General features: G+C 60.7%; 41 protein-coding genes and 1 pseudogene (1 of these 42 only partly in view). 21 read left to right on the top strand and 21 right to left on the bottom strand.

The genetic code is table 11. From position 1 onward, the window contains the following. Positions 1-950 carry the 3' portion of a P-type DNA transfer ATPase VirB11 gene (gene virB11, locus C8J36_RS20425; RefSeq protein WP_132537183.1) on the top strand. It extends 61 nt beyond the left edge of the window, so the window shows 950 of its 1,011 coding nt (coding positions 62-1,011); the start codon falls outside the window, past its left edge; the stop codon is at positions 948-950. A gap of 49 nt (positions 951-999) precedes the next feature. Here the strand turns inward: virB11 and C8J36_RS20420 are convergent, their stop codons facing one another. After that, positions 1,000-2,325: an EamA family transporter gene (locus tag C8J36_RS20420; protein ID WP_165915124.1), complete on the bottom strand. Its 1,326-nt coding sequence runs from the start codon at positions 2,323-2,325 to the stop codon at positions 1,000-1,002. Position 2,326: 1 nt separating this feature from the next. Continuing rightward, complete coding sequence (locus C8J36_RS20415; RefSeq protein ID WP_165915123.1) at positions 2,327-4,819, bottom strand: pyridoxal-phosphate dependent enzyme; 2,493 nt, start codon at positions 4,817-4,819, stop codon at positions 2,327-2,329. Positions 4,820-5,057: 238 nt separating this feature from the next. Between C8J36_RS20415 and C8J36_RS20410 the strand changes: the two genes are divergently transcribed. The 12 genes from C8J36_RS20410 to C8J36_RS20355 all read left to right on the top strand — a co-directional run bounded on the left by C8J36_RS20410 (position 5,058) and on the right by C8J36_RS20355 (position 18,688). After that, positions 5,058-6,446, top strand: a complete 1,389-nt coding sequence (locus C8J36_RS20410) for a PLP-dependent aminotransferase family protein (RefSeq protein ID WP_207897572.1) — start codon at positions 5,058-5,060, stop codon at positions 6,444-6,446. 135 nt (positions 6,447-6,581) lie between these two features. Continuing rightward, positions 6,582-7,043: a ParB N-terminal domain-containing protein gene (locus C8J36_RS20405; protein ID WP_132537179.1), complete on the top strand. Its 462-nt coding sequence runs from the start codon at positions 6,582-6,584 to the stop codon at positions 7,041-7,043. Between the two features lie 129 nt (positions 7,044-7,172). After that, on the top strand, positions 7,173-8,168 hold the full coding sequence (locus C8J36_RS20400) for an ornithine cyclodeaminase (RefSeq protein ID WP_132537178.1): 996 nt from the start codon (positions 7,173-7,175) through the stop codon (positions 8,166-8,168). Beyond that, on the top strand, positions 8,159-9,505 hold the full coding sequence (locus C8J36_RS20395) for a Y4yA family PLP-dependent enzyme (protein WP_132537177.1): 1,347 nt from the start codon (positions 8,159-8,161) through the stop codon (positions 9,503-9,505). Before C8J36_RS20400 ends, C8J36_RS20395 begins: the two co-directional genes overlap by 10 nt. After that, entirely contained in the window at positions 9,502-10,614 is a 1,113-nt protein-coding gene (locus tag C8J36_RS20390) for a cysteine synthase family protein (protein ID WP_132537176.1), read from the top strand. Before C8J36_RS20395 ends, C8J36_RS20390 begins: the two co-directional genes overlap by 4 nt. 5 nt (positions 10,615-10,619) lie before the next feature. Beyond that, positions 10,620-12,041, top strand: a complete 1,422-nt coding sequence (locus C8J36_RS20385; RefSeq protein ID WP_132537175.1) for an MATE family efflux transporter — start codon at positions 10,620-10,622, stop codon at positions 12,039-12,041. Positions 12,042-12,163: 122 nt separating this feature from the next. After that, a complete protein-coding gene (locus tag C8J36_RS20380) occupies positions 12,164-13,132 on the top strand; it encodes an ABC transporter substrate-binding protein (protein ID WP_132537174.1) in 969 nt (322 codons plus the stop codon). Between the two features lie 53 nt (positions 13,133-13,185). After that, positions 13,186-14,166 carry an iron ABC transporter permease gene (locus C8J36_RS20375; protein ID WP_132537173.1) on the top strand — a complete coding sequence of 327 codons (981 nt, stop codon included), beginning with the start codon at positions 13,186-13,188 and terminating at the stop codon, positions 14,164-14,166. A gap of 2 nt (positions 14,167-14,168) precedes the next feature. After that, the gene (locus C8J36_RS20370) at positions 14,169-15,206 is read left to right on the top strand and encodes an iron ABC transporter permease (RefSeq protein WP_245506661.1); all 1,038 of its coding nucleotides are present in this window, start codon (positions 14,169-14,171) and stop codon (positions 15,204-15,206) included. A gap of 7 nt (positions 15,207-15,213) precedes the next feature. Further along, on the top strand, positions 15,214-16,023 hold the full coding sequence (locus C8J36_RS20365) for an ABC transporter ATP-binding protein (protein WP_132537171.1): 810 nt from the start codon (positions 15,214-15,216) through the stop codon (positions 16,021-16,023). 170 nt (positions 16,024-16,193) lie between these two features. Further along, positions 16,194-17,396 (top strand): GTP-binding protein, encoded by a 1,203-nt coding sequence (locus tag C8J36_RS20360; protein ID WP_132537170.1) that lies wholly within the window; start codon positions 16,194-16,196, stop codon positions 17,394-17,396. Positions 17,397-17,476: 80 nt separating this feature from the next. Next, complete coding sequence (locus C8J36_RS20355; protein WP_132537169.1) at positions 17,477-18,688, top strand: metallochaperone AztD; 1,212 nt, start codon at positions 17,477-17,479, stop codon at positions 18,686-18,688. A 95-nt stretch (positions 18,689-18,783) separates the two neighbouring features. Here C8J36_RS20355 and C8J36_RS20350 read toward each other — a convergent pair whose 3' ends face one another. Continuing rightward, positions 18,784-21,024, bottom strand: a complete 2,241-nt coding sequence (locus tag C8J36_RS20350; RefSeq protein WP_245506655.1) for an alpha-amylase family glycosyl hydrolase — start codon at positions 21,022-21,024, stop codon at positions 18,784-18,786. Positions 21,025-21,311: 287 nt separating this feature from the next. After that, positions 21,312-22,535, bottom strand: coding sequence for a hypothetical protein (locus C8J36_RS20345; RefSeq protein WP_245506660.1), 1,224 nt, complete (start codon positions 22,533-22,535; stop codon positions 21,312-21,314). On the opposite strand from C8J36_RS20345, the gene C8J36_RS25440 reads away from it, so the two are divergent. After that, on the top strand, positions 22,437-22,652 hold the full coding sequence (locus C8J36_RS25440) for a hypothetical protein (protein WP_245506664.1): 216 nt from the start codon (positions 22,437-22,439) through the stop codon (positions 22,650-22,652). The two genes, C8J36_RS20345 and C8J36_RS25440, sit on opposite strands and share 99 nt — an antisense overlap. Here the strand turns inward: C8J36_RS25440 and C8J36_RS20340 are convergent. The 5 genes from C8J36_RS20340 to C8J36_RS20320 form a co-directional block, all read right to left on the bottom strand. Beyond that, the gene (locus C8J36_RS20340; RefSeq protein ID WP_132537166.1) at positions 22,627-24,603 is read right to left on the bottom strand and encodes a phospholipase D-like domain-containing protein; all 1,977 of its coding nucleotides are present in this window, start codon (positions 24,601-24,603) and stop codon (positions 22,627-22,629) included. The genes C8J36_RS25440 and C8J36_RS20340 overlap by 26 nt on opposite strands. A 521-nt stretch (positions 24,604-25,124) precedes the next feature. Further along, positions 25,125-25,958 carry a 3'(2'),5'-bisphosphate nucleotidase CysQ gene (locus C8J36_RS20335; protein ID WP_132537165.1) on the bottom strand — a complete coding sequence of 278 codons (834 nt, stop codon included), beginning with the start codon at positions 25,956-25,958 and terminating at the stop codon, positions 25,125-25,127. A 237-nt stretch (positions 25,959-26,195) separates the two neighbouring features. Then, positions 26,196-27,293 (bottom strand): hypothetical protein, encoded by a 1,098-nt coding sequence (locus tag C8J36_RS20330; RefSeq protein WP_132537164.1) that lies wholly within the window; start codon positions 27,291-27,293, stop codon positions 26,196-26,198. A 371-nt stretch (positions 27,294-27,664) separates the two neighbouring features. Next, the gene (locus C8J36_RS20325; RefSeq protein ID WP_132537163.1) at positions 27,665-28,573 is read right to left on the bottom strand and encodes an antitoxin; all 909 of its coding nucleotides are present in this window, start codon (positions 28,571-28,573) and stop codon (positions 27,665-27,667) included. Then, a complete protein-coding gene (locus C8J36_RS20320; RefSeq protein WP_132537162.1) occupies positions 28,573-29,655 on the bottom strand; it encodes a hypothetical protein in 1,083 nt (360 codons plus the stop codon). Before C8J36_RS20320 ends, C8J36_RS20325 begins: the two co-directional genes overlap by 1 nt. A gap of 603 nt (positions 29,656-30,258) precedes the next feature. Here C8J36_RS20320 and C8J36_RS20315 point away from each other — a divergent pair. The 4 genes from C8J36_RS20315 (at position 30,259) to C8J36_RS25045 (ending at position 35,363) form a co-directional block, all read left to right on the top strand. Further along, positions 30,259-30,684, top strand: coding sequence for a hypothetical protein (locus C8J36_RS20315; RefSeq protein ID WP_132537161.1), 426 nt, complete (start codon positions 30,259-30,261; stop codon positions 30,682-30,684). Between the two features lie 112 nt (positions 30,685-30,796). Then, positions 30,797-32,572, top strand: a complete 1,776-nt coding sequence (locus C8J36_RS20310) for a VPA1262 family N-terminal domain-containing protein (RefSeq protein ID WP_281029257.1) — start codon at positions 30,797-30,799, stop codon at positions 32,570-32,572. 242 nt (positions 32,573-32,814) lie between these two features. Further along, positions 32,815-33,294, top strand: a complete 480-nt coding sequence (locus C8J36_RS20305; RefSeq protein WP_132537159.1) for a hypothetical protein — start codon at positions 32,815-32,817, stop codon at positions 33,292-33,294. Next, a complete protein-coding gene (locus C8J36_RS25045) occupies positions 33,291-35,363 on the top strand; it encodes a hypothetical protein (RefSeq protein WP_165915121.1) in 2,073 nt (690 codons plus the stop codon). Before C8J36_RS20305 ends, C8J36_RS25045 begins: the two co-directional genes overlap by 4 nt. A 30-nt stretch (positions 35,364-35,393) precedes the next feature. On the opposite strand, the gene C8J36_RS20295 is transcribed toward C8J36_RS25045, so the two are convergent. From C8J36_RS20295 to C8J36_RS20260, 8 genes are all read right to left on the bottom strand, one after another. Continuing rightward, positions 35,394-40,541, bottom strand: coding sequence for an ATP-binding protein (locus C8J36_RS20295; protein ID WP_132537158.1), 5,148 nt, complete (start codon positions 40,539-40,541; stop codon positions 35,394-35,396). Between the two features lie 867 nt (positions 40,542-41,408). Then, the gene (locus C8J36_RS20290) at positions 41,409-45,407 is read right to left on the bottom strand and encodes a GreA/GreB family elongation factor (protein WP_132537157.1); all 3,999 of its coding nucleotides are present in this window, start codon (positions 45,405-45,407) and stop codon (positions 41,409-41,411) included. A gap of 9 nt (positions 45,408-45,416) precedes the next feature. Then, positions 45,417-46,136: a hypothetical protein gene (locus C8J36_RS20285; protein ID WP_132537156.1), complete on the bottom strand. Its 720-nt coding sequence runs from the start codon at positions 46,134-46,136 to the stop codon at positions 45,417-45,419. A 93-nt stretch (positions 46,137-46,229) separates the two neighbouring features. Continuing rightward, on the bottom strand, positions 46,230-46,745 hold the full coding sequence (locus tag C8J36_RS20280; protein ID WP_132537155.1) for a helix-turn-helix domain-containing protein: 516 nt from the start codon (positions 46,743-46,745) through the stop codon (positions 46,230-46,232). A 464-nt stretch (positions 46,746-47,209) separates the two neighbouring features. Continuing rightward, the gene (locus C8J36_RS20275) at positions 47,210-47,992 is read right to left on the bottom strand and encodes an HNH endonuclease signature motif containing protein (RefSeq protein WP_132537154.1); all 783 of its coding nucleotides are present in this window, start codon (positions 47,990-47,992) and stop codon (positions 47,210-47,212) included. Continuing rightward, complete coding sequence (locus tag C8J36_RS20270; RefSeq protein WP_132537153.1) at positions 47,985-48,500, bottom strand: hypothetical protein; 516 nt, start codon at positions 48,498-48,500, stop codon at positions 47,985-47,987. The genes C8J36_RS20275 and C8J36_RS20270 overlap by 8 nt, the downstream gene beginning before the upstream one ends. A gap of 32 nt (positions 48,501-48,532) precedes the next feature. Further along, a complete protein-coding gene (locus tag C8J36_RS20265) occupies positions 48,533-48,919 on the bottom strand; it encodes a type II toxin-antitoxin system VapC family toxin (RefSeq protein WP_132537152.1) in 387 nt (128 codons plus the stop codon). 3 nt (positions 48,920-48,922) lie between these two features. Then, the gene (locus C8J36_RS20260; RefSeq protein WP_132537151.1) at positions 48,923-49,171 is read right to left on the bottom strand and encodes an AbrB/MazE/SpoVT family DNA-binding domain-containing protein; all 249 of its coding nucleotides are present in this window, start codon (positions 49,169-49,171) and stop codon (positions 48,923-48,925) included. Positions 49,172-49,437: 266 nt separating this feature from the next. On the opposite strand from C8J36_RS20260, the gene C8J36_RS20255 reads away from it, so the two are divergent. The 3 genes from C8J36_RS20255 to C8J36_RS20245 all read left to right on the top strand — a co-directional run bounded on the left by C8J36_RS20255 (position 49,438) and on the right by C8J36_RS20245 (position 54,589). After that, complete coding sequence (locus tag C8J36_RS20255) at positions 49,438-50,037, top strand: recombinase family protein (protein WP_132537150.1); 600 nt, start codon at positions 49,438-49,440, stop codon at positions 50,035-50,037. Between the two features lie 283 nt (positions 50,038-50,320). Beyond that, positions 50,321-51,667, top strand: coding sequence for a hypothetical protein (locus C8J36_RS20250; RefSeq protein WP_132537149.1), 1,347 nt, complete (start codon positions 50,321-50,323; stop codon positions 51,665-51,667). A 327-nt stretch (positions 51,668-51,994) separates the two neighbouring features. Next, positions 51,995-54,589, top strand: a complete 2,595-nt coding sequence (locus tag C8J36_RS20245; protein ID WP_132537148.1) for a DEAD/DEAH box helicase — start codon at positions 51,995-51,997, stop codon at positions 54,587-54,589. A gap of 56 nt (positions 54,590-54,645) precedes the next feature. Here the strand turns inward: C8J36_RS20245 and C8J36_RS20240 are convergent, their stop codons facing one another. The 4 genes and pseudogenes from C8J36_RS20240 to C8J36_RS25435 form a co-directional block, all read right to left on the bottom strand. Next, positions 54,646-54,990 carry a hypothetical protein gene (locus C8J36_RS20240; RefSeq protein ID WP_245506654.1) on the bottom strand — a complete coding sequence of 115 codons (345 nt, stop codon included), beginning with the start codon at positions 54,988-54,990 and terminating at the stop codon, positions 54,646-54,648. Between the two features lie 129 nt (positions 54,991-55,119). Then, a complete protein-coding gene (locus C8J36_RS20235; RefSeq protein WP_132537147.1) occupies positions 55,120-56,652 on the bottom strand; it encodes an IS66 family transposase in 1,533 nt (510 codons plus the stop codon). 56 nt (positions 56,653-56,708) lie between these two features. Next, positions 56,709-57,065, bottom strand: a complete 357-nt coding sequence (gene tnpB, locus C8J36_RS20230; RefSeq protein ID WP_132537146.1) for an IS66 family insertion sequence element accessory protein TnpB — start codon at positions 57,063-57,065, stop codon at positions 56,709-56,711. A 233-nt stretch (positions 57,066-57,298) separates the two neighbouring features. Further along, a pseudogene (locus C8J36_RS25435) lies at positions 57,299-57,406 on the bottom strand (transposase); the annotation flags it as partial. Positions 57,407-57,671 lie beyond the last annotated feature (265 nt).

Raw genomic sequence — 57,671 nt, 5'->3', positions numbered from 1 at the left:
CGTTCCTGAACGATCCGTCGCTCTACGAGATCGTCGTCAACCGGCCGGGGGAGGTCCTGACCGAAGGCGCCGGAGGGTGGAATCGCCACGAAGTGCCGGAGCTCACCTTCGACAGGCTGATGCGGCTGGCGCGAGCCGTGGCCAGCTTCTCGACCCAAGCCATCGATGAGGCGCATCCGCTTCTGTCCGCCACCCTTCCGGACGAGGAACGCATCCAGATCGTCATCCCGCCAGCCGTGACCAAGGGGACCGTGAGCCTCACCCTGCGCAAACCCTCGACCGTCGCCTTGAGCCTCCGCGAACTGGACGAGGCCGGCCTGTTCGCGGACGTAACTCACGCAACCACCGAGATCGGCGGGGACGACGCGGAGCTGCTGAAGCTGCATCAGTCCGGCCGGATCGCTGCTTTCCTCGAGAAAGCAGTTCTGGCCCGCAAAAACATCATCATCTCCGGGGCGACCGGCTCGGGCAAGACGACCCTCTCGAAGGCCCTGATCCAGCATATCCCGACCTCGGAGCGGATCATCACCATCGAGGACACGCCGGAGCTCGTCGTACCCCAGCCCAACCACGTGCGGCTGTTCTATTCGAAGGGCGGGCAGGGGCTGTCGAAGGTTGGGCCAAAGGAGCTGCTGGAGTCCTGCCTGCGCATGCGACCGGATCGCATCCTCCTGCAGGAGCTGCGCGACGGGACGGCCTTCTATTACATCCGCAACGTCAATTCCGGCCATCCCGGCTCCATTACGACCGTCCATGCGGACTCCGCTCGGCTGGCCTTCGAACAGCTGACGCTTCTGGTGAAGGAGTCTGAGGGCGGGCGCGATCTCGCGCGGGACGACATTCGCGGGCTTCTCACCGAGCTGGTCGATATCGTGGTTCAGTGCAAGCGCGTCGGCGGGCGGTTCAGAGTGACAGAAGTCGCCTTCGATCCGTCGCAACGAAACGCATGACAGCAAAGGCACTGTGGCGGGTCCCGCAACAGCGTTCTCTTGCGTCGCGTTACGCGCCAAAGCGAATGGAAAGAGGCTCGACAAACAGATCGGCCAACGCTCCGACGATGGCAACTTTGATGCTCTGGCAAATCATCGCATCCGCTCCCGTAACGTTGATCGATAGCGAGCCATCCGCATGCCGGAGTTCGGCATTTCCCTTCGAAAACGTCAGACGTATGGAGGATCCTTGCGCGACGAAACCATCGGCAATCGAAGGAACCATTCTGCGAAGCCGGTCATGCAGGAGATGGGGATCCGGGCAGTTCAACGTGGCGGTAAAGCTGATGCTTGCGTTTTCGGCACGATGTGGCGGCACCCATTCTGCACGGATGGCTCCGGGAAGGTCCGGAGGGTCGGCCCGACCTTCCGGAGGGGTTGAAGCGGAACCCCGGTTCTTCGTCCCGTGTTGAAACGAAGACGGGTGGGACGTGAGGAGCACGGCGAAGATGACGAGCGCTACTCCCGCCACCTGCAGCGCATCGAGCTCTTCGCCAAGAAAGAGCGCCGCAGCGAGGGCGGCACTGACCGGATCCAGCATGCCGATCAATGTCGCCTGAAACGCCGGAACCGATTTCAGACCCGCAACATAAAGCTTGTAGGGCAGCACCGTCGCGAAGATCGATATGAACAGGATCGACATCCACGCGGATCGATCGATACTGCCGGGATCGAGATCGATGGTGGGCACAACGGCAAGCGCTACAAGGGCCGCGAAGGCAAAGGAGTAGACGGTTATGTACTGCTCGGCCATGCCCCGGTCATGCGCGCGCGTCACCAGCATATTGTAGGCGGCGAAGAAGAGCCCGCACCCAAGTCCGAAAGCGATCCCCGCCCAACCCGTTGCCAAAGAGGCAAAATCGTATCCCCGGACGAGAAGGAAACACCCGGCCAGCGCGATCGTGATCGACAGGAGCCTGAACCGATCGGGGAGCTTTCTGAAGGCTGCGGCCTCAATGACGATCACGAAGACCGGGGCCGTGTACTGCAGCATGATCGCGGTGGCGACGCCGGCCTCTGCAATGGCCTCGTAGAACGTATAGGTGACGGCGAAGGTGAGGAACCCGATCGCCGCCAGCATGGGGACATCGGATATGCCCGGCTTCTGCCATGAGCCGCTGACGCGGAACAATGCCATCAGCACGATCGCCGCGATAACAGTTCGAAGGACCGTCAGCGCGAGCGGATCGACGCTGCCGTTGAAGAGGAATTTCGACATCGCCCCGGCAAGGCCAAACAGAAGAGCGGCAAGGGCGATGTATGTGTAGGCGGCCTTTTGTCCGGATCCGGTCTGAGCGTCACGATCTCGAATGCCGCGCTGTCGGTCGATCGCCATGTCAGTGCGCGCCGTCTTCATATGGCCGCGACACCTCCGCTCGCCGACCCTCGTCGGCGAATGCGGGGAAGAAGAAATCCAGAGCGCGGATAATGGCCTGGGCGAGCGCCATGATGTCGTCGTCGGTCTCTTCTCCGATCGAAAAGCGCAGGAACGGTGGCATGTCGTTTGCCATCGCGGCTGCGGCCGACACGCGGGTGGTCGAGAAGCCGAAGCTCACCCCCTTCGTGATGGCCACATCCGCCTTCCGGCATTCATGCAGGATCCGGTCGATCAGGAAATCCAGGCATCCCCGATTGTTCAGCCCGTGATCGCACATCGTCAGCGACACGATACCCCCGCCATGCGCCCACCCCAAAGCACGCCATTGCCTCGGATACGCGATCGAAAACAGATCGCCGCCGGGGTCGCTCTCGCGAAGCATCGCTGTCAGCCGTTCGGCGTTTTCCGTCAGGCGGGACATTCTTGCGAGGAAGGTCGCGCGGTCATACCGCGGAAAGCGCGTGATCCCGCTTTGATACATGACCGCGCCGAGATTCCGTCGATGTCGAGACAGGTTCGGCGCATGGGTTTTGCGGCTGACGACGACGCCCGCCATCTGAAGATCGAGTCCGAACTGTAGATACTTGCTTCCACTCTCGTAATAGAGAACCTGCGGATGATTTTTTCCGCTGAAGATCGAGAATATGTCGAGGCCACCCGATACCATCGTGCCGTCGACGACAAGCCATTTGCTCGACCAGTCCTTGCCCCCCAGCCGGTCCGCCATGTCCTGGAAATCGATCGTGTGGAGCGTGCCGAGATTGGCGAGCGGATCGAGCATGACCAGATCCGCATCATGCTCTTCCACGATCCCGATGAGCGAGGGCACGTCCCAGGCATCGCCTTGAATGCAGCGGGCGTGTTTGAGGGCGAGCACCTGCTCCATGGCCTCGAAGTAGATATAAGGCGCCATGACGATCTTTGGATTTGCCGGCAGCATGTCGCGGATCAGGAAGCTCTCGATCACGCTGAACGCGGCCTGACCGGATGACGTCAGCAAGAGATCCTCGGTTTCGGGATCGTGCCCAAGCGCGCTCAGGAGATCGAGTTCGCGTTCGCGCAAGAGGTTCGATCCGTATCGATCGTAGTTCACCCCGGCATGGCTGTTCTCGGCCGGATCGAAAAACATGATCGTCTTCGACTGGTCGACGCTGGCGCTGCACCAGGACAGGCTGTTTCGTAGGTAGGAGAAGGATTGCAGCGCCATTCGATACGACGACCGCACGTCTTCGGCGCTGGCCGTGATATCGTCTGTCATGCCGCTGACGAACGTCTTCAGCCCCGATAGCGCCTCGGAGGCGAATGCTGCAGCCGGGCCGCCGCCCTGCAATTCTTGCGCGGCGGCAAACGCATGATGGCGATCGAGGTCGTCTTCGTATCGTGTGAGATCCTCGCTCAACGTCTCGACGAGCGGCCGCCATATGTCGCTTCGCGTGGACGCGGTTCCCGGGTTGGATCGTGAAGAAGGTCCGGCAAGGCCCGCCTGCTTGTAGCGAACGGCTTCCATGGGCAGGGAGATGGACTGGTTTCCCAGAATCCTGGCGAGAACGGGATCGTCGGAGCGGGTCGCCAGCGCCTGCATGAGCGATGTGGTGGAGAGGTTTCCGCCACACACCAGCAGAAGGACATTGCCTTTGAAGCGCTCCGCGTCGGGATCGGCAAGCAGTGCCGCAACGCCGATCGCACCCGCACCTTCCACCAGTTGCCCCTCCCTCTGAAGCATCGCGACGATCGCGGCTTCGATCAACGCTTCCTCGACATTCACGAAACGGTCAGCAATGCGCAGCAGGAGCGGACCGAGAGCACCGTCGTCGTGCTGAACCGCCAGACCGTCGGCAATCGTGGGATAGATTGGCTTCAGAAACTCCGATGCGCCGCCCTTCGATAGCGAGCGCCTGAAGGCGGCCGGATGCAAGGCAACGAGTTCGGTAGGGGGCGACCGCCTCCGGAAACACGTGCCGAAGCCGGCAAGAAGACCACCGCCGCCGAGCGGAATGGCGATCTGGTCGAAGGACGCCACGGCCTGATCGAGAACCTCGACGGCGAGCGACCCTTGTCCGACGATGACGTCGGGATGGGAGAATGGAGAGATGAAGGCGCCACCGATCTCGGTCGCATAGGCTTTGGCAAGCTGCGTGCTTTCGAACAGGTCGCGGCCGGCGGGAACGACCTCCGCCCCCATGCCGATCAGGCGCCGTAGTTTTAGCTCGGATGCGGCGGCCGGCACGAATATTCGGCTCTGCCGGTCCAGCATCTGCGCAACATGCGCAATGGCGAGCCCGTGGTTTCCCGCAGATGCCGTAACGATGGGCGCCGTTGCATCCAGCTTCCGGATGGCATTGTAGGCGCCGCGGAACTTGAATGAATTGGTGAGCTGCCGGGATTCGAGTTTGGCCCAGACAGTTCTGCCGGGCGCGTCGAGCCAGGGAAGCCTGATGGTCGGCGTCCTCAATGCAACCTCGCCGATGTGGACAGCGTCGTCTTCAATCAAACGTAAGAGTTGCGTCTCGAAGTTGATGTCTTGCAGCATAATGACGACCAGTCTTGTTGATTCAATTGAAAGTTCAACAAGCTCACGCTTCTGGTGTGTATCTCGCGTAGCTTACAGTAGCTATTCTTCCAACAGCACTTGATTGTATGGATCAAGGATTTTAATGTATGGCATACAATTATCGGTAGAGACTTTGAGCATGTGGATTCCACGATTGCGTTCCGACCGCCGTAAATACGAGGCCCTCGTCGAGGAACTCGGCAAGGCGATCGAAACGGGCGTCCTGAAACCGAACGATCTTCTGCCGCCACAACGTGAGTTGGCCTACGCGCTGGGCATCAATCTCTCGACTGTGACGCGCGCCTATACCGAAGCGACGCGGCTCGGCATGATCAGGGGCGAGGTCGGGCGGGGCACTTATGTCCTGTCCGACAGCCGGGAGGTCAGCATTTTCCTGGAGACCGCCAGAAAGCGGGAGGAGATCGACCTCGCCACGATCGGCGGCCGCATCGATCGCCTCAATGGTTCAGGCGCGGCGGCCGGAGCGTTCGCGGAATCGATATCCGGTCTTCTTGCCTACGGAAGCCAGGATCTCTCCCGACGGGCAGAAGATGCCGTTCGACAATGGTGCGCCTGGCGCGGACATGCCTTGGGGACCGATACCATTGTCCTGTGCGCCGGTGCCCACGCCGGACTGGATGCCGCGCTGCGGGTTCTGACCAAGCCCAAACAGGCCGTTCTTTGCGAGGAGCATACGTTTCCGGGTTTGAAGGCTGTTGCACGGTTTTGCGATATCCGGCTGGTGCCCGTCATGTGTGACTCTGGTGGCGCCATTGCGGAATCGCTGTTGCATCAGGCCAGGGCGACAGGCGCACGGCTCTTCGTCACCGTTCCGAACATGCAGAACCCGACGGGGTCCACCATGTCGAGGGAACGTCGGGCCGAAATCTGCAAGGTCGTCGAGAGCGCTGGAATCACGGTTATCGAGGATGACGTCTACGGCGCGCTGTGTGACGAACCCACGCTGATCTCCGGATTGTCCGGCCAGCACATCTACCTTTCCAGCCTATCGAAAAGTGTCGCACCGGGTTTGAAGTTCGGGTTCCTGGCGGGCAAACAAGAAGCTCTGGAGAGGCTGTCGCAGGAGGTCACTTTGACGAGTTGGCTGACCTCGCCCCTGCTTCAGACACTGGCCGCAGACGTGATCGAAAGCGGCGCGGCGCAGGAACAGACGATGCGAAATCGGCGGGTCCTTCGTGAGCGGGCTCTCATTGTGGAGCGGATATTCGGCTGTTCGCCGCGCACTCCGGCACCCTACCTCTGGCTGAAGACACCCTGCGATCCAGACCACTTTGTCGATCTGGCTGTCGCGAACGGGGTGCGCGTGATATCTTCTTCAGCATTCAAAGTCACAAGAATGGCCCACTGCCATGTTCGTGCGTCATTGTTCGGCAATGCTGACGACGAAGAGATCGCCCGGGGATTGACGGTCCTGAGACAACTGGGTGCGTCCATCGGACAAAGCGCGTCAGTGCTGCGGAATGCCATCGTTATACGAGATGAAGGTTTGGCTGCAGAGGCGTCATAAGAACGCAGCAATTACAACAATTCTAAAGTTGATAATTTTAATCATCTTTAATTGACACTGCTTAATAAGAGTGTAGTTTGCCCAAATTGTAAGCTTCTGTTTGCTCTCGTCAGTCATTCCGTCAGGAGGGATTTTATGGACACGAGCATCACGATCTATAGCCTTGTTGATCCTCAGTTTTTGCAGCCTACCGAAGACATCGATCCTGCAAGGGTTTCCGAACTTCAACAGGAAATCTTAAGTGCCGGTCGCTGGACTCAACCTGTTTCCATCCACAAGGACGAGCGGTTCGTCATGGATGGCCACCACAGGCTGGCGATCGCCCAGCGCCTCGGCTTGAAAATTCTACCTGTTGTGCTTCTGGACTACGACAGAGTGGGCGTCACAGCATGGCGTGAAGGCGAGACGATCACGCCGGACAGTGTTTTTGCCATGGCGCGCAGCGGGCGCAGGTTTCCCTGCAAGACAACGCGGCATATCTTTAGAGATCCGCTTCCTCATTGTGACATCGCGCTGGACGACCTCCGGCATCCGCCCCTTCTGCCGGTCGCCGCCCGCGTCAACACGCGGACGGGAAACATGATGGGCGCTGTCTAGACGCCGGCCAGCCACTCAAACGCCTCTCCCCATAAACTCATCGCAACGATCAACGAGCCCGGCTGACGGCTTGGCTCGAACGAACTTTGCTGCCTTGGACCCAAGTCCAGAACATCGAAAGGCATGACCATGACGAAGTCATATATGCTGACACCTGCCGTCCACATCCTCACCCGCTCCGATCTATCCGACATCGAGTTGCCGCCAGCCGATGTCATTCGCCTTGTGGAAGACGCCTATTCATTTTACGCCAACGGAGAATCCCGTTGCCCGACGAAACTGATGATGCCGCTTCCCAACGAGCAGCGTGACGCCGTTTCCTACTCGATGCTCGGCTACGACGGCGCGCTCCAGCAACTCGGCTTCAAGACGTCCTATCGTCAGGGCAATGACAGCGCCGAAAAATACTACACGACGATCAGCCTCTACGACGACACGACGGGGCTTCCCTTCGTGTTCATGGATTGCCACCGGGTCGGCGGCTCCAGGACGCCCGCCACGACGGCGATCATCGCCAAACATTGCGCGGTCGAGAACCCGACATCGGCCCTGATGATCGGAACCGGTGCGCAGGGCATCAACACGCTGCCCTATCTCTTGACGGCGCTTCCCTCCCTTCGCACGCTTCGACTGTTCGGCACGCATCCCGATGGCATTGCCGCGAGCCTCGCGACCTTTGCCCGGCATTTTCCGGACCGGGAGATCGAGCTCGTCGAGGACGTTCCCGAAGCGGTCGCCGACGCCGATATCGTCGTCGCGGCATCCGGTCGAGCCGCTCACCCCAAGGTCCAGACGAACTGGATGAAGCCCGGTGGCCTGCTGATTTCGGTGGCGAGCAAAGGCGTTGAAGCTGGAGCGCTAGCGCAGGCCGACTATGCGGTCGCAACCAATGAAGGGCAGATGGGCGTCACCGGTAAAAGGCTGGCTGGCCCGGACGGCATCGCCTCGATCGATGCCGAACTGCCGGACATCGTCGCCGGGCGGAAGCCCGGCCGCCGTTCGCAGAGCGATCGGGTGTTCGCCTTCAGCAGCGGCATGATCATCACCGATATTCCGGTGGCCCATGCGCTTGCCACCCGAGGGATCGCCGCAGGTCGCGGCAAGAGGGTCGAGCTATGGAACTAGCTCCGATTTCGATGCGCGCGAAAGAGCGGGCCTGGGCCGTCGCCGCCAGGCAAGACGTCGCTTTGCTGGATCAGATCGGGCGGGCCGTCGGCGGGCCGTTTCACCTCGTGCATCCGGAAAGCTTCGCAGACAATCTCGCAGCCTTCCAGCAGGTCCTGCGGGACAGGCAGGTCCGAGGTGCCGTCTACTTCGGCAAGAAGGCCAATAAGGCAGGGACCTGGCTCCGCGAGGTCGCCGAACTCGACGGCTCGGTCGATGTGGCGAGCAGTCCCGAGTTCGTTCACGCACTCGCCAATGGCATCCGGGGTGACGATATCGGTGTGACCGGGGCTGCCAAGAGTGACGATCTCTTGTGGCTATCTGCCCGGCACAGCGCGACGGTCGCGATCGACGCGCTGGATGAGCTGGAACGTGCGATCGTCATTGCGGAACGAACGAAAGCGCTTCGTGTGCTTCTGCGTGTTCTTCCACCCGGAGCGCCCAACAGTCGTTTCGGGCTGAACCCCAGCGATCTTCGCCTGGCTTTGCAGCGTTGCGCGGATAAGCGTCAACACCTTGTCATGGATGGATTTTCCTTCCATCTCGACGGTTACGCTGTCGAGCCTCGAGCACAATTGGCCTTCCTACTGATCGATCAGTGCTTGGAAGCCAGGCGCGAAGGGTTTCCCGCCTCGTCGATCTCGATCGGCGGTGGCTTCGCCTGCAGCTACGTCGACGGCGAAGATTGGGAAGCCTTCAAGACTGAGCTCGACCCGACGCTGTTCCACGCGGACAAGAGCTTCAGCCAGTTCTATCCCTATCATCAGTCTCCCACCGGCGCCGACATGCTCGATGCGATCCTGCAAATGCCGGTCGGAGAGGGGGCGGGTGACGAGACGCTCGCAGGCAAGCTGACCGCTAGCGAGGTCCAGTTACATCTGGAGCCCGGGCGGGCGCTTCTCGACGGCGCCGGCATGACCGTCTTTCCGGTTCAGGGCTTCAAGCAAAATGCAGAGCACGGGATCGTCACCGTCGCCGGCCTCAGCATGAGCCTGTCCGAGCAGTGGAAGAACAGCGAGTTTTTGCCCACGCCCCTTCTTGTTCAACAGGGAGCGCCGCGCCCTCAGGTTCCCGTCCGCGCCGCGGTCGGCGGCTCCAGTTGCATGGAGTACGACATCCTCACCTGGCGGAAGATCATGTTCCCGGCCGCACCGCGTCACGGCGACCTGATCGTCTATCCCAACACGGCCGGCTACCAGATGGACAAGAACGAGACCGAGTTCCATCAGCTCGCACTTCCCTCGAAAATCGTTGTCTCCCAGCACGATGACCGTCTCATCTGGAGGATGGACTCATGAACGTTCGCAACACCGCGTCCTTCGAAAACATCGCATCGAACGCCTCCGACCTGATCGGCAACACCCCCATGTTCGAGCTGGCACGGACCGGCGCGGGCAGCCGGCTGCTCCTGAAGCTGGAGCAGTTCAATCCGACAGGAACCTGCAAGGTCCGGATGGCGCGGGAGATGATCCTGGCCGCCGAGCGCGACGGCAAACTGAAGCCAGGCGGAAGGATCGTCGAACCCACCTCCGGCAATACCGGAACCGGTCTCGCCCTTATCGCGATCGAGCGGGGCTACCGCTTCACGGCGATCGTCGATCACCACGCCTCACGCGACAAGCTTCGCGCCATGCAGGCGATGGGCGTCGATCTTGTCTTCGCCGAAGGCAGGGGCGAAGGACCGAGCACCGTGGAGCGGCGCCGGATCGCCGGCGAAATCGCCGAGACCACCGGAGCCTTCTGGCCGGACCAGCACCATAACCCCAACAACAATGCGGGCTATGCTGGCTTGGCCCTGGAACTGCTGCGCGATCTCGGCGCGGATGTGGATTATCTCATCGGGGCTGTCGGCACAGGCGGAACCTTGTGCGGCACGGTGCAGGAGCTACGCCGCCTTGGATCCGGCGTGACCAGCATCGGCGTGGAGCCGACGGGGTCGATCATCTTCGGCGGGCCGGCGGGAAAATACTGGCAGACCGGCGCCGGTGCGCCAGGTGGGTTCACCGTCGGTCCGAACGTCGATCATTCCCTGATCGACGAAGGGTTGACCGTCGATGACATCGACGCATTCACGGCGGCCCGCGTCGTCGCACGCCGAACAGGCCTCCTTGTCGGCGGCACGGCCGGCGCTGCGATCGACGTGGCTCTGCGACGGCTCGCACGCGTCGAGCCCGGCAGCACCATGGTGGTTCTGGTCTGCGATGCCGGGGAGAAATATCTCGACACCGTCTTCAACGATGAATGGCTCCGCGAACGGCAACTTCTGAACGAACCGGCCCATCAACGTCTTCACCGGCTGTTCGACGCCTATCGGGACTCCATCCGTCTTGCATCGACCCGTCTGGCATCGGCCAGCCTCGCATCGGCGCGTCTCGCATCGACGGCCCGCATGGCGGCTGGAGCATAGATCCCATGACGGGCGAACTTCGTCACTACCAGGACATCCTCAAGCTCGCGGCGCCGATCGCGGGCATCCAGTTCGCGCAGGTTGCCCTGACGAGCACCGACCTCCTGATGATGAGCTTCATCGGACTGGAAGCCGTGGCCGCGGGCGGACTTGCGCTGCTTCTGTACAACCAGCTGCGCACGATGTGCGTGGGCATGGTCACGAGTGTCGGCAATCTGATTGCCGGCGCGATGGGACGCGGCGAGAAACGATCCGGCTCGGCCGTTGCGGATCAGCTTGCACACGAGGAGGTCCGCGCGCTTCTCCGGGCCTCCATGCTTCTCGCCACCATCGTCGCCATCGTCGGCGCACTTCTCCTCATCGGTCTCAGCTTCGGATTGGGCTACCTCGGACAGGATCGTTCCATCACGGCGCTTGCCCAGCCGATCATGATGACGCTGGCGCCCGGCCTGCTGCCGATGCTGTGGCTCAACGTCCTGCGCCAGTTCGCGGTCGGCATGCGCCGGGCCGGCTCTCTCTTTGCCGTCACGGTGATCTCCATCGCGATCAACGCACTGCTGAACGCGATCTTCATCTTCGGGTGGTTGGGCATGCCGCAGATCGGGCTTGCCGGCATCGGCCTTGCGACCACGCTCGTGCAGGTTTGGACGTTCCTCGTCTATCTCGGAACGGTTCGCCGCGACGAGACGCTGAAGGCGCTGCTCGCCCTCGACGGTTGGCGCGCGGATGTGGCGACGGTCACCCGAATTGGGAGGATGGGGACACCGATCGCGCTCACCTACGGGTCCGAAGCGGCCATCACGTCCATCGCGACGGTCTTCATGGGAACCTTCGGACCGGTCGCCCTCGCGGCCTCCAACATCGTCAACCAACTGGCCTACATCGTCTATCAGCTGAACATCGGACTCTCCCAGGGGTCTTCCATTCTGGTCAGCCGGACGGCGGGGCACGACAAGGCCGCCGAGATCGGCGCGATCGCACGACGCACGTTCACGATCAGCTTCGCTGCGATGACGTTGATCGGACTGGCCTACGTCTTCCTTCCGGACGTCATTCTCTACCCCTTCACAGGCCAGAACTCCGATCCCGCCATGCTCGCGATAGCGACGACGCTGCTTTGGTTCGCCATCGCGCACCAGTTCCTCAAGGGTTCGCAGAACCTCTGCATCGGCCTGTTGCGGGGCCTCGGAAACACCAAGGCAGGGCTGACGAACACGCTGATCGGCTATTGGCTGATTGGAATTCCGGCGATGGTCGTCTTCGCGTTCGGTCTCGGCTGGGGCGGTTACGGCGTCTGGTTCGGCCTCTGCCTCGGCTTCGGCACGACAAGCCTCCTCCTGTGGTGGCGGTTCATCGCGGATCTACGGAGCGCACTGAAACCTCGGACGCACAACGGCCGGCTGGAAACTGCCGGAAGCGTCCGCTGAGAGAATTAATCAGACCAAAAGAACACAACAGACGCGGGGCAGAGCCACAAACAGCCAAGCGCCATTCTGTTGTGACCAGGCATCACGAAATCACGAACCTCTTCTGAAACAGGACAAAACACATGACACGACGGCTTACCAGAATTCTTCCCCTTTGCGGCCTCATGGCAGCCATTGCCTTCGGACCGGCAGTCGCGAGCGACAAGCCCGCTCTCTCCGTCGTCGACGATCGTGGCGTTACCGTGCAGGTTCCCGCAGATCCTCAGCGCATTGCGGGAATTTCCTATCTCGCTGCCGATGTCGCGCTCGCAGTGGGGATCATGCCGGTCGCCACGACCTACATGACGGCGGGCCGCGATCCGGATTTCCTGCTCGGACTGACCAAGAGCATGAAGCAGCTCGGCCAGCGCGCCAAGCCCAACCTCGAACTTCTGTCCGAAATCAAGCCGGACCTGATCGTCGCGATGCGGCGCTACACTGTCAAGAACGCGGAGCAGTTCGAGAAGATCGCGCCCTATGTCGCCTACAACATGGAGCTCTACAGCCAGAGCGACGACGAAGTCGCGAAACTTTCCGCGGTCTTCGGCAAGCCGGGGCGAGGCGCTGAACTGAACGCCGCCTTCAAAGCCCATCTCGACGAGGCCATCGCCAAGGCGCCGAAGGACGTCCATCCGCGCTTCCAGATCATGTGGGCGGGCGACACGCCCTTCTCCTTCCATGACGAAAACACCGCGGCCTGGATCACCTCGAAGCTCGGCGGCACCAACATTGCCGGGCCGATGGGCACCGATGGCCGGTTCGGCATCGAGCTCAGCCTGGAAACCATGCTGGAGAAAGATCCGGAAGTGATCCTCGTCTACGATTCCGGCCCGGATCGTCCGCACGAGAACAATCCGATCTGGAAGGAGCTCTCCGCGGTCAAGAACGGCCGGGTCCACTATGTCGGCGACCACTGGGTCGAATCCAACGGTCCGATCGCCCGCGAGATCGTCCTGCGCGAGGCCGCCCACTTCCTCTATCCCGAAAACTTTCCGGCCGTCGACGTCAGGGCCGAGGCCGCGAAGATCATTCCGGTGGACCTGCAAAAGTGACAGCCGCGTTTTCGCCCCTCCCACATGCCGGCGGGGGCTCGCTTCGATCGTCGATGCTGATACTCGCGATCGTCGTCGGCGCCATCGCGACGATGATCTCCGGCATGATGGTCGGAACGCGGTCCATCTCGCCGGGCGCCTTGTTGCCGATCCTGATGGCACCTGACGGCAAGATCGACTCGATCCTCGTCTGGACCCTGCGCCTGCCCCGAAGTCTCGCAGCCATCACTGGCGGCGCCGGTCTCGGCGTCTCCGGCTATCTCCTGCAGACGCTGACGCGCAATCCGCTGGCGGGACCGGGGCTGACGGGCGTGACCTCGGGGGCCGTCAGCTTGATCGTCATCTGCTTTGTCTTTCTGCCTTGGCTGTCCTCGGCCCTCTATCCGTTCATCGGCATGGCGGGGGGACTGGCTGCGGCATCCGTCACCTTCTGGATCGCCCGCGGCGGACGAGGGCGTCCGCTGCATCTGGCGCTCGGCGGCATCAGCGTTTCCCTGTTTCTGGGTGCCGTCACCATCTACGTCCTGCTGCTGAGCGGGCCGCAGGCGCCCTCCCTGCTGTTCTGGCTGTCGGGCGGGTTTCAGGGGCGATCCTGGCCGCATCTCGTTTACATGCTGCCATGGGTCGTGGTCGGACTGGCCGGCGCTTTGGCCTGCAGGCGGGTCATCGGCCTGTTCACGCTGAGCGAGGAGGCCGCGGCCGGCATGGGCGTGCAGCTCGGCTTCTGGCGGCCTGTCGTGCTCCTTCTCGCCGTTCTGCCCGTGGCGGGGATCGCTCCGATCGCCGGCCCCGTCGCCTTCGTCGGCCTGTCCTCCCCCCACATCGCCCGGCTCCTGAAACCGGAAGGCCCCGGCTGGACGATCGCTCTGACGGCGTCGATCGGCGGGCTGATCGTCGTCGTCGCCGATCTCGTCGCCCGAACCATCGCCTTGCCGCGAGAACTGCCGGTCAGCATGATGGCGGCCCTCATCGGCGGACCCGTCTTCATCTACCTCGTTCAGCGGCGCGACTTTACGATGAAGGAGGCGGCATGAGCATGCTCGCCCTGCACGCCGTCGGGCGGGGAAGGCCGGTCTGGTTCGCGCCGGTCTGCCTCCTGCTCGTTCTCGGCTCTTTGGCGCTGGCCACGTTCCTCGGGGTCGTCGATCTTCCCGCGTCCGACATCGCCGCCGTCCTCGCAGGCAAAGGCTCCGCCGAGGCCCGGTCCATCATCATGGATATCCGGCTGCCCCGCATCGCCACCGGCATTCTCGCCGGCATTCATTTCGCGGTCGCCGGATTGCTGCTCCAGACCATCACGCGCAATCCGCTCGCCGATCCCTCGATCATGGGGATCTCGCAGGGAGCGACGCTGGCGGTGACGGTGTTCCTGCTGTTCAGCGTCTATGCCCACGAGACGGGTCCGAACTCCCAGCTTGAAGCAATTCCGCTGGCGTGGCTGCCGGCCGTGGGGATGCTGGGCGGGGTCGCGGCCGGCGGCATCGTCTACGCTCTCGCCCTCCGGCGCGAACTCGGGGCCTTGCGGATCACGCTCTGCGGCATCGCGGTCGGGGCGGTGATGCAAGCGCTGGCGATCGGACTGATCGCCGGATGGGGATCGGCCCGCATCGAGGTGCTGCTGGAATGGCTGTCGGGCAGTCTCTATGCGCGCAGCTGGGACCATGCGCTTTTTCTGCTTCCCGTTACGGTGGTCGGCCTCGGATGCCTGCCGCTGATCCGCAGACCGCTTCAGCTCCTGCGTTTCGATCCCTCCGTGGCGCGCTCCTTCGGCCTGTCCTACCGGCTGCAGTTCTCACTCGCGCTCTTGCTGTCCTGCTGCCTGGCGGCCAGCGCCGTCGGCGTGGCGGGGCCGATCGTCTTCGTCGGCCTGATCGTCCCGCACCTCGCCCGCTTCCTCTCGGGCAAAGTCACCGAACTGTACCTGCCTCTGACGATCACCCTCGGCGCCGTCATCGTCACGCTCGGCGATCTCGCCGGACGCCTGATTGGCCAGACCGAGGATATCCCGATCGGCGTGATCACCGCCATCGTCGGCGTGCCGGTGTTGATCATCCTCCTTCGCCGAACTCCGTGAGACCATCATGCCCCTGTCATGCTCGAATATCTCCGTGGCCTATGGCCCTCGCACCGCCCTGAACGCCTTCACGCTGTCCTTGCGAAAAGGCGAGATCCATGCCCTGATCGGACCCAACGGTTCTGGCAAGAGCACGGCCTTGCAGGCGCTCGCGGGCCTGATCAAACCGCGGGAAGGCCATGCCTTGATCGAAGGCCGGCCTGTCCAGGCGATGTCGCGCCGCCTTCTCGCCAGACACCTGGCCTACCTGCCGCAACAGCCTTCCGCTCCGGACGAGATGACGGTGGCGCAACTGGTCCGGCAAGGCCGCTTCGCCCATGTCGGATTGTTTCGAAGCTATGGTCCGCGCGACGAGGAGGCCATCCGCTGGGCGCTCGAAAGCACGGGGCTAACAGGGCTCGCCGACCGCCCCCTGCGAGAGTTGTCGGGCGGAGAGCGCCAACGCGCCTGGATCTCCACGGCGGTCGCCCAGGAAGCGCAGGTCCTGCTCCTCGACGAGCCGACGTCCTTTCTCGATATCGGCTATCAGGTGGAGGTTCTCGATCTCGTCCATTGGCTCAGCCGGGAAAGAGACGTCACCATCGTCATGGCCATTCACGATCTCAATCAGGCTATGTCGGTCTGCGACCGGATCTCGCTGCTGGCAAAGGGCGAACTCGTGTTCAGCGGCGATCCGGGCGATCTGGCGAAGACACCGCTCATCGAGCAGGTGTTCAGGGTGCGGGGGACGTTCGTTCACATCGCTTCCGGCGCCCCTCCGCATTTCGACGTCGAGCTCGCGCAACGCCGTTCGCCGATCCGCGCAGACACAGCTTAACAGGATCCCAGGTCCTCCAGAGAAACCAACGACTGAGGCGTAGCAGGGTAGCGCGGCATCCGAAGGGTCGCGGGCGACAAGACGAAAAGAAGAGGTGCGATTCAGGCCGAAACTTGTTGCGGATGTAACGAAATAACATTACATAATGTTCATCCAGACAAGGAGTCCTCATGCGCAAGCTGCCCGTCACCGTCCTGTCCGGCTTCCTCGGAGCGGGGAAGACGACCCTTCTCAACCACGTCTTGACCAACCGCGAAGGGCTGCGCGTCGCCGTCATCGTCAACGATATGAGCGAGGTGAACATCGACGCGGCTCTCCTGCGCGACGGCGGGGCGAACCTCTCGCGCACGGACGAGCGGCTGGTGGAGATGACCAACGGCTGCATCTGCTGCACCCTGCGCGACGATCTTCTGGCCGAAGTGCGGCGGCTGGCCGAGGAGGATCGATTCGATCATCTCCTGATCGAGTCGACCGGGATTTCCGAGCCGCTGCCGGTGGCGGCCACGTTCGAGTTTCGCGACGAGGCCGGGGACAGCCTCTCCGACGTCGCACGGCTCGATACGATGGTGACCGTCGTAGACACGGTCCATCTCCTCCAGAATTACGCCTCGACCGACTTCCTGCGCGACCGCGGCGAAACGGCGGGCGAGGGCGACGCGCGCCGGCTGATCGACCTTCTCGTCGAGCAGATCGAGTTCGCCGACGTGATCGTCCTCAATAAGGTCTCGGCCGCCAGCCCCAGCCAGAGGGACGCCGCTCTCAAGATCATCCGCGCTCTCAACCTCGATGCCCGCATCGTAGAGACCGACTTCGGCGCCGTGCCGCTCGGCGACATCCTCGGCACCGGCCTCTTCGACTTCGAGCGGGCCCACGAGCACCCGCTCTGGTATCGCGAGCTCAACGGCTTTGCCGACCATGTGCCGGAAACGGAGGAATACGGCATCCGCTCCTTCGTCTACCGGGCCCGCGCGCCCTTCGACCCGCTGCGCTTCCAGGCCTTCGTCAAAGAGAGCTGGCCCGGCGTGATCCGCGCCAAGGGCTTCTTCTGGCTGGCCACCCGCCCCGACCATGTCGGCGAGATCGCGCAGGCCGGCGCGCTGGTGAAAACCGAGAAGCGCGGGCTCTGGTGGGCGTCCGTTCCCCGTTCGAACTGGCCGCAAACGCCCGAATGGCACCGGCTGATGGAGCCAGTCCTCGATCCCGTCTGGGGCGACCGGCGCCAGGAGATCGTTTTCATCGGCACGGACCCGATGGATGAGGCAGCGATCTGCAGGCGTCTCGACGCCTGCCTCCTCGATACCATCGCCTTTACGCCGGGCACCTGGACGCAGCTTCCCGATCCCTTCCCGAACTGGTCGCGTCAGGCCGCCTGATCCTTACAGCCTCGCCCGCTTCGCGCCGCATGCGAACGCACAGGCTGACCCGCTCTTCCACCCTCGCCCGGAGATGAACGATGACCTCCCTATCCCGCCTAATGCTCGTGTTCGCGAGTTTCGTTGTCTTTCCCGCAGCGACCGCCTTCGCCGAAGACGAGCCGAAATCCGACACGCGATGGCGCCTCTTCGTCGGCGACCATGCCGAAGGCGTGGTGCGGGCGCTCGACGCCAAGACCGGCGCCTCCGCCGGCACCTTCCGGATCGACCAGACACCCGCCCTGACCCGCAGCGACAGCGGGCGAACGGTCTTCGCCGTGGAAGGCGCGGCGGGAAAGGTCGCGACCATCGCGACCGGTATCGCCCTCGAGGATCACGGCGAGCACGCCGATCTCGAGGTTACCGATGCGAGGCTCCTCCCCACGGTCCTAACCGGTAAGAAGCCCGCCCATGTCGTCGAGGGCTCCGGGCAGATCGCGGTGTTCGACGACGGCACGGGCGACGTGACGCTGTTGCGCGAGAGCGAGCTTCTCGACGGAAAGATGCGGCCCCGCGTCCTGAAGCTCGGCCCGGCCCATCACGGGGTCGCCGTGCCGATGGGCGATTTCCTGGTGGTCTCGGTTCCCGACGCCGATCCCGAGAAGCCGCGCGTCGGCCTCAAGGTCGTCGATCGCGACGGCGGCCAGGTCGGCGAGACGGTCGCGTGCCCCGGCGTCCACGGACAGGCGCAGTCGGCCCGGACCTTCGTCTTCGGCTGCAAGGACGGGATCGTCGTCGCCACGCCCGCCAAGGCGATCGGCGGCCCCGCTCTGACGCATATCTCGACAGCCCAGCTCGGCGAGGGGAACGTCTCCACGCTCAAGGGCGGCAAGGCGATGCAGTTCTTTCTCGGCAATTACGGTCCCTCGGCCGTCGTGCTGATCGAGCCGGGCGCGGAGGAGGTGTTCCGCAAGGTCGATTTGCCGACACGCCGCGTCGATTTCGCGCTCGATCCGGCTAAGGCGCGCAACGCCTATATCCTGACCGAGGACGGAACCCTCCATCTCCTCGACGTGCTCTCGGGCAAGATCATGAAAAGCGCCCGCGTGACGGAGCCCTATTCCATGGACGGACACTGGCGCGACCCGCGCCCGCGCCTCGCCGTGGCGGGCGACCACATCGCGCTGACCGATCCGCGTCACGGCCTCGTGCGGATGATCTCGACGGAGACGCTGACGGAGGACCGCACGATCCCCGTCGAGGGCACGCCCTACACAATTGTCGCAGTCGGCGGCTCCGGCGTCGCTCATTAAAAGCGCTGAACGTCACGCGCGGGGGGAGGGGGATGTGCCTCGGCAGGCCGACGTCTGCCGATCCGCCGTTTGGCGACCGACGAATTGCAACGTCTTCAGGGACCTGACACGCGCTTAAGCACGACGATCCCGGACGAGGGAAGCACCACGTTCAGAGCGCAGCCTTCCGCCCGCAACGTCCGGCTGCCATTACCGATGTTCCAGCCTCCGTAGGCCTCCGCATCGCTGTTGAAGACTTCGACCCATTCTCCATCGCCGATCCGCTTGTCGGATAGCCAGTAGCCGGATGCGAACGGCGCATCGGCGAGAGACCCCACGACGAAGAACGCATCCGTCTCGTCCCAGCGATGGAACGCCAAGACGCGATTGGCGTCGTGGGTGGCCGAGACGGCAATGTTGCGGGAACGGATCGCCCCGCTGCCTTTGCTCAAGCCCACGAGGTCCTTGTAGTATCGGAACAGCTGCGCTCCATCGCCGATGGCCTCTCCTGTAATGTCCTCGCGGTGCTGCACGAAGTCGTCGTAGCGATAGGGCTTGATCGCGCCGATCTCCTCGCCCATGAAGAACATCGGCGTGCCGGCCGACAGGAGCGTCACCGCGGCGGCAAACCGCGCACGGGCCTCCGCCCAGCGTCGCGTTTCCCCGACGAGCGGCGCGAAGTTCACCGCGAGCGGCAACGTGCGGGCCGATCCCTTCCGGTTTCCGCAATCGTCGTGGGACTGGTTGTAGACCACCTTCGCCCGGCTGCTACTGGCGAGCGCGCCCGCAAAGGCAGACATGGCGAGAGCGCGTCCGTCCCCATATCCGGCCTCCTGAACGAGATGGGCATGCGGGCTGTTCTCGTGTTCCATCAGCCCGTGATGGAAGTCGCCATACCAGGTCGCGTCGAAGCCCAGACCGTCGCCTTCAAGGCTCGGCTCGGTCAGCGCCGGCCAGTCGGAATAATCTTCCGCCGTGAGGAAGAGGCCCGGCTTGGCCAGTCGCATGGTCCGCGTCCACTGCTTCAGGAACTTGACGCCGAAGGCCGCCGCACGCTCGACACGCCGGTCGTTGTCGGAATGGAAGACGGGATACTGGTGGATCGAACTGGTCTGGTCGAGGCGGAAGCCGTCGATATGGCAGACGGTCGCGAGAAACGCCGCGCTGGAGATGAAGAGTTGCCGCACGGCCTCCTCGTCATAGCGCGGCGCCCAGCCGGTCGAAAGGTTGTCGACATAGCCGCCCAAAGGATCCTGGTAGTCTTCCGGCCTGCCCTCGTACCAATAGTAGATGTTTCGCGGGTGGTCGTTGCTGTCGAAGGCCCACTGGACCCGTTCCGCGTCCGGGCTGAAATGGTTGTAGCAGACGTCGAGGATGACGACGATGCCACGCTGGTGGCATGCCTTGACGAACATCTTCAGGCGGTCCGTGCCGCCGGCCCACTGGTCCATGGCTAGGAAATGGGAGGTTCCGTAGCCCCAGTTCCGGCGGGTCTCGAACTCGGCGATCGGCATGAGCTCGACCGCGTTCACGCCAAGCGTCGTGAGATGATCAAGAAACGCGATCGCGTCATCGAGCGTGCCGGCGTCAGGCTTGCCGAAGCCGAGCGCGCCGACATGCAGCTCGTAGATCACGAGATCCTCGAGCCGGGTCTCGATCGAAATGCCCGGCGGAAACTCGTCCGACCAGAAATCCTCTGCAGAAACGATCTGCCCGGAACCGAGCGCCACGACGCGCGGATCGCAGACGACAGAGCAACTCTGCGGCCCATCCAGTGCCTCCGGAGTGCCGGCATAGACCGCCCCCTTTGGATCGACATCGCCGGCGCCGATCTGCATGAGGGACCAGAGATCGGTTCGATAGGCGGACGAACCGTCATCCTTGGTGATCCGGTACATGTAGGGCGTACCAACCATCGCATCGAAGTCGGCCAGCATCGGATCCGCCTCGGGACCGGCCGTCCAGATCTCTCCGGCCTGCCTCATCGGGATGGTTCGCACGGTCCCGGTGCCATCGTCGGCGATATAGCCGACAGCAGGATCAGCGAGCACAAGGTCCATGCTCCGGGCGTTCGGCGCCCAGACCGAGAACCGTATGCCGGATCGCCCTCCGACAGCAGGCAGTCGCACGGCTCCAAGACGGTCGCACCATGTCAGCGCGTAGATCTGTTCGGGCGCATCGGAGCCTAGGACGAACGATCGCTCGCGAGCAAAACTTTGCTCGTCATCGACCTCCGCCGAAATCGCCCAGAGATCACGACCGGCGGGACCGTCCAGCAGGACGCCCCATCGAAACGTCGTTCCGGCCTGGTCTTCCGGAAAGGTAATTTCCGCGCGAAAGACTTCGAAGCCATCCACGTCCTTCGTCCGCTTCATTCCCGCCGTAGACCACTGGTTTGAACTGGAGCCTTCCCCATCCCAACTTCCGGAAAGACGAACGTTCTCGGATCCCGACGCGGCGAAGCCTGGTCGGAAGGTGAATATAACTGCCAGCTCACCCATCGCCTTCTCCGAAAATTCAAAATTTTCATCACAAGCCCTGTCAACCGTTGGAAGCTCTGCGCAGGACCGCTACCGCTCCCAGATATCCGCCAACCGGCCGGTTCCGTCATTCGTCCGCTCGGTCACCTAACGGCCGGCAGCCGTCAGAAAATGATCGTCTGCCCCTCGGTGCTGGCCTGAGCCTTCGAATAGGTCACAAGGTGCGCCGTGTGACCGTCCCGATCGACCAGTCTGATTTCACCACCCTTGTTGGAAAGCTGTATCGAGTTCTTCGGCAGAAGCACGGTCGTTGCGATGCCTCCGCCAAGCGTCACATCGCCAACAGCGAAACGGTTTTTCATCTTATCGACCAGAAACCAGCCTTCGAGAGAGATGGTCGCAGCACCACCGTTGATCAGGGTAACAGTCTCCTGACCCGGATCTTCACCGACGGGGTTAACCAGTGCTGCAAGGATACGCACCGGCCCCCCGGCGATCGTCTCGATAGCCAGAGGTCGCGTCGCTTGCCCGAGCACGGGAGCGTCGTGTGGCTCGCTTCCGGCTGGTCCGAGAAAGACCGGGTAGAAGGTGCGGATATGCTGATCGTCGGCGCTACGGAATAGCTTCAGATCGTAACGCGCGCCGTTGATGACCGCCTCCTTCGGCGCACGGGCGCCGAGATGCGCTCGGACGGCGCCGATCGCGATCAGACCTTCGACACTGCATCCAACGAAGAAGCCGCCCTTGGGCTTGGTCAGCGGCCGTAACGCGCCTCGATCATAATCTGGCGCCTCCCAGCGATAAGAGATCGTCACCGATTCCGGAAACCGTTCCTGCCCATTATCGTATATGCCGCGCAGATAAACGATGCGATCGTCCTTGAACCCTGGAAACCGGTTCCGGTCGATAGTGCCAGCCAGCCCGTCGTCGAGATGGTACTTGTACCAGAAGTGGTATCCTTGAACTTTCGGTCCTTCCTGCTCGCCGACGAAGACATGTTCGAAGCCCGTCAACGCCGGATCGCCGCCTTGAGCGAATGTCCGGAACCACTGTTCGAGAAGAACGGCATACCAACGGTCCTTGGAGATCGTCGTGCCAGTCGCCTCACCGACATAAGACCGGGCGACCTGCATCGGCGGCGTGTCGATCATCGCATCGAGAAGATCGTGGACCTCCTGACGCTCTTCAGGCGTCTCGAGTTCGGGATCCTGCTCGTCCAAGGCATAATTGTCGAAAAGTCGTGTCACCCGGTCATAGGTCAGCATCTTGCGCGGCGGGATGACGACGCTTTGAAGAAGCTTGATATCGCGATCACCGGGCGACGCAGACACGACGGACACGTAACCGCGGTCGGCATCGCCTTTCGTGCCATCGAGGACCGCTTGCACGCCGCTGCCTGCCTGATCGGCGTCCCAGATCTGCTGGTAAATATCCATTCAAGCCTCCCAAATAAGATGATCGATATCTGCGCCAGCCGTTTTAACCGCGAGCGAAGTAGCGCATGAGCGCACCCTTGGCGCCGTCGGCATATGGGTCGAGCCACGTATCCTCTGTCGCGAGGAAGCCGGACCATCCCTTTTTCCCCTGGCGCCTGAGTTCGGCTTCAATCGCTCTGAAGCGATAGTGATCGTAGACGTCGAGAACATGCACGGCGTAGGCCGCAGCGAGCGCTTTGTCGCCCCTGACGATCACCAGGTTCTCGTCATTCGAATAGGATGCCTTGAACCCGAGATTGTGACTTCCGAAAATGACGGCGCAATCGTCCGAGAGCGGGTCGATGACGACCACCTTGTCATGGATAATGGCGCCGATCCCTCCTTTGGCCGTGAGTTCCTCGCCCCCGAAATCGGACAGAAGATCGCGATCGTCCAGGCGCGATGCCCGAACGATGGAAACGTTCGCCTCCGTAAAGGTGTGGGGCGATACCGCTTCCTCGTCATCCTCGGGATCGTTCCGGTCGTTCTTGCGGCCGGGCACGTAGTTGGGCATGGCCTGGGCGCTTGAGACGGCGCCGCTCACGATCAGGCGCTGGTCGGTCCTGCCGATCTCAATCGCCTCGCCGACAATACAGTCCTTGCCGCTCTGACCGGGATAGAAAGCCAGAAACAGGATCGCCTGTTCGGCTTTCCGCATGAGGCGATAAATCTCTCGCAGGTCAGGCGGAATTGCGGAGCTCTTGCGGCGTGCGGGCATGTTCGGTGAAAACCAAACCTCCAGTTTTGCACCGTTGTCGAGGGTGAAACGCGCCGGCGTCTCATTCGAGGTCCGAAAGGGAGCGCCCTGCTGGTTGTCGGGCATGCCGTCATCGAACTCGGTCGGGAGATCGAGGGGATCGTTCAGCATCCGATGCCAGCAGTCAGCGAAGGCCTTCGCGACGTTCCGGTCTTCGATGATGATCGCGTTGTTGGTCTGCCCCGCAAGGCCGGTCGTTGTCCAGTTGGTGCTGCCGGTAAAGACCGCCACAGGCGCGTCGTCGTCATCGAGATGAACGACGAACTTGTTGTGGCCGATATGGGTGGAATTGTTGAACATGCGGTGCTGAATATCGACGTTGGCATCGATCAACGCCTGTCGCGCATGTGAATTGCGAACGTCCCATTCCCCCTCCACCAAACCGGTATTTGCCAGGATCAGCCGGATGCGGTTCTTGTTCGCCAGGAGCAGATCGACGAGTTCATTATCGTCGAGCTCGTAAAGGGCCAGCAGGAAGGAGCCAGCCTGCTCGAACAACTCCCGCAGCATGGGCAGGACGTCGCCGGCGAGATATTTGCGGATCCCGTTTTTCGGATCGGAGATCATCCCCATCAGTTCGTTCGGCCTCTTCACGCCATCCTCCCAGATGACGTTCCGCAGCCATTGGGCAGCAAGGACGCCATTCGTGAATGTGGACTGGAACGGGCCGATCCAGCGCGTGACGCGAATAGCGTTGGTTGCAACCGCCGGACCGAGATAGCCCAGCGGCCGCGGCTTTCCGTCATAGGCTTTGGCTTCGATCTTTACCGACCTATCGTCCGCGTCGAGGACTGGCCTACCGTCGGCCCCACGCTTGGCTACCGCAACCGTTTCGGGGACAGGGTCGGGAGCCGGCTCCAATCCCGGGCGCCAATCGCCGAGCGGACGGATTTCGTACCGCACCGAGATCTCCGAGGGGCGGAGCTGTGCCCGATTGCGCCGTTTACGGAGCGTGAGGTCACGCCACGACAGCTTCTGCACCGGCCAGATCGAAGTGGTCTGCGGCAGCCAGTGCGGATTTCGTTGGCCCTTGAACCCGACCCAAGCAGCGCAGGGGACGCGATCCTCTTCGCCATCATCTCGAAGAGAGACGCTTCCGTCCGGCTCCAGATAAATGCGGACGACCTCAAAGCCGAGACAGCCCTCAATCTTGCCGTCAATGTCCCAAGCGAGATAGGCAACCTCGTTGTTCGCATAGGCATGTGCAGAAGCGATCTTCCCCATTGTTATCTCCCCGACATTGCGGATCATGCTACTCTAACGTGTCAAATGCAATACATTCTGCTAGCATCTTTATTTGGGTGTGGAGTATCTTTTCCAACGGCAATGGCCTCTCCTTCGAGACATCAAAGAAGCGAATTTGCATAGCGCATCGACCTCGCCCGATCTTGAGACGAAATCATCTTGGATCGGGTAGACACAGGCGGAATCTGTCACTTCGTCAAGAAAACCTATTCGATAATTCCCCGACGGAGGCTTGGCTGCGGCAGGCGGCGGCGCAACCAATAAAAGCAAGAATTATTGCGACGCAACCTGTGCCGATTTTGGTAAGGCAGCAAGAGCGGCTCTGTTTCAGGCGACTGCGGTAAAATGCGTATGGTTCTGGACTTGGCTCCAAGCTTGGAATCGATGGCCACGAGTTTAGTATTCAATGGTCGAACATCTGCAGCCAACATGGATCTTCTCGCAAGCGCTAGTATTCCTGCTACGCTCTCCTGGTCGATTCTACTGTCTTCAAAAATCAGCTATGGAGCGCCAAACGCAATGAAATGCGGATTGAGAAATCCGTTTTGAGTGCAGAACCGCTTGCCGTCATATTGAAGCGCTGCGCCGTCCTTCCATTGGCATAGCCTTCCGCCTGCGGCTTCGAGCACGGCATGACTTGCTGCTGTATCCCAGACGCTGGTGGACATCGGGCAGGGGTAGATGTCGGCCTTGCCCTCTGCGATCCGGCAGACCTTAAGCAGCGATCCGATCTGTCTTTCCTCGAATGGCCCCTCCAGACTATCAAGGTAAGCAATCAACTCGGGCGGCCTTCGGGACGCACTAACAATCACAACCGGCTTCACTGGCCGCGAACGTGCGGCTATCACATGACAAGCGCCATAGGCCCCATCCTCATCACGCCGTGCCTTGTAAGCGCCCATTGGCGAACCAGTAAACAATTCCCCATGGGCGGGGGCCAACACCACTCCAATGACGGGTCGTCCGTCCTCGATGAAAGCGATGTTAATCGTGAAGTCATCGCCACGTTTCTCGAATTCTTTGGTACCGTCTAGCGGATCGATCAGGAAGAATGGCCCATCGCCAAGGGCTGGAATGACTCCGGCATTGACACTCTCTTCCCCAATCAGCGGGATGTGGGGAAACGCCTCCTCAAGGCTTTGAGGGATAATCGCCTCCGACTGCTTGTCGGCTTTGGTCACCGGCGTGCCGTCAAGCTTAATTTCGGTTCCGTCTTCACCTACGGGCCTAGAATGAGCCGCGAGAATCAGTAACTCAGCCTCAGCAGCAGCCGCAATCATCGCCTTGAGGAGCGCAGCGACAGTCTCGGCAGAGCTCGTCTTGATCTTAGCCATGGTTTTCTCCAAAAATTGCTATATTTGCAAAACTGTTCATACAAAACACGACTGTAATATCAGAACGGCGTCCCTCAGGTTCAAATCAGTCTTTATCGCGAAAGATGATTCAATGATCATCCTTTTCATGGCGTTTTCTCCAACCTTCGATTCAGCTTTAGCCTCTAGTTCTTTCCGTTCCGCATTCCTTGGAAGAGGATCACGGCTTTCTATAGCTCTTTCATGCCAGGGAACGCTTCACTGTGTACTTGTCTCCGCCACAAGGCCGTCGACGGTTGAAACGAAACGTATGCGATTGCCCTGCGAACCCAGCTCTCCCCAAGCGCCCAAGGCAAGCTTACCCGATTCACCGGACGCAGCCTGGAACTCGATCAGAGAACCTTCGGGGACGGGTTGTTGATAGATCAATTGACGCCCCGGTGCGCGCAGGATTTTGCTCTCGAGTGCGATGGGCGGCACATTGACCTCACTCCGAAGGGTCGCGGAAACCTCGGCGGACAACCATGCGCGACGTTGATCAAAACCTGGTCCGGACTGGAGATCGACAACCGCGATAACGGCGGTGGGCGAGTACTCGAAGCTCATATTCGCACCGTTCGAGCTTCCAATGACAGGCTGCGCGCTTCCGTCCACAATCGTCTCACCTGGCAAAGCCTGGATAACCGAGATACGTCGCGTCTCGCGTCTCGGTGACGCAAACGGGTTGGAGGGCGCACTCAAGGTCTCGGAGACTGTCCCAGTTCGAACGACTTCTCGCAGACCCCGAGGAGGGACGATAGCGATGGCTCGAAAACGCAGAACACTTTGCATCTCGATCACGCGGATCGGCAGCGTCAGCTCCTCGACATGCGGATTTCCCCTGCCGTAAGCTCTGACCATCAACTCGTAAATGCCGGGCACAGCAAATGAAATGACGTGCCGACACGGAGGTACCCGTCCATTCTCAACAACAGGCTTGCCGGGAGCCTTGCATGCGGTGATCTGTGCCTTGCTCGGAGGCTGGATCAACGCCCTCAGCTTTTCCTGCCAACCGGCTTCTTGGTCTGAATGCACTGGCCCGTCTCGCATGCCATACCCGTTTCCTCCGCCTCGCCACACAAGAAAGTCGCCGCCTTCTTGCTCCACACCGCAGATCAAACGCTCGTTGACACCAATTGTAACAGGCTGCGTAGGATCAAGTGGTGGCGGCTGTTCGCTGGAACCATCAGGAAACGCTGCAATCTCACAACCCAACTGGCGGATCATGGGTGGGGGATCTTGCCGCAACCAATCTACAAGCGCGCTGACCGGCAAAGCGAGAAAGCCGGCAGCAGCAAGAAAGCTGATAACTCTCATCGCCCGCTTTGGTAGACTGCGCCGTAGACTTGGGCCGGAGAGAGACGAAGGGACTGCTGGGGGAGGCGTTGCAGCAGGAGCTGATACATTATGAACTGATGTGGGTGTCACCGTTTCGACACTCGGGGGCAAAAGGTCCGGAGGCTGCAGATTGTCTTCGGGCGCCGGTGTCGATCTCTGAGTCATTAAGATCCCTCTGACAGGCTACACTCCAGTGACAAAGCCCAGGGACAAGATCGACTGATTGCCCACAGCTTAGACGCGAAACGATAACATTTCCACGAAGATTTTGAGCCGCAGACGTTTTAGCTTCCAACTGTTAAACTTGAAGTTGGTCGGGGTACCCACCCGTAGCCGGCACATGCGGTCATTCATCCCCCAACGCCCAACTCTTCAAGCAGCCGGGAGACAACGTCGTTCGCGACGCGCTGCCGTAGCGCCCGCAGCCCGCGAATATCGGGATCGTCGTTATCACCCTCGATTTCGAACCACGCCACGGCAACAGGTCCCTCGCGAAGGTAGCCTTCATCCGCTGTGGGATCGCAAAATCGCTTCAGAAGAATTTCCAGCGCGTCGCCGATTACTCGGGCATGCTTGCCAGTCAGGGCATCTTTGAACTTGATGATAGCGCCGTCTAACCCGCCCTCGCCGTGCTCAAGGCAATAGACAAGGTCATGGGCATCCTTGCCCTCTCGACGATGGTCGAAGGCGAAAGCCTTCAGGCAAGTGAACGATACAATGTTCGCGTAAGGTATCGTTTCGGTCGCTCGCCCTTTCTGACCAAGAAGATCGGCTGTCACCTCCATGCGATCATGGAGATCGAAAACGAGTGATGCATGAGGAATGTTGACGGCAGAGATGTTTCCCTCCGTTGGAAGCTCTTGCAGCGCGCCTCCTTTCACTCTCGGGTCGTCGGCTAGGAATTCGAGAATGACCGTGACCCCGTGCTCGGTTTTGGTCTTCCAGCGCCAATTGACCGTCACGCCTTTGTCGTTCTCCGCGCGCTCGAACCCCATCCGCTTAAGATTCTCCTCAAGCGTGCGATAAGCCTCGGTGTCCGCGAGAATGGCGAGATCGACGACGACGTCGATATCACCCGTGCCAGCATGGGCTGGAACGGTCGGCGGTCGCGCTGTCACCAGATAGCGGGGTGTCAGACCGCCGATCAAAAATACCGAATCTCGCCACGGTCCGAGACCGCTGAAAAGTGTGACAAGAACACGCTCGCAGTCACGCGTAACCCCTTGGCTGTAGTCGACGAGAAACTGCGGCTTGGACATTATACTCCCAATTTCTCGGAACGGAGATGCTGCGCCAGTTCTTTGGCCCGCCCCCCCGCCTGCAACAGGTCGAGGTACGTTTGAAGCGGATCGGCAACCCAGAGATCATCAATCCGGCAGCGAAATCGCAGTTCGTCGTCTGACTTCAACTCGTGAACTCCAAGATTCCAACCATCCCGGACGGGCCGTGCCTCGATGGCGTCCATCACCGCATGCATCCCCTGTCCCGAAGGAATGCGACAGGAGACCTGGGACGCATTCGAAAGGTAAGGAGCATGTATTTGCCCAGCGGAAATACCAGTGAGTTCGTAAGGTATGCCTTCGATATGGCATGCATGATCTAGACGGCGTAGCAATTCCGGAGGCGCTGTCGAACGCACGTAATAATGCCGCAGAACCTTCGGTTTGACTGAGCTTTGATAGGCCGACCAGGCATCGAGCAGAGCGCGCGGATTGATCAAACGGCGCTCTTTCGAGGGGCCGGCACCGCGCACTTCGATCCACTCGCGGCGCTCGACAGCGATCAGGGTTTCCGACGTCGTCGTGGGCGACACACCGGCCCGCTCAGCAAGTTCGTGGACCCCAAACCAATCTGACTTGGCGACCCAGGCAGCGTGCAGGACCTGAGCGCGTTGGCCAGCGAATACGTTATTCAGTGAGCGAGACTGCTTCCTCGATGCTGGCTTGTCGACGCGTAGGTAGAGCCCCTTAGCCGCGATGAACAGGCTCCCACTGGAGTCGAAGTAGCCAATCCGTTCATCGCGGAGCAATTGCCGGGCCCCCGGCGATATCGTCTCCGCCATGAGAACGGGGATGACGGGATAGCCACCGCTATCCTTGAGAGCGAGATAATTCCTGAACTGCCAGATTGCTTCGCGTGCATCGCGAGGAAAGAGTGAGGATTTCGCCTCGACAACGAGCCGATAGGGCTCGCCATCCCGGCTCATTTCCACTGTAAAATCCGGTCGATAGGAGCCTGGTGCTCCTTCTGACTCTTTCAATACATTAGGCGGGGCGCCTGCGATTACCGTCAGGGCCTCCGTAAAATTCTCAAAAAGCGCTTCAACCGTTTGCTTTTCCATCGTCATTTTCTGAACAGCGAATAACTAGATAGTACCGCATATTCGCCATCAGAGCAATATTCTCTGCGTAGCAAAATTGCTGCCTCGGAATCCGCGCCTGTTGATTCTGAGGACCCAACCATCGCGACCTTGTCCGACAGTGCTATACCACAGATCTTCGGAGAACCGGCAACCGCACCAGCCCACAAGGAAGCTCACTTTCTGCGTGTGAGAGCGGTGAGCCGTTAGCCTAAAGCATTGACAGGTCGGATCTATCCGACCGCTTTCGTGGTCGTAAACGGATGCCCTCTAGACGGTTGCCCGACTCGAGGCGCTCGGGTCTTATCTGACCGAGATGCATGGTCGGCGCTGAGAACTCATTCAGGCCAGTATGCCGCATCGCTCGATCTCTACTTTCGCCATTCGGTAGGGCGTCGTACTACGCCAATCGGCCATGATGAGTGATAGCGTTCATATCGAATATCGATTGTTGACGGTAGCCATGAAAACATCGCGCCTCCTGAACATATGGCTTAGAGTTTTTCAAATGGCTGTTTGTCATTACAGATAGTTAGGCGAGCGCGTAACTTTCGACCGAGGCTTTGGCATTATAAAGGAGAAACGATGGAATTAGTTTTATTCGCCGGAGCATTTTCAGTTGCGGCAGCTGTCCTTGGTGCCCTCATAACTGTCATTAGTCAGAATCGCCAAATATACAAACAGGGTGAGTCTCTTCGCCGCGAACAAGCAGCATCTGCAAAGAAGGCCGTTATAGAGAATCTGGTTGCCTATAGGTTTGTTCTAGCTGAAAAGCAAAATCATGTAGTTCCGACAACTGAATTCAATGTCGCATTGTCTAAGATCCCTGTGCTATTTGGCTCGAATCATAAGTGTATTGAACTCTACCGCTCGCTTGGAACAGATTTTACGTCGAGCAAATTCCATGATTTGATTGTGGAACTGATGAAAGATGTAAACCTTGACACAAGTCACATGAACGCGACTTTACTCGAGAATGTCCCAAATCGTCGCCCAATGACAGCCACGTAAGATTGGCAACAAACGAGGGTACCCGCTGTCATTGCATTAACAGGCTCCGACGTCTGGGTTAGGTCCAAACTCTCCTGACGACTTTCGGACGTCCGGTTCTTAGAGGAAAAGCATGACAGCCTCTGGTTTCCCACCCAAAACTCATCCCTCCGAAGGACCACCAACGACCGTGCCTCTGCAGGTTCCAGCATCTCACGGAGAAGGGACGCCGCCGCCGTGGCTCGCTCCCTTCCGTTATGCCGTCGTGCGCCTCGCAACGTTCGTGGAAGGGAAGGGTACGCCACCGCGTCTTGTCTTTGCGACGTTGGAATTGCTCGCTCCCGGTCGACCATCCGCGTCAAGCGGGGCCCTTCAGGATCGAAAGTTCGGCAAAGGCGCGAACGGCCGAGTGTTCTTTAGGCGAGTTGCTATGGGAGCCGCAGAAGCAGTGGCCTGGTACGAAGCCGCAGCGCGCGGCGACCTCACCACGCCAATCCCAGCTGATCCATCCGAGAGCGAACCGAAACGCGACGGCATTCGGGTTGGCGCGGGCACGTTGACGCCTGAACCGCCCTGGCCCGACCTCGTCCTACCTTTGGACGGCGACCCGCTTCTTGATCCTACCTGGTCCGGCTCCCCCGCGCCGTTCATAGGTTCAGGCGCAAGCCCCGCTCGCGTCAGCCGCCTGTTCTCACCTCCATCAGAGAGCCTGACGACCCTTCTGCTGGACGAGGCAATCGTCACTTTCTTGAAACCGAGACTGCACGTCGATCTCTTTCGCTACCCAGAATATCTCGGAGGGATGGTGCTGATCGCACCAGATCCCATTGCCCGTGAGGTCCGCATGTTCGTCCGGCCGCGGCCCGACAACCATGGTGTTCGCGAGGATATCGTCGTTCACGTATTACCTCGTGAGGGTAGCGATCTCTCCGACCTCGAAGTGACGCTTATCGAGATACGGGCGGGGGCACTTCACCGCTACGAGCGAACGGCTGTTCCCAAGGATGGGCTCGTTGTGTGGCAGCGCCACCACGAGGTGGTAATGTCGGGCTTTATGCTAACACACGCAACTCAAGGCGTCCTGAGATATCAAGCTCCGACCGCCTTTCTGCGTAGGATCACCTTAACATCGAGCACCGTTTCACGACGTGTTTCGATCCGCACACCAACGAGCGAGTCACCTGACGCTCGCGAAGAGACGTATGGCGTGACGGAATACGCCCGTGATCGCGACATCGAAGTAGGTCCCGCAGCCCGCCAGCAAGACAGATTGTCGCAGGTCTATGAAGCAGAGGCGCGCCGTCGACGGCTCGCTGCGGCCGAGAACCAAGGGCAACGCTGGCTCGACAACCGGGACGTGGCGCGTACTGAGATCCGGCGCATCCTGGAAGGCGCTTCGCACCGTGTCTGGATCGCTGATCCCTATCTCGGCGGAAGGCAGATCTTCCAGTTCATCCACGCTGTAAGCCGTCTTGCCGTCGAAATCCGGCTCATCACCTCGCGGCTCGCGTTTGAGGGTCCGACCCTAGCTGAAGACAAGAATGATGGCGTTTTAGAGAATCTGGACCGGCACGCTATCTTCACCCACGGCCTTCAGAGCCTCAAAGAGCGTGGATTTGCTGACGTAGAAACATGGGTTCTTCGGGGAAAGTCCCCTCCGCTTCATGACCGCTTCCTAGTGGTCGATAATACCGTTTGGTTCTCAGGAAACTCGCTCAACGCGCTTGGTGCCCGTGCGGGGTTGATCCTCAAAGTCCCCGATCCGCATGCTATCGTTACCCGCCTTGCTGCCCTACGGCACAAAGCGTCGTCCTTCGAAGACTACTTGAGCGAGCGCTCCGACGCCAAGGCGGTGGCAGAACGGCATAGCAAGCGCGCCCCCTCATCAGATCCCGGTGCGGAAAATTGACCCTAGGTGTCCTCCTCCCCACCTCCGTCTCAACGTCATCCACCCCGGCAGTCGGTCCGCCGCCCGCCCCTGCTGCAGGCTTGCTTACGCCACAGATCCTGTGGCCGTCGCTGGCGCGTCGAGGCGCGCGACCCGACCTTTGGCAGCCGGTTGACTTGGGAGCATTTCCTGACGCGCAGGTGATTAACGAGCGGCGCAAACGCGGTGAAGCCGTTACATCTCTTCCAATGTTCGGAAAACACGTGGCAAGTGCCGTTGATCGGGTTCTCGTCGTGGACACATACCTCCTCTGCGGCGGTGAACGGGCGGAAGAAGAGGTTCTGTCGTGGTTCCCAGATAGCTTTGAGGCAAAAGACGTCCGGATCGCGTGCGGCGGGCTGAAGCAAAGTAGAAGCGAGACATTGTTTACAACCAAGTTGGCGGATCGCGCTACAGCAATCAATACCCGCAAGGCGAGCTTGGGGGCACCAGCTACGATCATTATGTTAAAGACGAATCTTGATCCAAGCAGCTACCCATACGTTCATGATCGTTTTGCTGTGGTGGATGACGAACTCTGGCATTTCGGAGCCACGGTGGGTGGCTTGCACCACGGTGTGAACGCCGCGACCCGCGGCTGGAACGCTGTGGCCGTGGGAGCGGTGAATTTCTTCGGAGAAGTCTGGAGCCAGCGGGCGCGAGGTGGCGGCGTCAAGACAGCATGCAACGGGGGAATACGATGACCAGCGAGACGTCTGCAGCATGGCCTGAGGAGCGGCGCCTCGCGCGCGAGGGACCCGATCGCACTCTTACCTATTTCACTCAGATCCGGGAGGAGGTCCTCGACGCCCTAGCGCATCCCTGGGTCAGCGAGGAGGCGAACAAGGCGATCGTGAACTGGCTTCGAAATCAGCGAGATGCCGAGACCCGCCTTCCGGACCGACACAACCTGGGCGAGGCTCTCGTTCTCGCACTGGAACAGGCGGGTTTACCCGCAGACGCCTCAAACCTCATGGACTCATCGAGCGACGAAGAAGTCTATGATGACGTGGCTCCGGCCGTAGCCGCCTCCGTCGCGAGGGCCGCGATACTCCTCCTGCGAGGCGAGCCAGACCAGCAGAGCTGGAAGGTCGTGTCCAACCTCCGCCAGTGCGGAAACCGGCTAGCACCTGCTTTGGACGAGCTTCTTGAACAGGCGTTGGCAGAAAGTAGTTTTCGCAACCGGTTTTTCCAGTTGGCCGAAAGCCTGGTATCTACTGCAGCCGCCGCGCCCGAACGGCAGGTGTTGGCAGGCGAGCAAGAAGCCTTGACAACGCTGATTCAAGACTGGCGGGATAAGCGCGTCTTGCTGGACCTATGGTTCGGACTGCGGGAACTGGACTACGTTCATTACTTCGGGAGCGAGGGAGAGGTCCTCAGGCAGGTCGCACGGCTTGACCCGTCCCGTTTCGTGAGCATTCTCGGCCATTTCGACAATCCGTACCAAGTCTGGGCAGCCATCAACGACACCCGGGCGGCTACTCGCTTCGAGGAGTGGCGCGCTCTCGTTGATGCAGCGCCGATCGCGTTTGGGTCGGACGGATCTTGGAATGGTTCCGCGATCCTGCCTCTCCTCCTCGTAGTCGCCGGGCAAGCCGTGGCGCAAGGCGCGGCACCATTCGCCCGCTACGAGACCGCGACTGCGGCGCAGGAGGGTGGCCGCGAGGTGACCGAAGCCGCAGAAGCCGTAGCGGCCGCCCTTTTCGCGCGGGTGGATGGTCCACCGGCGGCGCTACGCTGGGCCGCTTGGCTAGCCCGCAGCATAGCAAGCGCGTCGGCGGAGGGGCCGCCGGTCCCGACGGACGCTCGGGACCGAGCGTTCACCTCCTGGCAGCTGTTGTCCGCGGTCGCGCAGCATGCCGGACCGAAGACTTGGGCGTCCTCTGAACCTCCCAATCTACCGGCCGAGGAGGTTTGGTTCAGTCTTATGGCGAAAGTGGTGGCCGTCGAGCAGTCGCCCGCCTCCGCTCCAGATTACGCGAACTTGCTGTCCGCCTTCATGGCGCCATGGCCGGAAGACGACCCAGAGGCGTGGCAAGGCAAGCCGGGAGCACGGCTAAGAGCGGAGAGCGGCGTCGTTCGAACCTTCGCACGGCAACCGACAACTCTGGGCATCCGTATTCTGGCCCTCCCGCTGACGATGAGTGAAGACCCGGTCGCTGCCTTGATCGAACTTTGGCGAAGGGCATCCGTGTTGCGAGAGGCCGTCGAATTCGGCGAATTGCGCCTCTCCGCTAGCTCGGAAGACGATGATCCCCGACGAGCCGCCGCAGAATTATGCTGGTTGACCGTGGACCTGGGCCTGTGTGTCATAGATCAGATTGCCGACGATCGGATAGCTGTCGCCTACGAACAGGGCGCAGCCGTGAGCAGGCTTATCGCCCTCTTGTGGGAAAGCGTCTCCGAGATGATCGCAATCGACCGGTTCGGCGGCGAGACCTGGGACCGGGCACGCCGACATCTCGTTCTTCGCCGGGCCCTCTTTGCCATCGACGGGGACGAGGGGCTAGGGCCTCGTGTCATATCGGCGGAAAGCCTCCCCACATTGGCCGGCATGCTCCGCACGATGGCTGCCCCTGAGCGCCCCTTCTTCTCGTCGCTCGTCGCCCTGCTTGATGCTGGCCTGACCGTGGCCACCCTTCGCTCTGTCCTGGCCGAAAGCGCTATCGATCTGGCTGCGCTCCTTGATGCGGCGGAGCGAGCGAACTCGATAGACGAGCGACGCCCAATGATTGCGGCGAACGATCTGCAGCGGTTACGGCAAGCAGCATGACTCCTTCATGTGCGATGCGAGAGCGCTTTGTTACTCCGCGAGCCGCACAGCTTGCGCGCGCTCTTCAACCTGCAATTCGAGTTCATGCGCCTCCGCTAAGCCCACACCGACAATATAGCCTAAAACTCGATCGATGCGGTCGCGATAGGGATGCTCGGGCAAAAGGAGGCCTGGCTCCTCAGTGATCACTGCTTTGAACCATTTTACCACCTGCCCACCGATCCCGGTGGCGATCCAGAACCCGACTGCTTGGGTACGGCTGAACCAGGTCTCAACGGCGTTTAGCAGGAAATTGATATGGCGCGGCTGCGGCGCGACCAGCAGCAGGTTCATTGTGCACAGAGCGACGAAGCTCGTCGGGCCGCCAGCCATCAATGGCCGCACCGTGTCCAGCAATGGATCGACTCGATCGAACAGTAATGGTGGTAGATAGCTTGCAGTGATCGAGAACGGATTGTGGTTGTTGAACAAAACCTTGGCCACCACCCCTGCAGTTTCCGTATCCACACGAGGACTTGCCGGATCGCTCGCATGTTCCCAGCGGCGGAGCTTCATTACACGCCCGGTCAGCGCGGAGCGCAGAGCGACGGGCCGCGCGGCTGGACGCGCGGGGTCATTGAAATACAGCGCATCGGCGGCCTGGATGACGCTCGGCGCGACATCACAGAAAGACTTGTCTGGAAGACCGGTCACCATACGCAGACCTTGGTCAAACCGCCCCTGCTCGGCGTCCAGAAGCCGTTCAGCGAACAGGATGTAGAATTGGGCATTCCATTCCATGGGCTTGCCGTCGATCTCGGCTTCAACCGGCATGCCCAGCCCATTCATCCTTGACGTCCAGTCGAGATAGGCGCTTGTGACCTCCTGGCGCCAAGGAACCACGCTTTTCGGGCCCGTCTCGACCATCGCCAGCCACTGTGCCGCCGCCCGGCTGTCGACATGGATGATCGACGGCTTCTCGGTAGAGGAGTCAACAAGTGAAGTGTCCGTGTCAAATTCTTCGGGCATCACAGATTCAGGCCTCCGCGTCCGCAACACGAGCGCGCGACGCAAGTGTGGATGCTCCTTGGGCCATTTCGGCCACGCCGGCTCCAGGTCGCCATTCAGCCAGCCGATCTCTGCGCCGATCGCCACTTCTATCTCTTCAGCACGCGCGTTCTCGAAAGCCTCATGTTCAGATTCTGTTCCGTCTCTATATCCCTGCCAACGCCAGGTCATGCTCGCGAATGCCGCCCGCATCGCCGCCTTTAAGAGATCGGGTTCAACATTGAGAATAGCATTGAGGCCGGCCGAGAAGGCCGGCGCAGCGATGCGGTCGCGACGAGTGGTCAGCCGGATCAGAGCGTCGCGGTCCGCCGCCTCTCGCTTGCGCACCCAAAGGTGAATGAGCGCCAGCATCGAGATTGCGGGTCGGTTGTAGCGGAGCGTATCGCTTGAGCCTCCAAGTCGGTCTGACTCTTCGGCGAGGCCGAGGTAGATCACTTGCCGCACCCAATCCTCGTGCTGTTCGAATAAGGCATCGTCGCCATCTCGCGCGACTAGCAAAGCCGTCGAGATCAACCGGGTTGAGCGCGATTTCAGATGGTCGGTATCGCTGTCATCCGGCAGGCCGCCTTCCGCATATTCGACCGCCATCCGTGCGGTCTCCGCGCTGGCCTGCTCGCCGCCTTCAAGCGCGAGGCTGATGCACGATTCCAGGTTGATCGACGGGACCCTTACACCATGGCGCTCGCTCATCTGCGCGACGTGCGCCGCCTCATCCGGCGGTGGCTGATAGGCTGAATTTCCGTCTTCCCTCTCGATCCAGTTGCCAAGATCGAGCATGTTGCGGACGACACGGGCGATCAAACGTGGATCAACCCAAGAGGAGTGTACGTCGAACGGCTCCAGCTTCTCGACCGCCGCGCTGAGCTGTTCGCGTAGCGCATTCCCGATCGGATCGTCGCGAAGATAGTACGGTACCGCGTTGATCAACGATACCTTGCGCGACGGTCTCGAGTTGAGATCCTCCAGTCGCGTCTTCCCCACCGGTTCTTGCGCCAAACCAAACGCCATACTGCCGAAATTCGTCTGATCTCGGGTCGAGCGTTGGAAGTCTGCTGCCAGCAGTTCCGGATTTGCGAGAAATGGCGCGAGCGCGTCGCGTCCCACATCGAAATGAGATAGCAGCACGTCAATTGCTATCAGCAAGTATGCAGCGCAGCTTTCCTCGGGGCCGAGAATATCGGCTAGGACGGCCTCAACCGGATCGCCATCGTCCAGCCGGTTCTGGCTCCAGGCTTCGAGCGCCATTAGCCCTGACGCGGCGGCATACTCATTGATCTGGCCCCGTGACCAGAAAAAGCTTGTGGCCCAGGGAAAGAAGCGCGGCTTCCCGTCAAGAACGACCGTGAAGCCGTTGTCGCCAGGATCGCGGCTCATAGCGTTATACTCAACCACTTCGCGGACCAGCGTCCGAATTAGCTTCAAACCTTCTTCAGGTTCCGCCTCGAGCAAAGGCAAAAATGGCGGCTGTGCGGGAGAGGGCGGGAGATAATCGGTATCGGAAAACGTAAAGGCACCATGCAACGTATCACGGGAACCGCGTCGGCGGTCGCGCTTCTCGACCAGGCTGCCGAGGATGAGCGCCGCCAATTCTGCCGGCGCAGCAGAGGCGATCGCTTGGCTGAACAGGCGGATTTCCTTAATCTTGTAGTGATCATTTTCCGCAGTGACCTCCGTCAGATACGCCTTCAGTTGATCAGGGGCTCGATCGCCAAGCAGCAGCGCCACGGCCCTTAGGTTACCGATCATCCGCTGCCGCCCATCGCTAGCTGCGCGATCACCCAAGGTTACACCGGGAATGGTCACGGCCGCCTCGCGGAGGTCGAGCTGGCGCAGCCAACCGAACAGCATTTCAACTGCCGACTTCGCGATCATCGGCAGATATTTCAGGACCATGATCTGAACTTCGACCAGTTTCACGACCGAACCGATCGCCGACAGGGGAATCTCGGCAGTGTGATTCAGTACCCACTGCAACAGCCACAGCGCGGACCCCGTCACGTTGGTTCGATGCGATCGCGAAAGCTCCACTTTCGCGCCCTCCGGCATCGTTACAACATCAACCGTCGCAACTGTTTCGACCGCAACAACGGTCGTGACTAACTCGCTGAAAAGCGTAGCGTCGTCATCAAGCAACGTCGCGGTAGACCGCTCGAGCAATTCGAAACCGGCTTCCGAACGAACCAAGGCAAGCATCGCCTGCCGACGCCAAGACCCATGAGCACTCTTCGGGGAGAGCTGTACGAGCAGTGCGGTCCAACCGGAGCTGCCTGAGCTTGATTCAAGCATGATCCGGCCTGCAAATTCAATTCCGCGCGCAAGCCACGACGAAACCGGCACGGACAGATTAAGCCCGGAAAGCCGGGTGTGATCCTCCGCGATCCAGTTGCCGATCGCCCAGTCGCGCAGCACGTCATGATAGAAAGCGAGCCGGTCGCGACGAACCTCCTTCAAGGTTAGCGCTTCGAGCAGATGCGTGCGCGCGCCCGAGTCGGCCTGCAGGTCGATGCCGGTCTCACCCTTGAGCGCGCGTGCCGCCAGATCGGCCAGGATTCGCTGGGTCGCCCGCACTTCGGATTGACCGGCGCCGTCCGCACTCTGCCACCATAGTTGCGCAAGCGCTGCTTCGGTACGAACTTCGGTTGCGCTCGGCATCTTGAGCAGGCGGGACAATCGGTAAAGATTGCGGGCAAGCGGGGCCGCCGGATGACTAGGATCCAGCAGCGCGCGCAATTCAGGCGCCTGTTCGATTAACGCTTCGACCTCCGCGTCGCTAAGCGTCTCAACCCGGACCGAATGGATGCCGCCAAACGCGATTATAAGATCGTCGTCCAGCCATGGCTCGGCGTCGATATTGGCGATCGTGCGGCTGGTTGCAACGACCCGAAATTCCGAGATTGCCTGGGCGGCCAGCAACAATTCGCTGACGGTGCGCCGACTTGCAGCATCAACAAACATGTCGAGCCCGTCGATGAACAAGGTCGCGCCGCCGCTTGCCGCATAGTCGGTTAGGAACGAAGCGGCTGTACCGGGAATGCCAAAAGCATTTGCAAACGCGATCCAGCCGCCTGCAGGCGTGCCAACCGGGTCGAGTACAATAACGGGTGAGTGCTGCGCAATACGGTCGGCTAGGTTACGCAAAGCCCAGGATTTACCGACGCCGGGCGCTCCCCGTATCTCAACGAACCGGTGATTATCAAGCGCTTGGTCCAGCTCCGCGACCGCTTCGAGCCGAGGTAGAGTCACCCCCGCCACCTTGGTACCGATGCCCGCCAGGGTCATCTGCGCCGCTTCAGCGATCCTCTCGCGCGCTGGGCCGTAGCTACGGTCGCCCGCGAGCTGGAAACCACCCTCGGCAAGTTTCACACGCAACGTGACCGGATCGATTTCGCCGCCAGTCGTGCCCGTTGCGATCGAGAGATCGATCAGCTTGCTCCACAGCGCTTCGGACCGGTGCGCGTCGGCATCGCCGAGTGCGGTGCGGGCAAGCGCCACCCCGTAGCTGCGCGTCACCGACGCCGCCGCTTCAAAATCGAACTCAAGGATCAGCATGCGGCGCAGGATACGCCAGATTGTCTCGTCGTTGTCGGCCACGCCGGCAGCTACGAGATGGTCACGCGTGGTCGTGACAAAAGTGCGCTTGTCCTCACTGCCGACGCCCTTAGCCGCAATACGCTTAAAGAATGCCTCAGCGGTGTCGGAGTCGCGCGCCCATTTGAGCACGTCCTGATAGGCTCCCGAAATCTGCCTGCTGGTTCGCTGCGTCGCGACCCCGAGAAGGTGCCGCTCCTCAGGAACGGTGGTTGTCGCAGTACGGGCGATCTGCACTGCGACGTCGGCATAGACTGGATCACGCGGTGCGAAGGTGATGTCGCGCTTCGACTGGATCTCGAGCAGCGCCTCACCCGCGACACCCGTAGCATGAACAATCAGGTCGTCGAGCGCGAAGCCATGCTCTGTGCCCTGAAAACGGATGGCAGAAACCCGAGCGGCGGGAAGTCCCACTGCCGCGTTGCCTTTGAGCATCGCCAGCAGATAGAATGCGCCGAGTTGGCCTTCGATATACGTGCCGGCGCCGCCGCGCGACGCGGGGCTGGACCCAAGCTTTCCGTCTTTGTGAATCGCGCGTTCCATCGTGCGCTCACTGTGATGGCGATGACCGTGACGGTCAAGAAAAGTGACACGGATGTGCGCGTTACCCTCGTTATTTCAACTGCATGTTCAAAGGCGGCTTTGCTCGAGTCGTCCGCCAGAAGCTGACTGACCGCTACCGGCCCCAAACCCGCCTTCCCGCCTCGGGACGCTAGGCAGCTGCAGCGACGACGCCAGTGGTTGCTGGAATGGTGGCAGCGCCTGCGTTCGCGCTGGATATGTGAGGACCTCGAGCAGCGCATGGCAGTCGGCCCGATCACGAACCGCCCTTCAGCGACTGTATCACCACCGCGATGGTCTTGTCGTTCGTGCCCGATCTCACCCGCACAACGACACCCTCGATCCCGCCATTCGGCCGCGATGCCGTTCACCTTCGGCGCTTCGGCTTGGTTGGTAAAACCGCCTGAGCCGGAGGCATCGCCTCGCTCAACCTCCACCGCGACATCGACGCGCTCGCGGGAGCGATCAACACCCCGTGGACGACCAGCCCCGTGGAAGGACAGATCAGCCATCTCAAGATGATCAAGAGAACGACGTACGGGCGCGCCGGCTTCGATCTCCTGTGCGAACGCGTCATGGCCTCAGCATGACCGCTCCATAGGAAGTACGGACGAACCGGTTTCCACTTGGCATCGACATGCGTCAGCCCTCGTGCCTTCAAAGGTCGCAAGCCTTGCCCAAATTTAGCGCTGCGGTAATGACCTAATTTTGGGTTTACGGCCGAGTTCTACTCTTTGCGCCACCGCTTGCGCTCGCGCTGCGGCAGTCCGCTCGATCATTCGAGCACGTTCCTATTTCGCCGCTATTTCGAGCATGGCTACCGACGATCCGCCGAATGGAGGCACCTGATCACCGCCTTGCACGGTGGATCTTTCTTTTATTTGGTGCCGAGATCGACTTCCTGACTCCGCGCCCCGTTTTTCGCGAACGCATTCCCTCGGCGATATCGTCAATCTCACGCGTGGCCGCAGTGACTTCCCCGGCAGACAGAAAATGACCGGCGATCCATCGGTCAATGTGGTCCTGCGCTGTCGCCACACAGCCACGCTTGAGAAGCGCGAGCACAAAAGCCCAATCTCCGGTTCGAAACCGAACGATCCGCTCCAGAAGAGCGCTCGTCGCTTGCATGCACGGCAGATTGAATCCATCAGATTCGCGCCAAAGCTGGTTCAGAAACTCGGTTGCCACTGCGATATGTGATTGAAGGTCGGCGTTCTGCGTGCCGATGAAATTAGCGACCGCCTCGAAATTATGTTGCCGTTGGTCGTCTTCAGCTCGAAGGACCGCGAGAATGGTTGCTGCGTTGAGAGCGAGATGGCCATGACGTCGCCAAGCGAGCTTCACCACAAGATCGACATAACGTCGACCGTCGATCAAACCTGTCTCGTAGGCAAATGAGAAGATGGCTTGCAGCCACAGTCCTTTCGCCGCACAGCAGGCCTCGGCGTACTGGCGATAATACATGTCTTCGGAAACGAGGAGGTGGTCCGTCCCGGCAAGGTTAGCGGCATCAAGAACATAGCTGCCGAACGACTGGCTTATGAGGGAGGCGATCTCGCTCGGATGGTCGGGAGCCACAACGGAGCGAACCTCGCAGGCTGCCTCGATGCGTGTGAGCTGTTCGACGATGTGGTTGCGCCGAGCGGCAATATCCTCCCTCGTGTGCTCTTGCCGGATGTACTGGCCCTTGTGCCACGTCATCGTCATCGACCGCTCAGCGGTCGTTTCCTGGTCGTCCCGAAGGGTCCTGATCTCGTCGATAACTGTTTGTGGAACGATCAGCGTGCCGAAAACCGCTTCGAGCACATCGAAGGCATCCATGGTGGATACTGTCCAGGCAGTGTAGGCGTCGAGCACCGCTCCTGAATGACGATGGGTCTCGAGGAGATTGTGGGCTGCCGCACGCTCCGGTTCATTGCCTACACAGGCGCGGATGTCGAAATCGAGGAAGCGAATATACTCGACAAAGCGGATCGTATCATGACCGCTCTTTGCCACGACAAAGCTGATGGGGCAGTTGTTCTTCAGATAAAGATCGGCGCGGTTGCGATTGCCTTCCGCCGCGCGCCGGATTTGGTCCAACGCTGGCTGGATGTCGCCCTCCTGCATTGTGAACTTGTAGAAGCCTCTGGCACCCGGAAATCGGTTCTCGAAGTTCTCCATGATGTCGTGAAGGGCATGTAGATATTTGTGCTTGATCTCGGCGACGCGCCACCGCCGCGTGCCACCGAGCGGAACCGGCATCTCGAATTCTTCACCGACCCGAAGCCCGAGAGCGGCGGCGGCCATCGGATGGGTTGGGCTCACGATATCATCCGCCGGTCGATCCCCTCCCTCCTCGATGAGAAATGCATAACGCTCATGCCGGTCGTTTTCGAGTCGTACCCAGATGTCAGACGCAACAGTCTCCACGAGCGGGATCAGACCCTTGTCGGGATCCATCATAATCAGCCCGAAGTAGCGCAGGGCAGCTTTGTGATCGTTGCGAGCGAATTGCAGGACGCTATAGGCATACTGAATCGCCCTCGGTCCCTGACCGCATTTTCGCATGACCTGCGCGAGAAACATCTTCTGAGCAGGAGTACCTTTGACCGTCGCCAGATCGATGCCCTCGACGAGCCCCTTCACCTCGTCGCCACGATCGAGGCGATGCAGAACGGAAAAAAGCGCGATGTAATTGTCGAGATCGGGCTCGGCCAAGACGGCCTTTCGCAACGCGGCTTCGGCTTCTGACAGCGCGCCGCGATTGAAGTGCAGCAGGCCTTCGGCGTGCAGGTAATAGGGATGCTCGCGAACCGCTTCGGGAAGCCTGGCGAAGAACGAAAGCGCACGCTGGCGGATCGGGCTGTCATTGACGAAGGCCCGCGCCAACATCCGCAGTTCGTTGCTGTTGTGGTCTTCCGCCACTCTGCCATCCAGCAAGCCGATGACGATCGCGGCATCGCCGCGGCGGTTGGCATGGTGCGCCACCATTAACCGGTCGGCTGCGGGACTGTCATCGTCGATTTGTTTCAGGGCCGCCTCGAAAGCGGCGTCGGCGATATCCTCAATCTTCTCCCCGCGCGCAAAATCGGCAACGACAATGGAAGCACGCGGATCGTGCGCCGCGTCGTTGGAAACGATCGCGATCCTACGTCGGCGTTCCTCGGGATCGTCAATGTCGATCCTGACGGCCGCGAGGCCTGCGATAGCTTTGATAATGGCCTCCTCGGTTGAGGGGATCAGCGACGCATTGTTCTCGAATAGCGCGACGATCTCCGGCCAATCGGCTCGCTCCGCGTGATAGCGGAATTTCATCACGACGCTGTCGGCGGTTACCGGGAGCCTGGGAAGAAGCTCCGCTGCGAAGGCTTCATCGCCCGCTTCGATAGCGACCATAGCAGCGCGGATGAGAAGCTCGGCGTCATCCGACGCAAGAGCGAGACCCTGGCGGGCAATGTCGAGCGCCTTGGGAAACTCTTCTAGGGCAGCCAGCCCTACCACGAGGTTGCCGCAGAGGGCCGCATCTTCGGTTCGCAAAGGGCCGTCGGTAACGCTTTCGAGATCCCATTGGGAAGCAAGTGCCTCGGTCGCCGCCTGCAATCGCTGCCGCTCCGCTAAACACAGAACGCGCGTGCGCTGGAAACGCTGGCTGGTCAGGATTTCATCGAGGTCGGCCTCGGCAGCGAACTGCACGACATGAGGGTCGGTCGGATGCATAGCGAGCGTCTTGCGGACTGGCCCCCACCATTCTCCCGGTTCGCCGCGGCGCCTGACGAAATCGATCCAACCGATCTGCACGGTCGCGGTTTCGCGCAGCGCCTTCGGAACGAGCCCAAGCGGATCGGTCACAGTCAGGTCGAACCTAGCGGCCTGGACGAGATAGCCGGCGAGCCATTCGTTCGAAGGGTCGGCTGCGAGGCAGGACCTTCCGAACACCATCACGTCCTCCCAATCGCCCTGGAGCAGGAGGCCGAAAGCCTTGTTGGCGACCGCCTTCGGCTCGTCTGGCGCGTGGTCGTAGGAGGCGAGCAGCATGGTGGCAGCCTCGGCATCCCGTCCGAGCGCCAGAAGGCAATGGCCGATATTCGCCTGGATGCGAAACAGTATTCGGCCTGAGGCGGTATCGCCGACCCGTGCCAATAGCCGCTCCAGAAGCGGCATCGCGGTCAGTGTCTTGCCGCTGTTGAGAAGATCGCGGTACTCGTCAATCTCTGCATCGAGATGGGCCTCGATGGCGTTTACCGTGACGGTGCTGTCGCCCGGAGACGTAACCAGTCGCGCGGCAAGCATTGCTTCCACACGCATCATTCCAGCCGTTACCGTGGCGATCTCGGCTCGTGCCTCTTCCTGTCCGATGGAAAGGGATTTGGTCTCGGCGAGGATTTCCTCGCTAAAGAGCGTGTAGGTTGGATCGAAGGCTTTGCGAGCGGCCGCATCCTCGCTAATTCGCTCTTCAAGCGTGTTCCATCCCCATACGAAGACGCGCATTGGCGTGCCGACCGCAGCCAACTCCCGCGTGATCCGGCGCGCCAGCTCCTGCATCGCGACGTCATCGGGCGCCGTCGTGATCACGTAGTATTCACTGAGAGGCGGCTTGAAGGTCAGTGCCTTTTTGATCTCGGCGCGAACCTCATCTTCGGAAAGCACGTGCCCCTCGCTCTTCAGCTTGCACTGGATGCCGACGTGCCAGTCGACGTTTCCGTCACGCAGGCCGAAAAGGTCGACACCATTCTGGCGCTGGCCTCGTCGACCATTCCGCTGAACGGAGGGATCGTTGAGCAGGCCGCGCCACAACACGACCGAAGCACGCTCGAACGCCTGCTCGTCGGCAGGTTTTGGGATCTGGGTGGCAGCGAGCAGAGACATCAGCGGAACTCAGAACAAGAGGCCGGCATCGTCAGGCGATTGAGCCAGCACCGCCGGCACGCGGCTGTGATGCTCGATCCAGGCCCGCGTTTCGGTGCTGATCCAGCCGGCAACCTGCAAGAGAGATGCATAGTCAGCGGCAAGATGCCGATCGACGATCGGTTCGTGATGGGCGATCCGATTCCGGAAGGTACGCAGATAATCGAGGGGCCCGTGTGCCGCCTTGCGGCTCAGACGCGCATGCGGGAAAGCACGGAAAACACCGGCACGCCAGATCGTCATGTCGTAATTGGCCTTGCCGTAACCCGGTAGCCGTCCGCCCGAACCAAGCAAGGCGACCCAGAATCCGAAGGATAGCGCCGCGACCATGTGGGGCGGATCGTCGGGATAGCCATAGCGGCGCAGATCCGAGCGGGCCGAAGAAATCCTAGCAAGCGTCCCGGCATCGAGCCCCGCTGCCGGATTATCGTACCAGTCGGCGCCGTAGCGAGTTGCAAGTTCGCGATGCATCCCATTGCGCAAGGCGATCTCCAGCCCCTGAAGCGGCCCATAAAAGGCTGCGCTCACCGCAGTGTTCCATGTATAGAGACGAACCGCCTTCTCCCGGTCGCCTCCCGCCCGGCCGACATAGGTTGCCATTCGCTCCGGCGACAGCGATGTCTCCAAGGCATCGATGATAGCGTCGGTGTAGGAGAAGGCGTTCTTGACTACTGCCTCCCGATCACCCATATTGCCTCCCGTAGGCCCTGGGTACGCCTCTGCCGTTGGCATGCACCCGGGGCTCAGCCTTTCTAGAGGCTTTTCTCTCCCACAATTCGCTGATCATGCCGCGGCCTCCTTGGAGGTCGCCGGGGTTTTCGAGGACTTGTAGCCGCGCTTAGTAACCGCCTTGCGGGCAGCACGGGCAGTTTCCTCCGCTTCGCGGAAGTCAGGCTCAAGCGTCTGCAGCTTCTTTACAAGTCCGGTAAGATCATAGGTGTTGCTGAGCTTGCCGCCGTTGCTGGCGCGCCGCTCGATCCGCTGGACTAAACCCTCCTTCTCCAGTTCCGCGATGTAGCGCTGGATTTGACGCTCGCTCAAGCTGAGGCGCTGCGACAGAGTCTCCTTGCTCGGGAATGGCTTGCGCTCCTTGTCCCACCAGAAATCGCAGAGCTGCAGCAGCACCGCGAGCTGGGTCGGACTGAGATTCAGACGGCGCTGCGCACGCAGCAGCAGCGACGGCACGACACAAAAGCCCAGATCCATAACGGCGTGGCCCCATTTTTCGGCAGAGCTTTTCGTCGTCTTGGACGCAGGCGTGGATTTGTCTTCGGCTGGTTGTTCGGCTTCCATAGACATGATACGTTTCCCGTTGACTGTCGAAGCCAACAAATCAGTAGGTTATCGCGATCCGCAATGTTCAGCAAACGGACATATTTGACGCCTCCTACCAGACATAAGTGTCCGCAGGGCTAAAGACAAGGGTGTCTTCTAAAAAAGAACGCATCGTTCAATCTGGATGAAACGCGATGCGGGATAAACGAGTAACGCTTAACTCCCGGTCAGGAATGACCGGTGGTTTAGCGCTTTCGCCGCGCTAGATTACGTGAAATTCTGCGTGTCTACGCTGATCTCGTTGAGGACATCGAGGTCAGCCGTGTCACAGCTTTCAGCAAATCGCGTATCGGGTGACCGATCTGTCGTTCCAGGCGCGTTTTCTTGTCTCCTTCACCAGCCGATGGTGACGAGCGCGACAGGTTGACCGGAGACGCCTTACCTGAAAGGCAATTACACTGGAAAGGCGACGCAAGTGGCCGCCAAGCTCATCCCCCATGTTTGGACAGATATTCTTCAAAGCTCGAAAAGAGAGCCTGGCCCTTCGCCGCATTGATCCTGCCAAACCTCGTCTTGGCAATGCGAGCTTGGAGATAGACGCATAAGTCCGCGAAGCGAGCGAGACTTACCAGCTCCCATTGAGACCCGAACTCGCGTTTGATGGAAGCATAGATCACCGCATGTTTGAATTCGCCGCTCCGGCTGGGCTCAAGCTTCGCAAACTGTATGTAGCGATCGATCAGATATTTGACGTAGCGCCGCCGGTCGCCGTCGGCCCCGATTGATCCGGCGGGCGCAGCGATTTTTGGCTTGCTCTTAGTTGTCTTGAAAACGACCGTCCCCGCCTGGACGGATCCAGGGCTGTTGATTGCGATATTGCCTCGGTTGTCGGTGATGACGAGATCATGCAGCTTGGCCAGCAAGGCGGCCGCAAAGAATGCATCGTTAGGACGCTCAGGTTCACTATGGTCCGCCTCGGCCCGCGCCTTCATGTCCTTTAGCAGCGCGACTGAGAAAACCTCCGGTTGGGCGTCGATTGTCCGGTGATGCGTCGGGCAAAGCAGCAGCAGATTGTCATAGCTCTGCCGCTCAGTTTCGCTCTGGCTGGGATCATAGCGCGGCCCATGCGCATTGCGGGCCTTCATATGGCAAATCTCGCCAATGATCGCCCCGCTCTCGTCTACGAGCCGTACGGCGCAGCCCGGAAAGGCGCAGCGCCGGCCCGCCTCAAAGAAGAGCCGTTTGATCGTCGACAGCAACGGCTCAGCCATGGGATCCTCGGCGTCTCAATGGGTTTGGTCGGCAGAAGCAGTGGACCGCCGCCGCTTTCAACCGGAACATTGGGTTGATCTCGGCACTGATCGGCTGCGAGGGCTCCTGCAATTCCGAGAGAACACCGACGACACCCAGCATGCCGATTTCGTCACAGGCGAAAGCGACCATGCCGAGTTCGATGACTTCGTGCGTGGCATGGTCGATACCCGTCGTCTTGGTCTCTAGGATGATGCTGAGCCGCGGCCAGAATCCCGGCTGACGGTCCGCCGGCAGCCAGTGCTGAGGCATGATAGGTCGAGGCTCGAGCTTGCGAAGGACACGATACCGCCCGGTCGACTCCAAGCGCTCGACCAAGGAGATGTCGATCTTCAAGGCTTTCCTGTGGGCCAGGGGACTTCCCACGATGCGTCGCGAAGGGGTGGGTCGGCGGGTCTTGGCAAGCGCGCGTGGGGAGGGCGAGGGCACGCCGAAGAATTCCGTCAGGAAGGGCTGGTCGCTCGCCATCGGCTTGTCTCCTTCCATCCTCACAACCCGCTTCAGCGAACGACCTCGACCTTAACGCCGGCAGCCTTGGCGATTTCCTTCCAGGTCCGATCGCTCGTGAGGGCCGACGCCCCCAGTTTCTTGGCCAGTGCGAGGCAGAACCGATCACCCAGCGACAGACCCACTTCCTTCGACACCGATCGCAGACGTGCGGCCTCTTCGGCGACGTCCTGACCCACGGGGACGATGGTGATGTCGAGGTCGGATAGATCCTGCACCGCCTCGATTGCACCGAGGCCACGATCGATCAGCTTGGAGAGTACCTCGGTGTAGTTGACGACGGACATGCTGGCATCGCCGAGCCGGGCTTCAACCTTCTCGGACCCTTTCTCGGAAAAAAGCAGGCAGAGAACGGCGGACGCATCGAGAACGCAGGCCATCTGCTATTTCCTTTCCGCTTCCTGACGCCGTTCGGCTATCAGCTCGTCTGCCACTGATCCGTTTTCCGGTGCATAGTCGCGCAGCTTCTCCTGCAGACGCCGCAACGCCGAACGGGCAGGGCGGATGCGAACCTCTTCGCCGTGCAGTTCGATCAGAACGGTATCGCCCTTCTGCAATCCCATCGATTTACGAAATGCTGCCGGCAGGATCACCCGCCCCCCTTCGACAATCTTGCCTTTGACTGCAGGCATGGCCTAAACCTTTCAATGCGCCATGCACTTTGCAAAGCAGAATGTGACTTATATGCCAGAAATACGTGACAGTGCATAGACCATGGTAAACCGGTAATTCTACAAATACAAAGATCGAAGACGCTCATGGCCTTTCAAAACCGCATGACCTGCGCTTAAACGATCGGTTTCGAGCGGGGATAAAGACATATGCGCAGAAACCAGCTTTCATCAGTTTTGGGCATGCGCTATAATATCAGGACGTTTTGGAGCAGATTTGAGCGCCCATGTCCCGACTTTTCGCCTATGTCCGCGTCTCCACCAACGGCCAAACCACCGACAACCAGATCGGCGAGATCCGTGACGCGGGGTTCGAGGTCCAAGTCCGGCGCGTGGTCTCCGAAACTGTTTCCGGCTCGCTCGCGGCTAGAGAGCGCGAAGGCTTCCGAAAGCTCCTTGAGCGGATGGAGGAGGGGGACGTCCTCGTCGTCACCAAAATGGACCGGCTCGGTCGCAACGCGATGGACGTGCGCGCGACGGTCGAGCTCTTGGCCGCGATTGGCGTCAAGGTCCACTGCTTGGCGCTAGGCGGCGTCGATCTGACGAGTTCGACGGGCCGCATGACAATGAGCGTCATCAACGCTGTTGCTGAATTCGAACGCGATCTCCTCATCGAACGCACCCATGCCGGCCTCGTACGCGCCAAGGAACAGGGGAAAGTGCTGGGCCGTCCGGCCAAGCTGACAGCAGAGCAGAAGCGCGTTGTCTGCGAAAGGCTAGGGGAGGGGGTGTCGATCTCGGCGCTGGCCCGTGAATTCGCGGTCAGTCGCTTGACGATTCAGCGGGCGCGAGATGGCGCTAAGACCATCGTTGGAGCGGACACGTAGTTCGTTTTCTAGCCGCCAGCCGGCTAGAAGAGCCTATGCCACACCTTGTCTTAGGCGCGGCCTCAGCTGATGCGGCATTGGGGTCGTATATCGGCGGTCTGGCTGGCAGAGTAGGAACAGCTCTGCGTTTAGAAACGACAATGCATTCGAACACAGTTTCCATTCGTGCCTTGCAGCGCGAGTAAGACTGATATCAACTCAAGAGTGCAGAATGTTTTTCAAGAGGCTCGGCGACTTTTCGTTTCCAACCGTCTCATAGAGTTACAGAGTGGGGGAACGACCAATGACGAGTTACAGATGGACAAGGCACAAGGTCGTTGATGCGGCTGGCAACAGATCGGTGGGCGATGTACCGATCAGCCTATGGTGGCTGGCCCGCGCCGCCGCGGAAGAGACCCTTCAGGGCTCGCCCATGGTTTCGGCTTGGCTAACATTGTTTCGTTCGCATTTGAGCTCAACTGAATCGCACGAGTTGCGCTGGAATGGGGATTTGGCGGAGAGCGCCGAACTCCGACGGAGCTATTCCGGCTTGTACGGCCGCTTCATGGCTCGGGCGCTGCTGACTCATCATTTGGGTCTCAGCCGTTTCGTATCGCTTAAGCGTAACGGCATCACCCTTCCCGGGTCGATCGCAGTTACCCGCAATGCAGCCGGCGACATCCCCGATTGGTTGGCTTGGGACAGCAGGAACAACAGGTTCGTGCTCTGCGAGGCCAAAGGCAGTCTGACGGCGAACGATTTCCTAACCAGGGATCCGCCTCGCTGTGTGGCAGAAGGCAAAAAGCAGTTTAGCCGCGTCTCGAGCGTGATCGCTGGGAGAGTGACCCACCCTGCAGAGTGGGTGGCAGCATCACGATGGTCAACGGATCAGCGCGGAGGACCACCGATAACACTTCTTTGGGATCCCCCTGTTTCGGACACTCCATTCGAGCCGGAAGAGGCAGACCGGCATCGTGAAGCGATCACACGGGCGTGGCTCGACAGCATTGCACCTGGATTTGGCTTAGCCAACGCGAATAAGGTTCTCGCAGCGGCTGAGAAGGATCACACAGTGGTCGTCCGCGCCAAGCCTGGACCCGTTCCAGAGTCACGCGATTGGCCTCTCGGTGGAGGCCCTGGGGTCGATGAAACAGACATCACCGACGGCGTCATTGTATCAGCCGACGCACCGTTGGATTTGGGGCTGCAGACCATAGATGCTTACCGATACGTACGGCCTGAAACTGAGGTTTCAGGGGATTCTGTGTTCGTGGAGCGACCGCGTCTGCCAGACAGACCAACGACCAGCTTGGCGAATGCTCCAATCTACGAAGGTCGCGAGGTCCTCGCGCCACGTCCGCAGGAAAAGTCGCCGTTCGAAGGTAGCCTCGTTGCTGCGCTGGTCACCCGGTTCGGCATCCGCCCGGTTCGCAACAAAACGGACTGGCTGGCAGTTCGCGAGGCTCAAGACCGAGCGAGGGAACTCCAAGAACCGGCAATGCTCATCGGTATACCTCGCGAAATTAATATAGGGCGCCGAATTGAAGGCGTTGAATGGCAGGACGGCGCCGGGATCGCAATGCCGGATGATATGGTTCTGTTCGATTTGCGTGAGGTCGACGTCGAGCCGGGAGTTGATTTGCCTGATTGACGCGAAAGCATTGGTATGCACGGCTGCGAGGTGTCGATACTAGCCTGGTTGAACTCCTCCTTAGGCATCGTTTTAAGTTTTCGTCAGTTTAGCGCAGCCGCCGATCACCGATGCCTTGCCCGATTTTTGGGTCGGGATCTGACAGACGGAAAGTGACAAACGTCTCCTGTGTGCTGCAAGCACCCGCTCCATGTTATATGATGACAGTTGCGCTTCAAATGGTAGTTTGCAGCCTCGATCTTCGACGGTTCACCTCGTCGCATTTCTTTTTTGAAACTCAATAGAAGCAGAAGTTGTTGATTTATTTCCGGAAGGCACCCTCTTTTCATGGCATTCAAGAAGAACACTGCAACCTTAAGCGCACCCGATTCGCCGGCCAAACTTTTCCAGACTTTGACACGGCGAAAACTGCCGGACGTCATGACCCACCAGCGCGACATGCTTCGCGCTTATGGCGACCAGATGGTTGAGGAGAAGGATGTCGCACTTCAGTTGCCAACGGGAAGCGGAAAGACGCTCGTCGGTTTGCTGATCGCGGAATGGCGGCGGCGCAAGTTTAATGATCGGGTTGTTTATCTTTGCCCGACGCGACAACTCGTCAACCAGACAGTTGATCAAGCGCAGAATCGCTACGGTATCGACGCCGTTGGCTTCACCAGCGCGAAGAAGAATTATCCGGCGGCAGCGAAGTCGGATTACACGACCGGAAGCAAGGTCGCTGTCACGACCTATTCAAGCCTGTTCAACGTCAACCCCTTCTTCAGCAACCCTGATGTCATCATCATTGACGATGCTCACGCCGCCGAGAACTACATCGCCAAGATGTGGTCCTTGGAGATTCCGGCGGGAGACGAGGAACATGCCGAGCTTCATGCTGCCGTCAGTGACCTGCTGCGCCCTTATCTGACCGGCCAGTCCCACGCGCGTCTTACCGGAGAGTGGAGAGATCCTTCGGATGCGACATGGGTTGACAAACTGCCGTCTACCGTCCTTCAGGAAATCGCGCCGAAGCTCACCGCGGTTTTGGACGCCAATTCTGATGCCAGCGACGACGTGACGTTCCGCTGGCGATTGCTGCGCGATCATTTGTCGTCGTGCCATGTCTATCTTGCGTCGCGCGAAATCCTTATCCGCCCGCTCATCCCGCCGGTCTGGACCCATGCCCCTTTCGCCAATGCGACGCAGCGGATCTTCATGTCCGCGACACTGGGTGCCGGGGGTGATCTGGAGCGATTGACAGGAACCTCCTCGATCAGGCGCCTCCCGGCACCTGAAGGATTCCGGTCGACGGGCGTAGGACGCCGCTTCTTCATTTTTCCAGGCCTGTCGCTTGAGCCGGCCGACTGCGAAAAACTGCGTCTAAAGATGCAGAAACTCGCCGGGCGATCGGTTGTCTTGACGCCAAACGATGCAGCGGCGGCGACTATCCGAAAACAGGTCGAGGAACTCGACGGCTTCGAGGTTTTCAACGCCGCCGACATCGAACACTCGAAGGAGGATTTTGTCGGCGCTGATAAGGCCGCAGCCATCATGGCCGGCCGCTTCGACGGTATCGATTTTCCCAACGACGAATGCCGCCTCCTGTGCCTAGATGGTCTGCCCAAAGCGACCAATGCCCAGGAACGTTTCCTGATGACCAAGATGGGCGCGATGGCTTTGTTCAACGAACGCCTCCAGACTCGTGTGTTGCAGGCAGCCGGGCGCTGCACTCGTGCCCTTCAGGATCGTTCCGCAGTGTTTGTTACCGGGCATGAACTGCTTGAATATCTTGCCGACGATCGCAACTGGGCGCATTTCCATCCCGAGCTACAGGCCGAGCTCGCCTTCGGTGTCGAGCAATCAAAGGATGTCGAAACCGACGATCTCATTGGTAACTTCAAGAGTTTTCTCGCCAACAAGAATGATTGGGCCGAGGCGAACGCAGAGATTCTGAATGAAGCAAACAGTTACACTCAGACGCCATATCCCGCGATGGACATTCTCGAAGATGTCGTTGCCCATGAGGTGCGCTATTCGAAGGCGCTATGGATGGGAGACGCCGATACAGCGCTCGTCGAAGCCCGTGCTATTACGGCGAAACTAACGGCGCCCGAACTGCGCGGTTATCGCGCCCTGTGGCACTATCTTGCAGGCGCCGTGGCCTGGTCGATGTCGAAAGTCGCAAACGATGCGCATCAGCAGGCTGCGCGTGAGCAGTTTGCCGAAGCAATGAAGGCGGCGCCGGGTGTGGGTTGGCTGGCGCGGCTTGCGAAGGCGCAATCGACGGATGAGGCAGCCGAATCCGAGATCGTAGATGAGGACGCCATCGTTCAGGTCGAACGCCTTGAAGCGGCGCTACTTGCGATGGGTACGGCGAACGACCGCGCATTCGAGAAGAAGGCCAAGCGCATCCTCAAGAGCTTAAGACAACCGGAGACATTCGAAGAAGGCCAGCGCGAATTGGGAGAGTTGCTCGGATTCATTGCCGGGAACGGAGAGTCAGATGCCGCCCCCGATCCATGGTGGCTTGGTGAGACAAAGGGCATCGTCTTCGAAGATCACGCGAACGGCGTTGCTACAACGGTCTTCGGAGCCGAAAAGGCGAAACAGGCTGCGATGCACCCCGACTGGATTAAGGAAAATGTGCCGGGAGCCAGTGATCTGAACCTGACTGCCATTCTCGTCACGCCGTGCGTCAAGGCTGGCATTGGTGCGAAACCTGCCTTGAAGAAGGTGCTTTACTGGTCTGTTGACGACTTTCAGAAATGGGCGAAGAAGGCCATCCAGACCATCCGGGAACTGAAAGCGAAGCTCCCTCCTCACAGTGATTTATTCTGGAAGGACGAAGCGAAGGAGCGCCTGCATAAGGATGGACTGACCCAATCGACGATCGTCGATCAACTGCAAACCGCTGCCGATGTGATGGACTTTGTTGGGAAATGATCGTTCCTCGTCTCGGTTGAGTTTTAGCCGAGACGGGAGCATTCTGGCACAGATCCTTACTTCTTCGTGCCTGCGTTCAGGAACATCGGGAAGAAGCTGCGCTGGTTCTTTAGCTTTATGACGTCGTTGACGGCGATCGTGTTGGCTCTGCGACGCTCCCCGCCCGCTGGCGTAATCACCTCCAGGTCCGGATTCTCAATGATCGCCGCATGAACATCGTCGGCATGGGCGGGGGTGAAATTGTAAATGCTTTCGTAGAATTCCATCACCGATATCGCATCGCCGGCCTCGGTCACGAGGCGGGGGATGTCATCCAGGAGTTGGGTTTTTGCCGAGGCCCGCCCATTGTCGTCGAAGAGATAGAGCATCCCTTCGTCGTGTCGGGGATCGTAGGACAGCATATTAAGGCCCGGGCGCCCCACGTGCGCCTGTAGGCTCGCATTGTCGTGGAGGATGTTGTTGTAGACCTGCCGCGCCCGATAGGCGTTGGCGAAGTGGATCAGCCAGTATCGCCATCGTAAGCGTCGTCCTCAGGCCACGGCAGCGAGCTCATTTTTCGGCTTGAACTTCCACGGCATGAGATCATCAATCTCACTATTGGGGTGGCCCTGAACGATCATCGTGATGACGTCGGTGAGGTAGGCCTGTGGATCGACGCCGTTGAGTTTGCAGGTTCCGACGAGCGAGGCGACGACGGCCCAGTGGCCGGCACCGCCGTCCGAGCCGGCGAAGAGGGCGTTCTTGCGGGTCAGGGCGAGCGGGCGGATTGAGCGCTCGACGGTGTTGTTGTCGATTTCAACGCGGCCATCGTCGGCGAAGCGGCAGAGCCCCTCCCAACGTGAGAGCGTGTAGCGGATGGCCTCGGCCAGCTTGGTCTTCTGGCTGATGAGTTGGATCTTCTCGCGCAGGAACGGCTCGATCGCGTCGAGGATCGGCCGGATTCGCTCCTGCCTTGCCAGGCGACGCAGTTCGCCGCTCCGTCCGCGGATCTCGGTCTCGATCCTGTAGAGCGCGGCGATGCGCTCCAGCATCTCTGTTGCGATCGGTGCGGGGCCGGCGGCAGCGAGTTCGTAGAAGCGCCGGCGGACGTGAGCCCAGCAGAAGGCAAGCTTCACGTCGCCCTTCTCGGCCAGCACCTTGTAGCCTCCATAGCCATCGACCTGGAGGATGCCGGTAAAGCCCTGGAGATGAGCAATGGGTCGTTCGGCCTTTCGGTCGGGCGCGTAGACATAGGCGACGGCGGGCGGATCCGCGCCGTCGAAGGGTCGGTCATCGCGGGCATAGGCGAAGAGTTGGCCTGTCTTCGTCCGGCCGCGGCCGGGATCGAGCACCGGCGCGGTCGTCTCGTCCGCAAACAGCTTCGAGGACGCCCTCAGATGCCCCAGCAACCGTTCGTGGACTGGCCGGAGCAAGAAGGCCGCTCTTCCGACCCAGTCGGCGAGCGTCGAGCGATCGAGATGCACGCCCTGGCGGGCGTAGATCTGCGCCTGACGGTAGAGCGGCAGATGGTCGGCATATTTGGAGACGAGCACCTGAGCAACGGTCGCCTCGGTCGGAATGCCGCCCTCGATCAGTCGCGCCGGTGCCGGCGCCTGGACGACGACGCCTTCGCAGGCCCGGCAGCCGTAGCGGGGACGGCGGGTGACGAGAACCCGGAACTGGGCCGGCACGATGTCGAGCCGCTCGGTGACATCCTCACCGATGACATGCAGGGCATGGCGGCAGCACGGACAGGCCTTGTCCTCGATATCGACGACGGTCTCGATCCGCGGGAGATGGGCAGGCAGCGAGCCTCGGTTGGCCCGACGCTTGGCGGCGTGCTCTGTCCGCACTGCCGGAGCCGCGGTCTCTTCGGCAGCCTCGTCAGCGGCGACGCCTTGTTCGACCTCTTCGAGGCCGAGCAGAAGCTGATCCTCCGGCAGCGTCTCGGCCCGGCGGCCGAAGCGGTGGCGCTGCAATTCCTTGATGATCTGCTCGAGACGTTCAGCCCGCAGATGCTCGGCGATCAGCATCGCTTTGAGCGTGCCAGGATCGTCGGGAAGCGTGTCAGCCGCCAGGGTCATGGGGGGAAGTGAATCACCTCCTCATGCCGGCAGCAACAGACTTTGCCGCTTTTCCGTTATCCCGGCAGAGCCGGCACGCGGGTCTCGCGCACAGCGTGGACGCGGCGCCAGTCGAGCCCTTCCAGAAGGGCTGAGAGCTGCGCCGCCGTCAGATGCAGGACGCTGTCCTCGGCCTTCGGCCAGCGGAACTCGCCGTCCTCCAGACGTTTGGCCACCAGCACCACGCCTGTGCCGTCCCAGAACACCAGCTTGATCCGGTCGGCCCGCTTGGCGCGGAAGACGTAGACCGCACCTGAGAACGGATCGGCGCCCATCGTCTCGCGCACCAGCGCGGCCAGACCCTCGGCCCCTTTGCGGAAGTCCACAGGCCTGGTCGCCACCATCACGCGGACCGCGCCCGTCGGCCCGATCACGAACCGCCCTTCAGCGCCTGTATCACCGCTGCGATGGTCTTGGCGTTCGTGCCCGATCCCACCCGCACCACGACACCCTCGATCTCCAGCTCGATGCCGCCGCTCGGCCGCGGTGCCGTCCTCCGGCGGCGCTTTGGTTTGGTTGGTAAAACCGCCTGAGCCGGATGCATCCCCTCGACCATCACCGGCACGAAGCTCGGCACCACCGATCCGGCCCCAGGCCCGATTCGGGCCTCCCGGCGCCATCCGAAGACCTGCTGTGGTCGAAGGCCGTGGCGACGCGCTACCTCGGAAACCACCGCTCCCGGCGCCAGCGTCTCTTCCAGGATCCGCGCCTTGTCGTCCGCCGACCAATGCCGGCGTCCGCCAGCCCCGTTGATGATCTCAACCCGGCGCACCAGTCGCTCAGGGTCAAGCCTATGGTCAAATCCAGACACAAATCGATCCTCGCGTTGGATTGTCAGACTCCGCGTTCAGATCGGAAAACGGAAGGTGGGACCGGGAGGACGCTTACTGACATCCGCCGGGGCAGCGATCCGCGAGCCCCATTTGTGAACCGGCTTTGAATAAGAGGTCTGACGCAATCTCGATGGCGATTACGGGGTG

The sequence above is a fragment of the Rhizobium sp. PP-F2F-G48 genome, assembly GCF_004342335.1.
Classification (GTDB): Bacteria; Pseudomonadota; Alphaproteobacteria; order Rhizobiales; family Rhizobiaceae; genus Ferranicluibacter.
This window is presented reverse-complemented; position numbering and strand designations above follow the sequence as displayed.

Excerpts from the sequence above, each read along its gene's own strand:
- C8J36_RS20235 (WP_132537147.1), bottom strand. The coding sequence starts at position 56,652 with ATGACCCTGGCGGCTGACACGCTTCCCGACGATCCTGGCACGCTCAAA.
- C8J36_RS20280 (WP_132537155.1), bottom strand. The coding sequence starts at position 46,745 with ATGTCTATGGAAGCCGAACAACCAGCCGAAGACAAATCCACGCCTGCG.
- C8J36_RS20420 (WP_165915124.1), bottom strand. The coding sequence starts at position 2,325 with ATGGCGATCGACCGACAGCGCGGCATTCGAGATCGTGACGCTCAGACC.
- C8J36_RS20325 (WP_132537163.1), bottom strand. The coding sequence starts at position 28,573 with ATGTCCAAGCCGCAGTTTCTCGTCGACTACAGCCAAGGGGTTACGCGT.
- C8J36_RS20290 (WP_132537157.1), bottom strand. The coding sequence starts at position 45,407 with ATGTCTCTGCTCGCTGCCACCCAGATCCCAAAACCTGCCGACGAGCAG.
- C8J36_RS20310 (WP_281029257.1), top strand. The coding sequence starts at position 30,797 with ATGACAGCCTCTGGTTTCCCACCCAAAACTCATCCCTCCGAAGGACCA.
- C8J36_RS20240 (WP_245506654.1), bottom strand. The coding sequence starts at position 54,990 with ATGCTGTCCTACGATCCCCGACACGACGAAGGGATGCTCTATCTCTTC.
- C8J36_RS20265 (WP_132537152.1), bottom strand. The coding sequence starts at position 48,919 with ATGGCCTGCGTTCTCGATGCGTCCGCCGTTCTCTGCCTGCTTTTTTCC.
- C8J36_RS20370 (WP_245506661.1), top strand. The coding sequence starts at position 14,169 with ATGCTCGCCCTGCACGCCGTCGGGCGGGGAAGGCCGGTCTGGTTCGCG.
- C8J36_RS20390 (WP_132537176.1), top strand. The coding sequence starts at position 9,502 with ATGAACGTTCGCAACACCGCGTCCTTCGAAAACATCGCATCGAACGCC.
- C8J36_RS20245 (WP_132537148.1), top strand. The coding sequence starts at position 51,995 with ATGGCATTCAAGAAGAACACTGCAACCTTAAGCGCACCCGATTCGCCG.
- C8J36_RS20250 (WP_132537149.1), top strand. The coding sequence starts at position 50,321 with ATGACGAGTTACAGATGGACAAGGCACAAGGTCGTTGATGCGGCTGGC.
- C8J36_RS20260 (WP_132537151.1), bottom strand. The coding sequence starts at position 49,171 with ATGCCTGCAGTCAAAGGCAAGATTGTCGAAGGGGGGCGGGTGATCCTG.
- C8J36_RS20385 (WP_132537175.1), top strand. The coding sequence starts at position 10,620 with ATGACGGGCGAACTTCGTCACTACCAGGACATCCTCAAGCTCGCGGCG.
- C8J36_RS20295 (WP_132537158.1), bottom strand. The coding sequence starts at position 40,541 with ATGGAACGCGCGATTCACAAAGACGGAAAGCTTGGGTCCAGCCCCGCG.
- C8J36_RS20255 (WP_132537150.1), top strand. The coding sequence starts at position 49,438 with ATGTCCCGACTTTTCGCCTATGTCCGCGTCTCCACCAACGGCCAAACC.
- C8J36_RS20285 (WP_132537156.1), bottom strand. The coding sequence starts at position 46,136 with ATGGGTGATCGGGAGGCAGTAGTCAAGAACGCCTTCTCCTACACCGAC.
- C8J36_RS20405 (WP_132537179.1), top strand. The coding sequence starts at position 6,582 with ATGGACACGAGCATCACGATCTATAGCCTTGTTGATCCTCAGTTTTTG.
- C8J36_RS20275 (WP_132537154.1), bottom strand. The coding sequence starts at position 47,992 with ATGGCTGAGCCGTTGCTGTCGACGATCAAACGGCTCTTCTTTGAGGCG.
- C8J36_RS20380 (WP_132537174.1), top strand. The coding sequence starts at position 12,164 with ATGACACGACGGCTTACCAGAATTCTTCCCCTTTGCGGCCTCATGGCA.
- C8J36_RS20320 (WP_132537162.1), bottom strand. The coding sequence starts at position 29,655 with ATGGAAAAGCAAACGGTTGAAGCGCTTTTTGAGAATTTTACGGAGGCC.
- C8J36_RS25045 (WP_165915121.1), top strand. The coding sequence starts at position 33,291 with ATGACCAGCGAGACGTCTGCAGCATGGCCTGAGGAGCGGCGCCTCGCG.
- C8J36_RS20340 (WP_132537166.1), bottom strand. The coding sequence starts at position 24,603 with ATGGGGAAGATCGCTTCTGCACATGCCTATGCGAACAACGAGGTTGCC.
- C8J36_RS20410 (WP_207897572.1), top strand. The coding sequence starts at position 5,058 with ATGTGGATTCCACGATTGCGTTCCGACCGCCGTAAATACGAGGCCCTC.
- C8J36_RS20315 (WP_132537161.1), top strand. The coding sequence starts at position 30,259 with ATGGAATTAGTTTTATTCGCCGGAGCATTTTCAGTTGCGGCAGCTGTC.
- C8J36_RS20375 (WP_132537173.1), top strand. The coding sequence starts at position 13,186 with ATGCTGATACTCGCGATCGTCGTCGGCGCCATCGCGACGATGATCTCC.
- C8J36_RS20395 (WP_132537177.1), top strand. The coding sequence starts at position 8,159 with ATGGAACTAGCTCCGATTTCGATGCGCGCGAAAGAGCGGGCCTGGGCC.
- C8J36_RS20330 (WP_132537164.1), bottom strand. The coding sequence starts at position 27,293 with ATGAGAGTTATCAGCTTTCTTGCTGCTGCCGGCTTTCTCGCTTTGCCG.
- C8J36_RS20400 (WP_132537178.1), top strand. The coding sequence starts at position 7,173 with ATGACGAAGTCATATATGCTGACACCTGCCGTCCACATCCTCACCCGC.
- C8J36_RS20335 (WP_132537165.1), bottom strand. The coding sequence starts at position 25,958 with ATGGCTAAGATCAAGACGAGCTCTGCCGAGACTGTCGCTGCGCTCCTC.
- C8J36_RS20360 (WP_132537170.1), top strand. The coding sequence starts at position 16,194 with ATGCGCAAGCTGCCCGTCACCGTCCTGTCCGGCTTCCTCGGAGCGGGG.
- C8J36_RS20270 (WP_132537153.1), bottom strand. The coding sequence starts at position 48,500 with ATGGCGAGCGACCAGCCCTTCCTGACGGAATTCTTCGGCGTGCCCTCG.
- C8J36_RS20355 (WP_132537169.1), top strand. The coding sequence starts at position 17,477 with ATGACCTCCCTATCCCGCCTAATGCTCGTGTTCGCGAGTTTCGTTGTC.
- C8J36_RS20365 (WP_132537171.1), top strand. The coding sequence starts at position 15,214 with ATGCCCCTGTCATGCTCGAATATCTCCGTGGCCTATGGCCCTCGCACC.